Consider the following 40,680-nt stretch of genomic DNA (forward strand, 5'->3'; position numbering starts at 1 on the left):
AACGCCCGGTTACATTCCGAACCCGGAAGCTAAGCCTCACAGCGCCGATGGTACTGCAGGGGGGACCCTGTGGGAGAGTAGGACGCCGCCGAACTTCTTTTATAGCCGTGGTCCCTGGATTAAATTCCAGGGACCACGGCTTTTTTGTTTTGTGCCGGTTGCCCGACTACCCCTCTGCACGGACATGCGGCAACTGAGGGTAAGGTCAGGGGGCATCATTGACTCTTTCCCTCACAGGAGGCCCCCGGGTGGAGGTCCAGGAGACTCGCGTCCAGACGGACCGGGTCCTCACCATCCCGAACATCCTCAGCATGGCGCGCCTCGCCGGCGTGCCCCTCTTCCTGTGGTTGATCCTCAGGCCTGAGTTCGGGGGCCCCAACAGCGACGGCTGGGCGCTGCTGGTCCTGGCGTTCAGTGGGATCAGTGACTACCTCGACGGCAAGCTCGCGCGCCGTTGGAACCAGATCAGCAAGCTCGGCCGACTGCTCGACCCTGCGGCCGACCGGCTCTATATCCTCTCGACGCTGGTCGGTCTGACGTGGCGGGAGATTCTTCCGCTCTGGGTGACCGGGGCGCTGCTGCTGCGTGAACTGGTCCTGCTGGTGATGGTCGGGATCCTCAGGCGGCACGGCTATCCGCCGCCGCAGGTGAACTTTCTGGGCAAGGCCGCGACCTTCAACCTGATGTACGCCTTTCCACTACTGCTCCTCAGTGATGGAAGTGGCTGGATCGCCACACCCGCTGCTATTTTCGGATGGGCGTTCGCCGGATGGGGTACAACCCTGTACTGGTGGGCAGGGATCCTCTATGTGGTTCAGGTCCGCCGACTTGTCAAGGCGGACAGCACGGCCGATTGAGCTTGCCGATTAGGCGGCTGTAGAGGCTCGAAGGCCCGCGCGGGACATATGCGGGCCATCCTCGGTGAGCTGAGTCGGCCAGTTCGTCGTCTATTGAGGAGGACGTTTCCGACATGAAGGCCGTCGTGATGGCCGGCGGTGAGGGCACGCGCCTTCGCCCCATGACCTCGAGCATGCCCAAGCCGCTCCTTCCTGTGGCCAATCGGCCGATCATGGAGCATGTGCTGCGCCTGCTGAAGAGGCACGGGCTCACCGAGACCGTAGTGACAGTGCAGTTCTTGGCGTCGCTCGTCAAGAACTACTTCGGCGACGGCGAAGAGCTTGGGATGGAGCTCACCTATGCCAATGAGGAGAAACCGCTCGGCACCGCCGGCAGCGTGAAGAACGCCGAGGAAGCGCTGAAGGACGATGCCTTTCTCGTGATCTCCGGTGACGCCCTGACCGACTTCGACCTCAGTGATCTGATCGCTTTCCACAAGGAAAAGGGCGCGCTTGTCACCGTCTGTCTGACGCGCGTACCCAACCCGCTGGAATTCGGTATCACCATCGTCGACGAAGAGGGAAAGGTCGAGCGCTTCCTTGAGAAGCCGACCTGGGGGCAGGTCTTCTCCGACACCGTGAACACCGGCATCTACGTGATGGAGCCGGAGGTCTTCGACTACGTCGAGGCCGACGTGCCGGTCGACTGGTCCGGAGATGTCTTCCCGCAGCTCATGAAAGAGGGCAAGCCCGTCTACGGCTATGTCGCCGAGGGCTACTGGGAGGACGTCGGCACGCACGAGAGCTACGTCAAGGCGCAGGCCGACGTGCTGGAGGGCAAGGTCGACGTCGAGCTCGACGGCTTCGAGATCTCGCCCGGAGTGTGGGTCGCCGAAGGAGCCGAGGTGCACCCCGACGCCGTACTGCGCGGGCCGCTGTACGTCGGGGACTACGCCAAGATCGAGGCGAACGTCGAGATCCGTGAGCACACCGTCATCGGGTCGAACGTCGTGGTGAAGGACGGTGCCTTCCTGCACAAGGCCGTCGTGCACGACAACGTCTACATCGGGCAGCACAGCAATCTGCGCGGCTGTGTCGTCGGCAAGAACACCGACATCATGCGTGCCTCGCGCATCGAGGACGGCGCGGTCATCGGTGACGAGTGCCTGGTCGGCGAAGAATCGATCGTGCAGGGCAACGTACGGGTCTACCCGTTCAAGACGGTCGAGGCCGGCGCCTTCGTCAATACGTCGGTCATCTGGGAGTCCCGGGGGCAGGCGCACCTCTTCGGGGCGCGTGGGGTGTCCGGGATCCTGAATGTGGAGATCACGCCGGAGCTCGCCGTACGCCTGGCGGGTGCGTATGCGACGACCCTGAAGAAGGGGTCCACCGTGACCACCGCGCGTGACCACTCGCGGGGTGCGCGTGCGCTGAAGAGAGCGGTGATCTCGGCGTTGCAGGCCAGCGCCATGGACGTACGGGACCTGGAGAACGTGCCGCTGCCCGTGGCGCGGCAGCAGACCGCGCGCGGCAGTGCCGGCGGGATCATGATCCGGACGACGCCCGGAGTGCCGGACTCCGTCGACATCATGTTCTTCGACGGGCAGGGCGCGGACCTCTCGCAGGGCAGTCAGCGGAAGCTGGACCGGGTCTACGCGCGCCAGGAGTACCGGCGGGCCTTCCCCGGCGAGATCGGGGATCTGCACTTCCCGTCCAGTGTCTTCGACTCCTACACGGGCTCCCTGCTGCGGAACGTGGACACCACAGGCGTCGCCGAGGCGGGCCTCAAGGTCGTCGTCGACGCGTCCAACGGAAGCGCGGGACTCGTACTGCCGAGCCTTCTCGGGAAGCTCGGGGTGGACGCGCTGACCATCAACCCCGGGCTCGACGAGTCGCGGCCCACGGAGACCGCGGACGCCCGCCGGTCCGGGCTCGTGCGGCTCGGGGAGATCGTGGCGTCCGCGCGGGCCGCCTTCGGGGTGCGGTTCGACCCCGTAGGCGAACGGCTGTCGCTCGTGGACGAGAAGGGGCGGATCGTCGAGGACGACCGGGCCCTGTTGGTGATGCTCGATCTCGTCGCCGCCGAGCGGCGGAGCGGGCGGGTGGCGCTGCCGGTGACGACGACGCGCATCGCCGAGCAGGTCGCGGCGTACCACGGCACTCAGGTGGACTGGACGACCACGTCGCCGGACGATCTGACGAGGGTGGGCCGTGAGGACTCGACCATCTTCGGCGGTGACGGGCGGGGCGGTGTCATCATCCCCGAGTTCAGCGGCGTCTTCGACGGAACTGCCGCGTTCGTGCGGCTCATCGGTCTCGTCGCGCGTACCCAGCTCACCCTGAGCCAGATCGACGCGCGTATTCCGCGTGCGCACGTGTTGCGGCGTGATCTCGCGACTCCGTGGGCCGTCAAGGGCCTGGTGATGCGGCGCGTGGTGGAAGCGGCCGGGGAGCGGTCCGTGGACACGACCGACGGTGTGCGGGTGGTGGAGACCGACGGGCGCTGGGTCCTCGTGCTGCCCGACCCCGCCGAGGCTGTCACTCATCTGTGGGCCGAGGGGCCCGACGACGCGTCCGCCCAGGCGCTGCTCGACGAGTGGTCCACGGTGGTGGACAGCGCAGGTCGCTGACCTGTTCCGGCGTCGGGCAGCACCCGCAACAGGTGCTGCCCGGCGCGCCGGTGGGGCCATTCGGAGGTAGCGCCCGCGACGTGCGACGATGTGCGGCATGCCGCAGCAGCCCCCCGTTCGGAGCACCCCCTCGCGCCCTCGGCGCCCGGACGCGTCCATGTCGCTGCTCACCACCGTCATGGACCACAGCCTGGACGAGGGATACGTGGAGGCGGCGGCCCGGAAGAAGGCTCGGGGGGACGGTGGTGTCCCTCGTCCGCTGCGGGCCAAACTGGGGCTCGCGGCCGGGCTCGTGCTCGCCGCCCTCGTGGTCACCGTGGGTGCCGCGCAGGCGCGGATAGAGGCTCCGGTGGTGGCCAAGGAGCGCGAAGAGCTGATCGACCGCGTCGAGGACGCGACCGCGGGGGCCGACAAGCTCGAGGACGACGTGGACGAGATCCGCGACGACGTGGGCGACCGGCAGCAGGCCGCGTTGAAGAAGCACGGCGGCAGCCAGGGCGAGTTGATGGGTCTCCTCTCCGGGGCGACGGAAGTGCACGGACCCGGTGTGAAGCTCGTGGTCGACGACAAGAAGCAAGCCGAGCAGGGCGGCGGCGGGCCCCGCGAGAGCGCTGGTTTCTCCGACACCGGGCGGGTGCGCGACCGCGACATGCAGCGCGTCGTCAACGGCCTGTGGCAGTCGGGCGCCGAAGCGATCTCCATCAACGACCAGCGACTCACCGCACTGTCGGCGATCAGAGCCGCGGGTGACGCGATACTGGTCGACAACAGACCGCTGGTGCCGCCGTATACGGTGCTCGCGGTCGGGGACGCGAAGCGCTTGAGCACCCGGTTCCAGAACAGCCGCGACGGTCAGTACCTGCATGCTCTGCAGGAGAACTTCGGCATCCGGACCAGCATCTCCGTGTCGGACGAGCTCCGGCTGCCGGCAGCGCCGAGCGTGACCGTACGTACAGCAGAGCCGAAGGCAGGAAAGGGCACATCGTGATCGCCGTACTGGGCCTCGTCGTGGGAGTCGTGGCCGGATTGTTGGTTCGGCCCGAGGTTCCGGCGGTGGTCGAGCCGTACCTCCCGATTGCCGTCGTGGCGGCTCTCGACGCCGTGTTCGGCGGGCTGCGGGCCATGCTCGACGGCATCTTCGACGACAAGGTGTTCGTCGTGTCGTTCCTGTCCAACGTGGTGGTGGCCGCGCTGATCGTGTTCCTGGGGGACAAGCTGGGCGTCGGGGCGCAGCTGTCCACCGGCGTCGTCGTGGTCCTCGGTATCCGGATCTTCTCCAACGCCGCCGCGATCCGTCGGCATGTCTTCAGGGCGTGACGCCGATGAGTTCCGACGAAAGGCCCGAGTACGACCGGCACAGGGAGCTCCCCGCGGAGGTCCCCAGCGTGCCCGAGACGCCCGCGTCGGCGGAGCCCGGAAAGAAGCCGCAGCTCACCGGTCGTCAGCGGCTGGCGCAGGGTTTGTGGCCGCCGCGGGTGACCCGGCCCCAACTCATCGTCGCCCTGCTGCTGTTCGTGCTCGGCCTCGGCCTGGCCATTCAGGTGCGGTCCAACAACGACAGCAGCGCACTGCGCGGTGCGAGACAAGAAGATCTCGTACGCATCCTCGATGAACTGGATGACCGAACTCAGCGTCTGGAAGAAGAGAAGCGACGCCTCGAGGACCAGAGGACCGGGCTGGAGAACAGCTCGGACCAGGCCGAAGAGGCGCGCAAGCAGACGGTCGAGCGGGAGAGGCAACTCGGCATCCTGGCAGGCACGGTGGCGGCCCAGGGGCCCGGCATCACCCTGACCATCGAGGACAAGAAGGGGGCGATCGAGGCGGACATGCTGCTCGACGCCATTCAGGAGCTGCGCGCCGCCGGCGCCGAGGCGATCCAGATCAATGACGTACGCGTCGTGGCCAACACTTATCTGGCGGACGCCGGCGGCGGTGGCGTACGGGTGGACGGGCACAAGGTCGGTGAGCCGTACCTCTTCAAGGTGATCGGCAAGCCGCAGGATCTCGAACCTGCGCTGAACATTCCGGGAGGCGTGGTGCAGACTCTGGAGAAGGAGCAGGCCACGGTGACCGTGGAACGCTCGGAGAAGATCATTGTGAACGCCTTGCGACCTGCGAAGCGGCCTGACTACGCTCGGTCGTCCTCCGAGTGAGGGGCGGACGCATGGGGGCCGCGAGGCGAGGGCATGAGGTTGCGGGGGGTCGGCGCACCGTAAGCGTGGTGCGTGGTGGAAACTGTTTGGTGGTCACGGACGTTGTGAGGATGTCTGGCTCACCGATGAATGCCGGTGTGTGCAATCAGGGTTCGTCCTGCCCCACGGGCGGGTCTGTTTCGGTCAAGGGGAATCGCCCGTGAAGTTGTTTGCGAAGTTGTTCGGCAAGAGCGCACGAGAGGACAGCGGCAATCCGGCCACTGCCCGGCACCGTGCTCCGCGCCATGGAGACGCCGAGGAGCAGGGCGCGGAGCGCCCGATGTTCCGCGATCAGGTCGCTGGTCCAGGTGGTGACATTTCGGGCGGACAGGGCGCGTCATCTGTTGACCCTGCCGGTCCCGGCCGCATAGGTTTCGGGGAACCTTCAACCTCAGGTACGGGTGGAGGGTTCACCTCCGGCCCGTACGCATCGAATGCCCCCGCGGGGCAGCCACGGCAGGAGGACCCGTCCATGGCCCTGGTGTGTACGAGGTGCGGGAACCGCAACGCCGAGGCGAGCCGGTTCTGCTCCAACTGCGGTGCGCCGCTGCGGGCCGGAGCCGCGCCGGAGCGTCCGTCCGAGACCACCTCGACGATCTCCATCTCGGGCCTGGAGGCCTACGACGCCGAGACGACGGGGCAGACCCAGTCTCCCGCGCTCTCTCCGGAGGCGCAGGCGGCCGTGGACGCGCTGCCGCTCGGTTCCGCGCTGCTCGTCGTGCGCCGCGGTCCGAACTCGGGCAGTCGTTTCCTGCTCGACGGCGAGCTGACCACTGCGGGGCGGCACCCGCAGAGCGACATCTTCCTTGACGACGTGACGGTGTCGCGTCGCCACGTGGAGTTCCGTCGCGTCCAGGACGGTTCCTTCACTGTCGCGGACGTGGGCAGCCTCAACGGCACGTACGTCAACCGTGAGCGCATCGATTCGGTCGCGCTTTCGAACGGCGACGAGGTGCAGATCGGCAAGTACCGCCTGGTCTTCTACGCGAGCCAGCGGGCCGTCGGCCTCTGACCCTCCCCCCAGGCGCCGTCCGGGGGGACGACCCCCAGGGAAGGCCCATGCTTCAAACACCGAGGGGCGGTGCCGACATCGGCACCGCCGTCGCGGACCGTCGGCTGATGAGTATCGGCACCGTGCTGAACGAACTGCGGGATGAATTTCCCGAGGTCACGATCTCCAAGATCCGATTTCTGGAGTCCGAGGGGCTCATCGAGCCGCAGCGGACCCCGTCCGGGTACCGGAAGTTCAGCCCTGCGGACGTCGAGCGGCTCGGTCACGTCCTGCGGATGCAGCGGGACCACTATCTGCCGCTCAAGGTCATCCGGGAGCACCTCGACGCGCTTGAGCGCGGCGAGCGGCCTCCGATGCCGTCTCTGGGGCGTCAGCGGGACGGCGGCGACGCGCAGGGCCAGGACGAGGCCGAGGGGCCGACGGCGGCCCGTGTGGGCCGTGACGAGCTCCTGGCCGCCGCGGAGATCGACGAGGTGCAGCTCGGCGAGTGGGAAGCCTATGGGCTGGTCGCGCCGCTGCCGGATGGCGGATACGACGCGGAGGCCGTCACGGTCGCCACGCTCGTCGTCGAACTCGGCCGATTCGGTATCGAGCCACGGCATCTGCGGGTGATGAAGGCCGCCGCCGAGCGGGAGGCCGGGCTCGTCGACCAGGTGGTCGCGCCGCTGCGGCGGCACCGCAATCCGCAGACCAGGGCCCATGCCGAGGCCCGTACCAAAGAGCTCGCGGGCCTCACGGGCAGGCTCCATTCGGCGCTCGTGCAGACGGCGCTCGGGGTCAGACTTCCCTGACTCGGAGCACGCCCGGCCGCTACTCGGCGGGTGCCCGACTACCCAAACCTGCCAGCCACGTCCTAGGGTTGCTGTGTGAACGAGCTCGACGTCGTAGGTGTCCGGGTCGAAATGCCCTCCAACCAGCCGATCGTGCTCCTGCGTGAAGTGGGAGGCGACCGGTACCTCCCCATCTGGATCGGACCAGGTGAGGCGACCGCCATCGCCTTTGCACAGCAGGGCATGGCACCCGCACGGCCGCTGACCCACGACCTGTTCAAGGACGTGCTGGAAGCGGTGGGCCAGGAGCTCTCCGAAGTGCGCATCACCGATCTGCGGGAAGGGGTCTTCTACGCGGAGCTGGTCTTCGCCAGCGGTGTCGAGGTGAGCGCGCGGCCGTCCGACGCCATAGCGCTGGCGCTGCGCACCGGGACGCCGATCTTCGGCAGCGACGGTGTCCTCGACGACGCCGGCATCGCGATCCCGGACGAGCAGGAGGACGAGGTGGAGAAGTTCCGCGAGTTCCTCGACCAGATCTCGCCCGAGGACTTCGGTACCAACAGCCAGTGAGCCGCTTCCCGCGGCCCGCGTCGGACCATTCGGCTAGCCTTTCCCCGCACTGCGGTACGGGAAACCACTCTCAGGGTGATTATCACTCGGCGTGCCGAGTGTGGCGATCGTTGACGAGCCCCTGGCGACTGCCTACCGTCGAGAAGGCAGGTCAAGGAGGGAGGTCGGCGTGAGCAGCAGCGGCGACGGTACGGCGGTGGACGGTGGTTACCCGCTCCACGGCGGTGCCACCGATCACTCTCCGAATCGACCGATGGCGGTCCAGGGGAGCGGGGACGCGACGTCCGGGCACGAGCAGATCGGCTACCGCGGTCCCACCGCGTGCGCGGCCGCGGGCATCACCTACCGACAGCTCGACTACTGGGCCCGAACCGGCCTGGTCGAGCCCAGTGTGCGAGCCGCGGGCGGCTCCGGGACGCAGCGGTTGTACAGCTTCCGCGACGTGGTCGTCCTGAAGATCGTGAAGCGGTTCCTCGACACCGGTGTGTCGCTCCAGAACATCCGCACGACGGTCCAGCACCTGCGGGGGCGCGGGTTCCAGGACCTGGAGCGGATGACCCTGATGAGCGATGGCGCGACGGTCTACGAGTGCACGTCGCCCAGCGAGGTCCACGACCTGCTCCAGGGCGGTCAGGGGGTCTTCGGGATCGCCGTGGGCGTCGTCTGGCGCGATGTCGAGGCCGCGCTGTCCCAGCTGCACGGTGAGCGCGTCGACACCGGCGAGACGCTGATCGGGAACAACCCGGCCGATGAACTGGCCAGACGCCGCAACAAGGCCGTCTAGGCGCTTTCCGCACCGGGCCCTTCGCGCACAGGCTCCGGGGCCCTCCGAGGCCGCGTTGTCAGTGGCATAGGGGAGCATCAGAGATGTGAGAAGCGCGCCGACGATTCTGCATCTGGACATGGATGCCTTCTACGCGTCCGCAGAGCAGGCCGCGAAGCCGAGTCTGCGCGGGAAAGCCGTGGTGATCGGCGGCCTGGGGCCGCGGGGCGTGGTCGCCACCGCTTCCTACGAGGCGCGTCGTTTCGGCGTGCACTCGGCGATGCCCATGGGCCAGGCGCGGCGACTGGCGCCGAACGCCGCGTATCTCGTGCCGCGCTTCGGGCTGTATCGCGAGGTCAGCGAGCAGGTGATGGGGCTGCTGCGGCAGCTGTCGCCGCTCGTGGAGCCGCTCAGCCTTGACGAGGCGTTCGTGGATCTGGAGGCGGGAGGCGTCGCCGATGACGCGGAGACGGCCCGCGCGGTGGGGGAGCGGCTGCGGGCGGACATCAGGGCGGTGACCGGTCTCACCGGGTCGGTGGGGCTCGCCGTCTCCAAGATGCTGGCCAAGATCGCCTCCGAGGAGGCCAAGCCGGACGGGCTCAGGCTGATAGCGCCGGGGTCGGAGCGGGCGCTGCTCGGGCCCATGTCGGTGCGCATTCTGCCCGGGGTGGGTCCGGCCACGGGGGATCATCTGCGGCGGGCCGGGATCACCACGGTGGAGGAGATCGCGGAGGCGGGCGAGGACGAGCTCGTACGGCTGCTCGGGAAGGCGCACGGGGGCTCGCTGTACGGGATGGCGCTCGCGCACGACGAGCGGCCCGTGGTGGCCGAGCGGGACACGAAGTCGGTCAGTGTCGAGGACACGTATGACGTGGACATCCACGACCGGGTGCGGGTCCGGGGTGAGGTCGCGCGGCTCGCCGAGCGGTGTGTGCAGCGGCTGCGGGCGGCGGGGCACTCGGGGCGGACCATCGTGCTGAAGGTGCGGCGGTTCGACTTCTCGACGCTGACCCGGTCCGAGACGCTGCGCGGGCCCACGGACGACCCCGGGGTGGTGCGGGAGGCCGCGGCGCGGCTGCTTGAGTCCGTGGATACCACGGGCGGGGTGCGGCTCCTCGGCGTGGGCGTCTCCGGCCTCGCCGACTACACGCAGGAGGACCTCTTCGCCCAGGCCCAGGCCGCCGAGGTCGAGGCGGAGGCGGCGCTGACGGCCCTGGCGGCCGGTGACGGTGCGGAGGGGGAGCCGGTGCCGGGTGAGCAGGCGGTGGAGAGCGTCGAGGAGCCGGTGGCGCCGGCCGAGCGGCGGTGGGCGGCCGGTCTCGACGTGCGCCATGCCGAGTTCGGGCACGGGTGGGTGCAGGGGAGCGGCCTCGGGCGGGTGACGGTGCGCTTCGAGACGCCGTACTCGCCGCCGGGGCGGGTGCGGACGTTCCGGACGGAGGACCCGGATCTCGTACCGGCCGAGCCGTTGCCGCTGGTCGCCGCGGAGCCGCCGGAGGAGACGGGCGGAGCTGCCACTGAGGTGGGGCTCGAGGCGGTATCCAGTGCGGCTCGCGCGGAGGTGGGGGACCTGGGCTGAGAGGGGATGGCCGAAAGGGGGCGGTGGGCCGGGTCAGGGAGGCTCTGTGCCCGCGATGCGGCCGAAGCTCTGGTCGGGTGGTGGGGGCTGCGGTGGTGTCGTGTCGAGGCCGTAGTGGTGGTAGAGCTGGAGTTCCTGCTCGGGTGAGAGGTGGCGGCCGACTCCGAAGTCCGGGGCGTCCCTGATGAGGGCACGGTCGAAGGGAATGCGCAGGGTGCCGTCCCCGACCAGCTCGCTCGGCTCCAGCGGTACGAAGGCGTCGCGGCTGAAGAGGCCGGTGCGTATGGCCGCCCACTCAGGGGCGCCGGTGGCGTCGTCGAGGTACACCTCGTCGATCGTGCCGATCTTGGTCCCGTTTCGGTCGAACGCTTTGCGGCCGATCAGGTTGCGCGGATCGATGTCGGTCTGCACGGGCCCTCCAGCTGGTCGCGGCCTGACGAAATCGGGTGCAACTCATCCTTATTCGTTCGTAGTCACTACGAAAGAGCACTTCGGGGCAGGTGGCCACTCGAGGGATCGGCCATGGTCCTCGCTGGTAGGCTGGCTTCTGGCTGCTGACCCCGTGCGGGAGAGCTCTCCGGAAAACACTTTCCGGGGGCGCCGAAGGAGCAAATCCTCCCCGGAATCTCTCAGGCACCCGTACCGCACGGACGAGGTCACTCTGGAAAGCAGGGCGGGCGTCGGGCGGGCACGTTCCGAACCCTTCCTCACCGACGGTGAAAGCAGATCTGTCGAGAGACGGGACTGTGAAGCTCTCAGGTTGAGATGACAGAGGGGGAGGCCGTCCGGGTACCCGCGCCGGGGTACCCCTCGCAGGTCGTGCTGACCAGGAGGCCTCCGCAATGACTGCCACCAATCGCATCCCGCTCTCCGAGCTCGAACAGGGCATTCCCTTCGAGCAGCGGCACATAGGGCCCGATGCGGAAGCGCGGGCCAAAATGCTCGCCCAGGTCGGATACGGCTCGCTCGACGAGCTGACGGCCGCCGCGGTGCCGGATGTGATCAAGAACGCCGAGGCGCTGAACCTGCCCGGTGCCCGTTCCGAGGCCGAGGTGCTTGCCGAGCTCCGCTCCCTCGCCGACCGGAACCAGGTCCTCGACTCCATGATCGGGCTCGGGTACTACGGGACGTTCACCCCGCCGGTCATCCTGCGGAACGTGATGGAGAACCCCTCCTGGTACACCGCCTACACCCCGTACCAGCCCGAGATCTCGCAGGGCCGGCTCGAGGCACTGCTCAACTTCCAGACGATGGTCGCCGAGCTGACCGGCCTGCCCACCTCCGGGGCCTCGCTGCTCGACGAGGGCACCGCCGCCGCCGAGGCCATGGCGCTGTCGCGGCGCATGGGCAAGGTCAAGAACGGCGCCTTCGTGATCGACGCCGACACGCTGCCGCAGACCACCGCCGTCATTCAGACTCGTGCCGAGCCCACCGGCGTCGAGGTGATCGTCGCCGACCTGAGCGAGGGCATTCCCGCCGAGGTGGCCGAGCGCGGCGTCGTGGGCGTCCTGCTGCAGTACCCGGGCGCCTCCGGTGCAGTTCGCGACATCAAGCCGCTCATCGACCAGGCGCACGAGATCGGCGCCGTCGTCACCGTCGCCGCCGACCTGCTCGCCCTGACGCTGCTCACCTCGCCCGGCGAGCTCGGCGCCGACATCGCCGTCGGCACCACGCAGCGCTTCGGCGTGCCGATGGGCTTCGGCGGCCCGCACGCCGGATACATGGCGGTGCGCGAGAAGTTCGCCCGCAGCCTGCCGGGGCGGCTGGTCGGCGTCTCCGTCGACGCCGACGGCAACAAGGCCTACCGGCTCGCGCTGCAGACCCGTGAGCAGCACATCCGCCGCGAGAAGGCCACCAGCAACATCTGTACCGCTCAGGTGCTGCTCGCGGTCATGGCCGGAATGTACGCCGTCTACCACGGGCCCGATGGCCTGAAGTCCATCGCGCGGCGCACCCACCGGTACGCGACGCTGCTCGCCGCGGGCCTGGCGGCCGGTGGCGTCGAGGTCGTCCACGGCGCGTACTTCGACACCCTGACCGTGCGCGTCGAGGGCAAGGCCGAGGAGCTGGTCCGCGCCGCCCGCGAAGGCGGCGTCAACATCCACCTGGTCGACGCCGACCACGTCTCCCTCGCCTGCGACGAGACCACCACGCGGGCGCAACTGGCCGCCGTGTGGGGCGCGTTCGGGGTCGAGGCCGATGTCGAGTCGCTCGACGCCTCCGTCGCGGACACGCTGCCCGAGGCTCTGCTGCGCGGGGACGACTACCTCGCCCACCCGGTCTTCCACCAGCACCGCTCCGAGACGGCGATGCTGCGCTACCTGCGCAAGCTCGCCGACCGTGACTACGCGCTGGACCGCGGCATGATCCCGCTGGGCTCCTGCACCATGAAGCTCAACGCGACCACCGAGATGGAGCCGGTCACCTGGCCCGAGTTCGGCCAGTTGCACCCCTTCGCCCCCGCCCAGCAGGCGCAGGGCTACCTCACGCTCATCCGTGAGCTGGAGGAGCGGCTCGCCGAGGTCACCGGGTACGACAAGGTCTCGCTGCAGCCCAACGCGGGATCGCAGGGCGAGCTGGCCGGACTGCTCGCCGTACGCGGATACCACCGGGCCAACGGCGACGAGCAGCGCACCGTCTGCCTCATCCCCTCCTCCGCGCACGGCACGAACGCCGCGAGCGCCGTCATGGCGGGCATGAAGGTCGTGGTCGTCAAGACCGCCGACGACGGCGAGATCGACGTCGAGGACCTGCGCGCCAAGATCGAGAAGCACCGCGACGAACTGGCCGTGCTGATGATCACCTATCCCTCGACGCACGGCGTCTTCGAGGAGCACGTGGCGGACATCTGCGCGTCGGTGCACGAGGCCGGCGGCCAGGTGTACGTCGACGGGGCCAACCTCAACGCCCTGGTGGGTCTTGCCAAGCCGGGCCACTTCGGCGGCGACGTCTCGCACCTCAACCTGCACAAGACCTTCTGCATCCCGCACGGCGGCGGCGGCCCCGGCGTCGGTCCGGTCGGTGTGCGCGAGCACCTCGCGCCGTACCTGCCCAACCACCCGCTGCAGCCCGCGGCCGGTCCCGAGACCGGTGTCGGCCCGATCTCCGCGGCGCCCTGGGGCTCCGCCGGCATCCTGCCGATCTCCTGGTCGTACGTGCGCCTCATGGGCGGCGAGGGGCTCAAGCGGGCCACCCAGGTCGCGGTGCTCTCCGCCAACTACATCGCCAAGCGGCTCGAGCCGCACTTCCCGGTGCTCTACACCGGTCCCGGCGACCTCGTCGCGCACGAGTGCATCATCGATCTGCGGCCGCTCTCCAAGGAGACCGGTGTCAGCGTCGACGACATCGCCAAGCGGCTCATCGACTACGGCTTCCACGCGCCGACCATGTCCTTCCCGGTCGCCGGGACGCTGATGATCGAGCCGACGGAGAGCGAGGACCTGGGCGAGATCGACCGGTTCTGCGAGGCGATGATCGCGATCCGCCGGGAGATCGAGAAGGTCGGCTCCGGCGAGTGGGCCGCCGACGACAACCCGCTGCGGAACGCCCCGCACACCGCCGCCGCGCTGAGCGGTGAGTGGGAGCACGGGTACAGCCGCGAGGAGGCCGTCTTCCCGGCCGGTGTCGTCGCGTCGGACAAGTACTGGCCGCCGGTGCGCCGCATTGACCAGGCGTACGGCGACCGGAACCTGGTCTGCTCCTGCCCGCCGCTGGATGCGTACGAGGACTGATCACCGCGCTCGCACGGCGCGGGCATGCGGCGGGGCCGGTTCGGAGAGTTTTCTCCGGGCCGGCCCCTCGTCTTTTCTGTGGTGCGTCTTTGTGGTGCGTTTTTGTGCTGCGTCCGTGCGGCTGTGCCAGCGCTGCTTCAGGCGGCTGTCATGACGTGATCGGTGCCCAGCGGTCGATGTGGGGCGATGATCTGGCCGTCCGGCAGCAGCTCACCGGTGTCCTCGAAGAGCAGGACGCCGTTGCACAGCAGGCTCCAGCCCTGTTCCGGGTGGCTCGCCATGAGGAGCGCGGCTTCCCGGTCGGCGGAGTCGGCTGTCGGGCACGGTGGTTGGTGCTGGCACATGGAAGGGTTCTTTCGCTGCGATGAGATGGCTGTGACGTCGGTCCTGTGGCTCGATGCGGTGTTCATGACCGCCCCCCGTTGTAGTCGGTCCGATCCCAGTGTTGCCCTCCGCGCGTCAATCCGCAGGGAATTTGCCGCAGCGGCTCCTACTGCTTAATGACGTATCACCCGCGCGGACGGTTCAGCCCAACTTGGCTGTCTCTTCGGGTGGTTCGGGGTGGCCTGAGTGGGCTAGTCCACTCGGGTGGGCAGCACTGTGCCCCGCTGCCGGGGCGGCGGGGCACGATGAGGCAGGTGGGACGCGGTCAGGCGGGCGAGGTCAACAGGGGCGCCGGTGTCAGGCGGTGGTTGAGCATCGGAAGCAGTTCGGCGACGCGGTGCGGGAGGTGGGCCGCGATGCCGGGCGGGGCGGGTGCCAGTGGAACGAGCAGGTCGGTGGCGGCCAGCGGCCCCTCGGCGCCGTCGTCCGTGCAGTCGCGGTGCAGCCAGAGGGTGAGCATATAGAGCTCGGGTACGGAGAGCAGTCGCGGCTGGCACGGCATGGGCATCGCCTCGGCGTGCCGCAGGGCGCGCTCCGTGGAGGCGATGTACGGACCTTCGAAGAAGTGCGAGAACGCCCACCCGTCCGGAGTCAGCATCGTGTCGGCCGCGGCGACGGCACGCTCGCCGCAGCGGATGAGGAAACGCCAGCCGGCGAGGCGGATGGGCGAGGTGCCCTCTGGAGTGATGCGGTCCAACACGTGGACCGGCAGCGGGAGTTCCGGGCTCGCGGGGCCTTGTGCCGTACGAAGGGACGGGGTGCGGGCCTCACGTACGGCTGTGGGGGAACCGAGTGCCGCGAGGACGCTGCGCAGGGCGGGCGCGGGAGCCGGGGGGACATGCAGCGGCATGGTGGGTCGCCTCTCTCATTAGACAGGCACGGTGGAACGGGGGCAGGTGCGTGACGGCGCTGTCAGCTCTGGGTCAGAGGGGCGGGGGCTGGGAACCGCGAGCGCCAACTCTCTGCCTAGATTGCGGAGTTTATACGAGATGTGTTCGAGCAGTGTTTCAGCTAGACGCACCGGATATTAACGGCAAGGCCTTTATGCGCCGTCCTTGTGGGACGTTTATCCCGATTTTGCACGGGCCTTGACGCCGTGACCTCGGATTTCCCGCGGTACGCGGTCGGCCGATTCCTGTCGGTGCTTTTGACCAGGTGGTTCGGAACGGAATCTTCACTGTGCCGCATGCCTGGTGAATGTGCCGGACAGCAACTGCGTCGAGAGTAGCGGTCGGCGGTCCCGCGCGGGGCGTTATCGATCACATTGCCTGGGCATCATCCCCCGTACACAGCGGCCGGACTCTTGGCTGCCGGTTCGAGGAGGGACGCTTCGATGGGGGAGAAGGTCGTGGCAGGCACGTTCGACCTGGCCGATCGGCACCACTACCGAGGCAAGCTCCGAGAGTGTCTGGCGGGGCTGGAGCGATTGTTGGAGGAGGGGCGATTCGACCGGCCCAAGAATCTGATGGGCATGGAGATCGAGTTGAATCTCGCCGGTCCTGACGGACTGCCGAGGATGTTGAATGCGCAGGTTCTCGAGCGCATCGCGAGCCGGGATTTCCAGACGGAACTCGGAATGTTCAATCTCGAAGTGAACATTGCCCCCCACCGGCTCGGCGGACGCGTACTCGACCGGCTCGCCGAAGAGCTGCGCACCGGCCTCAACTACGCCCACAGGAAAGCGAACGAGATCGCCGCAGGCATTGTCATGATCGGAATTCTCCCGACGCTGAACCGCGCCGATCTGGTGTCCGCGAATCTCTCCGACGTCGACCGCTACGCCCTCCTCAACGACCAGATCGTGGCGGCGCGCGGCGAGGACTTCGCCCTGGACATCCAGGGCGTGGAGCGGCTGACCTGCACCTCGGCCTCGATAGCGCCGGAAGCGGCCTGCACCTCCGTGCAATTGCACCTGCAGGTCACCCCGGGCCGCTTCGCCGATGTGTGGAACGCGGCGCAGGCCGTCGCCGCGGCGCAGGTGGCCGTGGGCGCCAACGCGCCGTTCCTCTTCGGCCGTGAGCTGTGGCGCGAGTCGCGGCCGCCGCTGTTCCTGCAGTCCACCGACACGCGCCCGCCCGAGCTGCAGGCCCAGGGCGTGCGGCCGCGCACCTGGTTCGGCGAGCGGTGGATCACCGGGCCGCTGGAGCTCTTCGAGGAGAACCTCCGGTACTTCCCGGCGCTGCTGCCGCTGATGGAGGAGGAGGACCCGCTCGGCGTCCTCGACGCGGGCGGCGTGCCACGGCTCGGCGAACTCGTCCTGCACAACGGCACCGTGTACCGCTGGAACCGCCCGGTGTACGGCATCGCCGACGGTGTCCCGCACCTGCGGGTGGAGAACCGCGTGCTGCCCGCGGGGCCCACCGTCACCGACGTCATCGCCAATGCCGCCTTCTACTACGGCCTGGTGCGGGCGCTCGCCGAGGAGTCGCGGCCGGTGTGGTCCCGGCTGCCCTTCGAGGCCGCCGCCCGCAACTTCGACGTCGCGTGCCGCCACGGCATCGACGCCACGCTGCAGTGGCCGCGGCGCGGCAGGCTCGGTGGCATCGCCGAGGTGGCGGCCGTCCGGCTCGTACGCGAGGAGCTGCTGCCGCTCGCGGCCGCGGGTCTCGACGCGTGGGGTGTGGAGGCCGCCGACCGGGACCTGTACCTCGGGGTGATCGAGGAGCGGTGCCGACGGCGGGTCAACGGGGCGTCGTGGCAGGCGACGACGTACTACCGGGCCCGGGAGAGCGGCCTCGGCAGGGAAGAGGCGCTCGCCGCGACCACCCGCAGGTACTGCGAGCTGATGCATGCCGGCGAGCCCGTCCACACCTGGCCCGTGGGACTGCGGGAACCTGCGGTGCCGACCGGCTGAGGCGCCCGCCCGGCGCTTCGGGTCAGCCCTGGTTGCTGCCCGCCTGCATGATGGCCTTGAGGATGACCGCGTGGATCTGCGCCGGGTCGTCGACCTGGTGGCCCGAGCCGCCGGTCGCCTCGGCGATCTGCTGGACCTCGTCCTTGTCCGCGTCCGGACCGACGGCGATGGCGATGATCGGCACCGGCTGCTCGGGGTCCGAGAGCTTCTCCAGCTGGGCGATGAGGGAGCCGCGGGAGATGCTGCCCGGGTCCTGGTTGGCGCCGTCGGTCAGGATCACGAGGGCGTTGAACTTGCCGCGCGCGTACGTGGAGCGCGCTTCCTTGTAGGCGGCGAGCGTGGTGTCGTAGAGGCCGGTGGCACCGCCCGGTATGGGCTGCAGTCCGCTGAAGGCGTCCGAAAGCTCGTCGCGGTGGGTGACGTCGCCCTTGCGGTCGCCGAGGCGTTCGGTCGGCTCCAGTTCGCGGTAGTCGCGGGCGCCGTCCAGTTGGGTGGCGAACTCCCACAGGCCGATCTCGTCCTCGTCCGTGAAGCCCGCGAGTGCCTGTAGCAGCGAGGACTTGGTGACCTCCATACGGGACTGGTCGCGGCCGGGCACGTACTGCCGCATGGACTCGGAGGCGTCGACGACCGTGCTGAGCCGGGCGCTCTGCACGGTGATCGTCCACATGCCCAGGGTCTCCTGGAGCTGCTTGTCGGAGGGCGGCTCCGCGGCCTCGGCCGCGTAGGGCTGCGGGGTGCGGCCTCCCGCGGCGGTGATCAGCTTGTCGGAGGGCTGGTCGGGGTCGGTACGGAAGCCGTGCTCCGTCAGGATCCGCTGCCCCTCATCGTCGCTGAACATCGTCATGAAGCGCAGTGCCGCGCGGCTCATGTCGGTGGACATCTCGTCGTCCTCGACCAGGGTGTACGGGTAGTCGAGCCGGGGCGAGCCGTCCTTGGGATAGAACAGATCGAGGCTGCCCTCCTCGCCCGCCGACGCGTTGTGCGCGTACGCGGCCTGTTCGGAGAGGATCAGGGCCTGGTTGCGGCGGGGGTTGCCCTGCTCGGTGCCGGAGTCGTCACGGGCGAGGGTGTCAAGGAGCTGGCCGTCGCTGTCCGACGTGCGGGTGGAGAGGGCCTTCGCCAGGGCGGCGGCCCGGGTGTCGCCGTCCTTGCCGCCCTGCTTCTTCGCCGACGCGCCCAGCTTGGCGAGGGCGAGCAGGCCGGTCGCGCTGCGCGCGGGGTCGGCGGCGCCCAGGCGGAGCTTGTCGCCCTTCATGGCGGCCGTGGTCAGCGACGGCCAGTCGTACGTCTTCTTCGGCCAGCCCAGCGATTCGGCGGCGGACGGGACCATGCCGATGCCGACCGGCGACGAGGCGATGTTGCCCGCGGGTGAGATCTTGCTCTGCTTGGAGCCGAGCCCCACCTGCTGAACCCAGGTGTCGGAGTCCGGCACCCACACGTCGTACTCAAGATCGCCCTTGCCGGCGCGGAGTTCGGCGGCGACCTTGTACGAGTCGCGGGCGCTCACCCGTACGTCGATGCAGTGGCCGTCCGAGGTGATCTCCTCCTCGCGGGCGGCGGCGGCGGCCTCGCGCAGGGCGGGGGTCACCGCGGGCGCGGCCACGACGTCGAGGCGCACCGCGTCGTCGCCGCAGGAGCCGCCGAAGGAGAGCAGACCGCTGCGGACCGCCGCCGCGGTGGAGCCCGCGATCACGAGGACGAGCGCCGTGGCGATGGCGACCGCACGGCCGCGCGAGCGGGGCCGGGGGGCGGGCGCGGCCGTCCCGCGCTCATCGGGCAAGCTGTGACGTCCCATGGCGGTGGTGCCCCTCCCTTGAGTGATGGAGCAAGGAATGAGGGGGCCGCACGCCCGGAACCGGTGTCCGTCCCCCTCGGCCTGTCGCGCACGATCTTCGTAACTTCATTCGAGACCCTAGTGGGGTGAGGATGGGGATGAGGCGGGATTATTCAACTGGAGGCGGAAGTGCAAGCGGAGCCGGGGCCGATGGCCGGTTCTTTTCGGGAGAACGGGACTTCACGACGGATCCTCCGGGACGAGACGCTGCTCGTGCTGGCTCTCTCGCTCGGGGCGAGCGGTGTGTCCGCGCTGATCAGCTTTGTCGGGTCGGTCACCAAGCCCGGCGGTCTGAAGGACCAGGCGGCGACGATGAACACCTCGGCGGCGCCGGGGCGGCCGTGGCTTGATCTCGCGTGGCAATTGTTCGGCATCGCCACGGCGTTGGTGCCGGTCGCGCTGGTCGCGCACTTCCTGCTGCGGGAGCGCGCGGGGCTGCGGACGATCGGATTCGACCGGACGCGGCCGTGGCCGGACCTGGGGCGCGGCGCCGCGGTCGCAGCGGTGATCGGCAGCACCGGCATCGCCTTCTACCTGGCCGCCCGCGGGCTCGGCTTCAACCTCACCGTGGTGCCCGAGGCGTTGCCCGAGGTGTGGTGGAAGTATCCCGTCCTCGTGCTGTCCGCGGTGCAGAACGCGGTCCTCGAGGAAGTGATCGTCGTCGGCTATCTGCTGCGCAGACTCGGGCAGTTGGGGTGGACGCCAGTGGCCGCGCTGGCGGGCAGTTCGGTGCTGCGGGGCTCGTACCACCTGTATCAGGGCATCGGCGGGTTCCTCGGGAACGTCGCGATGGGTGTGGTCTTCGTGCTGCTCTACCGCAGGTGGGGCCGGGTCGGACCGCTGGTCGTGGCCCACTCCCTGCTGGATATCGGGGCGTTCGTCGGCTACGCCCTGCTCGCGGGAAAGGTGGGGTGGCTGCCGACGCCTGCGTGAGGCGGGTCCTGTCGGATACGACGCTGTGGGGACGTACGAGATTTCGTACGTCCCCACAGCGCTGTACGGGGTCGTGCGTCAGGTGCGCTACTGGCTCTACGTGTGCGGTGTCGGTGTTACGTGTGCGGTGTGCGGTGTGCGTATGCGGTGTGCCGTCAGGCGAAGAGCTCGCCCTCGATGACCGTGACCGCCCGGCCCCTCAGGACGGTGCGGTCGCCGTGCAGTCGGGTGCGGACCAGGCCGGTGCGGGCCGAGGCCTGCATTCCGGTCAGCTCGGTGCGGCCCAGGCGCTCGGACCAGAAGGGCGCGAGGACGGTGTGGGCGCTGCCCGTCACCGGGTCCTCGTCGATGCCGAGGCGCGGGAAGAAGCAGCGCGAGACGAAGTCGTAGCCATCGGCCGGGTCCTCGGCGCGGGCCGTGGCGATGATGCCGCGTTCGGAGTGCCGGACGAGGGCCTTGTGGTCCGGAGTGAGGGACCTGACCGTCTTCTCGTCGGCGAGCTCGACCAGCAGGTCGCCGACCTGGCGGCCCGTGTCGTACGCGCTGAGCGGCTCGGCGCCCAGGGCCTCGGCGATGCCGTCCGGGACGTCGGCCGCGGTGAGCGGGGCGGTCGGGAAGTCGAGGGCGAGGGAGCCGTCGTCGTGCGCGGTCGCGGTGAGGACGCCGCTGCGGGTGGCGAAGCGGACGGGGCCGGACGCGGCGCCGGTGCTGTGCAGGACGTGCGCCGTGGCCAAAGTGGCATGGCCGCAGAGGTCGACCTCGGCGGTGGGCGTGAACCAGCGCAGCGCCCAGTCGGCGTCGCCGCCCGCGGGGAGCCGGTGGGCGAAGGCGGTCTCCGCGTGGTTGACCTCCCTGGCCACGTGCTGCAGCCACGTGTCGTCCGGGAAGGCGTCGAGGAGCAGGACTCCGGCCGGGTTGCCCGCGAAGGGGCGGTTCGTGAAGGCGTCGACGATGCGGATGCGGTGGGAAGTCGGCATGGGATGACGGTAGAGGGCCGCGGAATGCCGGGGGTAAGGCCAATCTCGGGTCGCTGGACTGGATCGAGGATGGACTGGGGTTGTCAGGCGAACTGTTCCGATATATCGTTGACGCATCGCGACAGATTCGCGACTGATCAAAGATCGGGCTTACCGATCGACCACACCACGTCGATGACAGAAGATCGACGACCCCGAGGAGTGATCGTTATGCGTTCCCACGGTTCTGAACACGAGCATGGACGCGGCCATGGACACGGCCGCCGCGGCGGCCCCGAGGGCCGGGAAGGCTTCGGCCGCGAAGGATTCGGCGGCTTCGGCGGCTTCGAGGGGCGGCGCGGCGCGTTCGGTCCCTTCGGCCCCGGATTCGGGGGACCGGGCGGCCCCGGTGGACCGGGTGGTCCCTGGGGCGGTCGCGGCGGGCGCGGTGGACCGCGCGGCAGGGCGCGGCGCGGCGACGTGCGCGCGTCGATCCTGGCCCTCCTCAAGGACCGGCCCATGCACGGCTACGAAATGATCCAGGAGATCGCCGAGCGCAGCGGCGGGGCGTGGAAGCCCAGCCCCGGCTCGGTCTACCCCACCCTCCAGCTCCTGGAGGACGAGGGTCTGATCAGCAGCGCGAGCGAGGGCGGCAAGAAGCTCTTCTCGCTCACCGAGGCAGGCCGTACGTCGGCCGAGGAAGGCCCCGACGCGCCTTGGGAAGAGGCTGGGCGCGGGGTCGACTGGGACACGCTGAACGAGATCCGGCAGGCCGGTTTCGGTCTGATGGAGGCGTTCGGCCAGGTCTGGAAGACCGGCAGCAAGGAGCAGCGCGAGAAGGCGGTCACCGTCATCAACGACGCCCGCAAGAAGCTGTATCTGATCCTCGCCGATGAGGACTGAGCGGGTGGAGGCCGACGGCTCCCCGCCACGGACGAGGCGCCCCGCACGCATGGTGTGGGGCGCCTCGTTCTCTCTGTGGCGGCCGTTCTTCTACGGAGGCGGAGGGGATCGGGCCCCCTGCGGAGACCGGGCGGGTCAGGGTCCCTGCGGCGGGCGGGTGGGTCAGACCGTCACCAACCCGTCCAGTTTGCGCAGCGACTCGTTGAGAGCGGCGGTCGCCGAGTCCTTGAGCTTGCCCGCCATGAGGGACACGGCGGCGCCGGTGAACTCCCCCTCGATGCGGACCAGCGTGCCGGAGCCCTCGGGTGAGAGGGAGTAGCGCGTGCCGACGTTCACGCCCATGGGTCCCTTGCCCGCGATGGCCAGGACGCGGGCGGGCTCCAGCTCCTGGATCGTCCAGTTGACCTCGGCGGGAAAGCCCATCAGCTTCATGTTCTCCACGAAGGTGCCGCCCGCCTCCAGGGTGGTGGGGCCGCCCTGGGGGAAGCTCGTGTGCGTGGAGTTCCACTCGCCGTACGAGGAGAAGTCGGTGAGCTGGGCCCAGACCTTCTCGGCGGGCGCCTCGATGCGTGCTTCCGCGCTGACTTCGGCCATGCGGCCACCCCTTCCCGTCGGACGCTGCGACGGCCGCAGCTACGGTGTCGCGGAACGTAGCCGCAGGGCCTGGAACATTCAATACTGATGAACTGTCAGGTTCGGCGGCCGGGGTGCGGCTCAACCGACCCGCCGTATCACCGCCGCGTCGAAGAGATCCGACGCCCGCGGGAACGGCCCCTCGTCGTGACAGTGCCATGCCTCCCAGAACAGGTCGGCGGGCAGTGCGTCGTCGGGTGCGTACACCCGGTACACGTACTGTCTGCCGTCGAGCGCCGGCAGGGCGACCATCCAGCACCTGTCCTTCATGCATGTCTCAGACGTGTGCTGCCGCAGCGCGGTTGCGTGACCGCGCGCGGCCCGATGGCACACCCGGAGGAGGCGCTCCGATGGATCTCATCCGTAAGGAGGACAACCGACGCGCCCGTGCCCACCCTGTGTCGGACGCGAAGATGCTTCCCGCCGCCGATGCATATGCCCCCAGGGGTTGATGTGGTGGGAGATGTGCAAAGCCGTACCCCGCCCGGTGCCGAACCCGGCCCGAACCGAGCAGAACTCGACTCGCGAGCAGAACTCGACCCCAGGCTCAGCCCTGAGCTGGCGTCCGTGGTGGCCGGTGCGCGCCGCCGCGCCCAGCGGGACGGGGACCGGCAGATCGACACCGCGCACCTGCTGCACTCCCTCCTGGAGGCCGACCCGGAGGTGCGCGCCGTCTTCGAGAGCGGCGCGCAGGTGGTACGCGTCCTCGGCTATCTCGTCCAGCGCAGCATCGGCTACGGCCTGCAGTGGCAGGGCACCGTCGAGGACTCCGGCGCCGTGCCGGTGGTGACCGCCGCCCCCGAGGCGGGCTGGTCACCGGCCGCCACCACCGCGATGGACGCCGCACTCGAACGCGCCGAGCTGCGCGGGGAGCCGCGCGCCCTCGGCATGGACCTGCTCGCCGGACTCGTCACCGACCCGGACTGCCGCGCCGTCGAGGTCCTCGGGCGGGCCCGGGTCGAAGTCCCGGCGCTGCTGCGGCGCATAGAGGCGGGATGCAGGCAGTACGCGTCCGGTGCAGGCGGTCACGGGTACATCGGAGGGCCGGGCTCCGGCTGCTGATCGCGGCCGTTCGATCGCGGCTGTCTGATCGCGGCTGTTGATCGCGGCGGGACGTCCGCCGGTTGAGACAGCGGTCAACAGGGGTGAAGGTCCTGACGCCGCCTGCCATGATGTGCCGGTGCAAGCGTCAGAGGGGCTACAGGAGAGCCGGGCGAACCGGGCGAATCCGGCCGCCACGGGAGGACCGGGCGGCCAGGACGAGGGCGGCGGCAGGGGCGTCGGGCTCGGCCTCGCCCTGGTGTCGGCGGTCACCTTCGGCGGCTCCGGGGTCGCGGCGAAGCCACTGATCGAAGCGGGGCTCGACCCGCTGCACGTGGTGTGGCTGCGGGTGGCGGGCGCCGCCCTGGTGATGCTGCCCGTGGCCTGGCGCCACCGCGGACTGCTGCGCAGCAGGCCCGCGCTGCTCGCCGGGTTCGGTCTGCTCGCCGTCGCGGGCGTCCAGGCCTGCTACTTCGCGGCGCTCTCGCGCATCCCCGTCGGGGTCGCCCTGCTGATCGAGTACCTCGCGCCCGCGCTCGTCCTCGGCTGGGTGCGCTTCGTGCAGCGGCGGCCCGTCACGCGGGCGGCCGCGCTCGGGGTGGTGCTCGCCGTCGGCGGGCTCGCCTGCGTCGTCGAGGTGTGGGCCGGGCTGGGCTTCGACGCCGTGGGACTGCTGCTCGCGCTCGGTGCCGCCTGCTGCCAGGTCGGCTACTTCATCCTGTCCGACCAGGGCAGCGACGCGGGCGACGACGCCCCGGACCCGCTCGGCGTCATCGCGTACGGCCTGCTGGTCGGTACTGTCGTCCTGACCGTGGTCGCGCGGCCGTGGGGCATGGACTGGTCGGTGCTCGCGGGCGACGCGGACCTGGACGGTTCGGCCGTACCGGCCTGGGCCCTGCTGGCCTGGATCGTGCTCATCGCCACGGTCGTCGCCTACTGCACCGGCGTACTGTCCGTGCGCAGGCTCTCGCCTCAGGTGGCGGGCGTCGTGGCCTGCCTCGAAGCCGTCATAGCGACCGCCCTGGCCTGGGTCGTCCTGGGCGAACACCTCTCGGCGCCGCAGGTCGTCGGCGGCGCGGTGGTGCTCGTGGGCGCGTTCATCGCCCAGTCTTCGGCGCGGGCCGAGCCCGCGGGCCCCGCGGGTGGCGGCGGTGCCGACGGCGACGGTGGTGTCCCGGCATCCGAAACGGAGTTGTCGCGCATCGGCGGCGCGTCCTAACGTGCTGATCATGCACGCACGAGCGCTCGTTCTTCCGCCCCCCGCCGCCTAGCGGCGGGACGCCCACGGATCTCGCCCGGCCCGAGGGCCGGGCGGAACGGTGCTGCCCGCAGACGGAGCCAGATATCCCTCTCTGCTGCGGAGAACTCACGTGTCACGCCTGTCGAGCTCGACATCCGACATGTCCACCTCCTCTGTTCCGAATGGGGCTGCCGTGCGTGGCGCCGCCGCCCTCGGGCTTCCCGTCGGGCGGGGCCTCCTCTATCTGATCGTCGCCGGAACCGCGTGGGGCACCGCGGGGGCCGCGGCCGCGCTGGTCTTCGAAGCCGGTGACATGGGCCCGGTCAGTCTCTCCTTCTGGCGGTGCGCGGGCGGGTTCGTCCTGCTGCTCGCCGCCCGCGCGGCCATGCGGCCGGTGCGTGCGCGCCGAACCGCCCCGCGCGTCACTCCCCGCGCCGCGCATGCCGTGCCGCTGAGCCTCAGGGTGCGCCGGGTCGTCGCGACGGGCGTGGCCCTCGCGGTGTTCCAGACCGCCTACTTCGCGTCCGTCGAGGCGACCGGACTCGCGGTCGGCACCGTCGTCACCATGGGTTCGGGGCCCGTCCTTATCGCGCTCGGCGCGCGCCTGACGTTGGGGGAGCGGCTCGGGCGGGGCGGCGCCGTCGCCGTCATGGGCGCCCTCGCCGGGCTCGTCGTGCTCGTCTTCGGGAGCGGTGCGGGCGGTGCGGGCGGCGGTGGTGGCGGTGGTGGCGGTGGTGCGACCGTGCGGCCCGACGGTGTCGTCTGGGGGCTCGTCTCTGCGGCCGCGTACGCCGCGATGACGCTGCTCACGCGGCGGTGGGGGCGGAACGGCGGGGCCGACTCGTCCGACACCACGGTCTGGGCGTTCGCCGTCGTCTCGCTCTGCCTGCTGCCGTTCGCCCTGGTCGAGGGGCTGCTGCCGCACACTGCCGAACCCGTACGTGTGGGCCTCTACTTGCTGTACATCGCCGCCGTGCCGACAGCGGTCGCGTACGCGCTGTACTTCGCCGGGGCGGCCGTCGTGCGCTCCGCGACCGTCTCCGTGATCATGCTTCTGGAGCCGGTGGGCGCCGCGGTCATCGCGGTCGCGCTGCTCGGCGAGGCACTGACGGCGGCGACCGTCGCGGGCACGGCCCTGATGCTGGCCGCGGTGACGGGGCTCGCGGTCGCGGAGACGCGGGGTGCGGTGGCGGGGCGGCGGTGTCCCTGATCCGGCAGGGCAGGGGTGACGGTGATCCGGCAGGGGTGACCGTGATCTGGCAGGGGTGACGGTGATCCGGCAGGGTGACCGTGATCCGGCAGGGTGACCGTGATCTGGCAGGCGTGACCGTGATCTGTCGGAAGCGGCCGTGATCTGTCGGCGGTATGTCGGTGGCGGGTGCGAGCTTGAGTGGGTGGTTGGTGCTCATGAGTCGGTTCTGTGGACCAGCCCCCATGCGATGCGCCCGTCCCGCGAGCACGCCGCCCGGAGAACGACCCGAGTACGAGGAGCCCGTCGTCACCATGCCTTCCCAGCCTCACCCTTACCCTCACCCTCAGCCTGAACCCCGCCCGTGGGACGTCCACCGGCTGCCGTCCGCCGAAGGCAGGGCCTTCCTGGTCACCGGCGGCAACGCCGGGATCGGCTACTTCGTCGCGGAGCAGCTCGCCGCGACCGGTGCCGACGTCGTACTCGGCAGCCGGGACGCGGCGAAGGCCGACGCCGCCATGGCCTCGATCCGCTCGCGCGTCTCCGGCGCGCGCCTGCGGCACCTGCCACTGGACCTCGCCGACCTGTCGTCCCTCAAGGCCGCCGTGGACAGGCTTGACCTCGATCATCTCGACGCCGTGGTGCACAACGCGGGGGTCGCGCTCGACGACCCGCCGCGTCGGGAGACCGGGGACGGCCATGAGTTGATGTTCGGCACCAACCACCTCGGCCACTTCGCACTCACCCAGTGGCTGGCACCTCTGCTGTCCGCCGCTCCGGGCGGCCGCGTCGTGACGGTGGGCAGCTTCGCGGCGCGGTCCGAGCGGCTGGATCTGGACGACCTGCAGTCGGCCCGGGACTACCGGCCCAAGCGCACCTACGGCCGGTCGAAGCTGGCGCAGATGTACTTCGGCTTCGAACTCGATCGCCGCCTGCGTGCCCTCGGCAGCACGGTGCTCAGTGCGGTGGCCCACCCGGGCGGCGCGCTGGACTCCCTCACCCCCTCCCGCGCCCCCGTGCACGTGACCACCCCCGGCGAGCGGCTGCGCGCCCTGCCCGCCGGGCTGTTGGTGCAGGGAAAGGACGCCGGGGCGTGGCCCATCGTCCGTGCCGTCCTCGACCCGGAGGTCCGGGGCGGGCAGGTGTGGGGTCCGAGGGTCTTCGGCCTGCGGGGCGCGCCGCGGCTGGAGCCCGTCCCCGCGCACATGGCGGATCCGGCGGTCGCCGCGCAGCTGTGGGCCGCCAGCGGTGAGCTGACCGGCACCGATCCGGGACTCGGCTTCCAGTAGGCGCGGTTACTGGTTACTGGTTACGGGATCACAGCGAGGCCAGGTAGTCGGGCACCTCGATGCCCGGTGCGAGGTCCGCCGAGGGGATCAGGTCGCCGTGCGTCGCGCGCAGCGGGACCACCCCCGACCAGTAGGGCAGGGCCATGTCCTCGGCGTCGTCGTTCGGGCCGCCGGTGCGCGCCTTCGCCGACACCTCGTCGAGGTCGAGTCGGAGGACGGCGGTCGCGGCGAGCTCCTTGGCGTTGGCGGGGCGCGAGTCGGCGGCGCGGCCCGGCACGACGTGGTCGACCAGCGCGTCAAGTGCGGCCCGCTTCTCCTCCGGGTCCGTGACCGGGCGGGCGGTGCCGTGGACCACCACGGAGCGGTAGTTGATCGAGTGGTGGAAGGCCGAGCGGGCCAGGACCAGGCCGTCGACGTGGGTGACGGTCAGGCATACCTGCAGCCCCGGCTCCGGCTCCTGCTCCTGTCCCGGCTCCCGTCCCGGCTCCTGCTCCTGCGAGGAGGCGGCTTCCGCCATGCGCAGCGGCCTGGACCCCGTCGAGCCGTGCACGTACAGGCGGTCGCCCACCCGCCCGTAGAGCGTCGGCAGCACCACGGGGGCGCCGTCGCGCACGAAGCCGAGATGGCAGACGTAGGCCTCGTCGAGTATCGCGTGCACCGTTTCGCGGTCGTACGAAGCGCGCTCCCGCGAGCGGGTGGGGATCGTGCGGTCGGTCGGTGTATAGGCGGCGCTCTGCGGCGGCGTGGTGTCGGTGGTGCTCGGCGTCGTCTGCATGGCTCTCCTTGTACTGCTTGCTGTGCCGCTTCTCCGGCTTGCGGCAGCTATTGCACTAGTGCATAATCTGGTTTGTGCTAGGAGAGTATCCGATCGAAGGTCGGCGCGCAGCCGAGATTGCCGCCAGCGTGGAGCGAGCGGTGGGTGACGGCGGCCTGGAGCCGGGTCAACTGCTGCCGCCCATGCGGGAGTTGGCGACGCGTCTCGGGGTGAATCCCAATACTGTGGCGGCCGCCTACCGCACCCTGCGCGAACGCGGGGTCATCGAGACGGCCGGGCGACGCGGCAGCCGCGTACGTGCGAAGCCCGCCACCACCACGCGGGAACTCATCCGGGTGGACGCGCCGCCCGGGGTGTGCGACGTCTCCAAGGGCAATCCGGACCCGAAGCTGCTGCCCCCGCTCGGCGCGGCCTTCGCGGCGGCCGCGGCGCAGAGCGACCGGCAACCCGTCCTCTACGGAGAGGCCGCGGTGGACCCGGAGCTCGAACGGCAGGCCCGCATGGCCTTCGACGCCGACGGCGTCCCCGACGCCCCCCTCGCCGTCACCTCCGGATCACTCGATGCCATCGAGCGGGTGCTCGCCGCCCACCTCAAGCCCGGCGACGGGGTGGCCCTGGAGGATCCGGGCTGGGGGAGCCTGCTCGACCTCGTGTCCGCCCTGGGGCTGCGTGCGGTCCCGGTGGGCGTGGACGACGACGGGCCGCTGCCCGCCGACGTGGAGCGGGCGCTGGCGTCAGGCGCCCGGGCGGCCGTCGTGACGGACCGGGCGCAGAACCCCACGGGCGCCGCCGTCACCGCTGCACGCGCGCGTGCCCTGCGAAAGGTGTTCGCCGCCCACGAGGACGTGCTGCTCATCGAGGACGACCACGGCCACGGCATCGTCGACCTGCCGCTGCACCCGCTGGCCGGGGCGACCCGCACCTGGGCCCTCACCCGTTCGACCGCCAAGGCGTACGGCCCCGACCTGCGGCTCGCGGTGCTCACGGGCGACGCCGTCACCGTCGACCGGGTGCGCGGGCGCCAGCGGCTCGGGCCCGGCTGGGTGAGCCGGCTGCAGCAGCGCGCCGTCGCCCGGCTCTGGGCCGATGGCGCGGTCGACGCCCGTGTGGTGGCGGCGTCCTACGGGCGGCGGCGGGACGCGCTGATCTCGGCGCTCGCCGAGCGCGGTGTTCTCGCGTACGGGCGCAGCGGCCTGAACGTATGGGTGCCGGTGCCCGACGAGACCGGGGCGGTCGCCCGGCTGCTGCACGCGGGCTGGGCCGTGGCTCCTGGGGCGCGCTTCAGGCTGGCGACGCCGCCCGGGGTGCGGATCACCGTGGCGGCGCTCGACGACGAGGGCATCGCGGCGGTGGCGGACGCCGTCGCCGCCGCGACCGGCCCCGCGCCCGCGCGCCGCTACGACTGACGGGGCGGCCGGGCTGCCGCGCTCGTCGTGGGACGGCGTGGCCCGGACCCGGCGGCGATCCTCCCGCCGCGCGGCCTGGACTGGGTGAGGGCCGCACCCGCCAGAACGATGACCGCGCCGACCGGCGTCGACCAGCTCAGGGATTCGCCGAGCACCGCGACGCCCGCGGCGGTGGCGATGACGGGGACGAAGTACGTGACCATCTGGGCGGTGGTCGGGCCGACTTCGGAGACCAGTGCGTACTGCAGCAGGAAGGCGACCCCGGTGCCGAGGGCGCCGAGGGCCACGACCGCAAGCAGCGGCACGACCGGGAAGTGTGCGGGCATCGAAGTGAACAGCGGTGTCACCACGGCCAGTTCGACGGACGCGATCAGCAACTGGCCGCCGGAGAGGGAAAGGTTCGAGTGCCCGGCGCCGGCCAGCGTGCGGCGCACGTAGATCCAGCCGACCGGGTAGCTGAGCGAGGCGAGCAGCGCCATGGTCATGCCGCGGAGATCCACCCCGCTGAAGCCCTGCCACGCGCCGAGCACCGTGAGCACCCCGAAGAAGCCGAGGCCCAGGCCCGCGACGCGGCGGCGGGTCGGCCGGTCCTCGGAGAGCGCGACGAGAGAGAGCGCCATGCCCCACAGGGGCGACGTCGCGTTGCATATCCCGGCGAGCGTCGACGGGATCGTCAGCTCCGCGTACGCGAAGAGCGAGAACGGCAGGGCGTTGAGCAGGAAGGCCGCCACCGCCAGATGCAGCCAGGTCCGCACCCCGCGCGGCAGTCGCTCCCGCTTCACCACGAGCACGGCGGCGATCACAAGGGTGCCGAACACCAGCCTGCCCAGGGTGACCTGGAACGGTGCGTACCCATCGGTGCCCACCTTGATCAGCAGGAAGCTGAAGCCCCAGATCAGGGAGAGGACGCCGAAGCGGATGCGCCAGTCGAGGGCGGGGCGCCCGGAGGCGTCGCTCTCGGCTCGCGCGCGGGTGGAGTCGGCGGGTGCGGGTGCGGGTGCGGGGGCAGGCGCGGGCACGGGCGCGGGGGAGCCGGTGGCCGGTGGGGCGGCTGACCGGGGCGGCGGGGGTGCGGTGCTCATGCGTCTCACGATGGACCCTGACGATCTCGTAGCACAAGTGAGTTTTCGTATGGCGTATCGCGTAGCATCACTTACATGTTGAACCTGGAGCGCCTGCGCACCCTCGACGCCCTCGCCCGGCACGGCTCGGTCAGCGGCGCGGCCGCGGGTCTGCACGTCACGACGTCGGCGGTCTCGCAGCAGATGACGAAGCTGGAGCGGGAGGTGGGCCAGCAGCTCTTGGCCAAGAACGGCCGGGGCGTGCGCCTGACCGACGCCGGACGGCTGCTCGCGGAGCACGCCGCGCGGATCCTCTCGCAGGTCGAGCTCGCGCAGGCGGACCTGGAGGAGCAGCGCGGCAAGGCGGTCGGTGAGCTGCGGATCTCCGCGTTCCCCACGGCCGCGCGGGGCCTGATGCCCGCCACGCTGTCCGCACTGCGCACCGACCACCCCGGGCTGCGGGTGAGCTGTCAGGAGATGGAGCCGGTGCCTGCCGTCGCGGCCGTGGTGCGCGGCGACATCGACATGGCGATCGTCCTCGACTGGTACAACAAGCCGATGCCCATCCCGGACGGCCTGGTCAAGGCGCCTCTTCTCGACGACCCCGCGGATGTCGCGATGCCCGCGGCGCACCCCCTCGCCGACCGCGCCGAAGTGGACCTCGAGGAGTTCGCCGACGACGAGTGGATCACCTGGGCGGAGGGCGAGTTCTGCCATGAGTGGCTGATGTTCACGCTGCGTGGCAAGGGCATCGAGCCGCGTATCGCGCACCGCGCGGAGGAGCACCACACCCAGCTCGCGCTGGTCGCGGCGGGTCTGGGCGTGTGCGTGGCACCGCAGTTGGGCCGCGACCCGATGCCGACGGGCGTGCGCACGGTGCCGGTCCGGCACCGGGTGCGGCGGCATGTGTACGTGGTGTGGCGCGCGGACGCGGACCGCCGCCCCTCGATCAGGGCGGCGGCGGAGGCCCTCAGAGCCTGTCTTTGAACCCCCGTCTGCGCCCCGACGCCCGGCACGCACGCTCGGCGCACGGTGTCCCAGGACAGGTGGCTCCGCCACATGACCTGGAACTCCGCACACCGATCGCACGCACCGACCGCCGCTGCGCCCGCGCTTCGCGCGGACGACGGGGGTTCAAAGACAGGCTCTCAGGGCGGCGGGGGCGGGGTTGCGGTAGGGCCTCAGCCGATTTCCTAGGGGCGCATGTCGGCTTCCCGGGTGCCCATATCGACTTACCGCGGGCCGATATCCGCCAGTTTCCTGAAGTCCCACGACGCGACGGCGTCCGGTGTCAGCCGGGCCCACGCGTGGCGGCCGTCGTGCGGCATCTCGTCGAGGCCGAAGACCTTGCGGGCGAACAGCCGCTCCGGGGCGTCGAGTTCGGGGCACGGCTCGCCGGTGCGCGGCGCCTCGCCGACGAAGGTCACCGAGCCCGAAAGCTCCACGCCGCGCAGCTCCCCGTACTCCTCACCGGTGTCGATCACCACGGCGATCCGCGGGTCCTTGCGCAAGTCGGCCCAGCGCTTGCTGCGGGTGACCGAGTACAGCCACAGCGAGGTGCCGTCCCAGGCGAACCAGAGCGTGCTGACGTGCGGGGCGCCGTTCGGGGACACGGTCGCCACCCGGCACGTGCGCTCCGCGGTGAGGAAAGCGTCGAGCTCGTCCGGCGTCATCATGATCCTGCGGCCCCGGCGCTGCGTGACGGCCATGTGTGGTCCCTCCCGAATGGCGATCCGGCCGTACGGGTCCGCCGTGCGGTCGGCCTGGTGGTCCTGACTGTGTGTCAGTAACCGTGCGCCAGGAAAGGATGAGGGCTCTTCCCTCGTGGCGCAATGGCCGTTAGCCTCGCGCGCACTCCGGGCCCGGGAGGGCGCCGGCCCGCCGACCGGCGTCCCGGACGCCCGTGACAAGGGGGAGCCATGCCGTCGTACGAGCAGCTCAGGGAACTCCTCGACCCCGCCACCACCGCCCTGCTGACCGTCGAGTGCCAGCAGGGCGTCGTCGGCACGGAGAGCGCCCTGCCCGAACTCGCCGCGGCAGCACGGGCGTCGGGCGCGCTCGGCAATGTCGCCCGCCTTGTCGCCGCGGCGCACCGGAGCGGTGTGCAGGTCCTGCACGCGGTCGCCGAGCGGCGGCCCGACGGCCGCGGGGCCAACCACAACGCCCGGCTCTTCCGCGCTGCCGAGCGGCTGCCCGTACGGCAGCTCTCGGGCACCGCCGCCGTGCGGATCGCGCCGCCGATCGAGGTCTCCGACGAGGACTTCGTCGTACGCCGTCTGCACGGCCTCTCACCCGTGGCGGGCACCGACGTGGACCCCCTGCTGCGCAATATCGGCTGCCGCACCCTGCTGGTCACCGGCGTCTCGGCCAACGTCGCGATCCCGAACGCCGTGTTCGACGCCGTGAACCTCGGCTACACCGCCGTCGTGCCCGCCGACGCCATCGCGGGGGTCCCTGCCGACTACACGCCCGCGATGGTCCGCAACACCCTCGCGCTCGTCGCCACCGTCACCACCACGGACGAGGTCCTCGGCGCCTGGAAGCGGCCCGATCCAGACGACAGGTCCTAGGCCAGCTCGATGGAGCCGCCCGTCACGGTGATCTCGGCCGACGGCAGCGGTTTCGGCGCGGGGCCGCCCTTCACGCTGCCGTCGGTGATGTCGAACCTGCTCCCGTGACACGGGCAGTTGATGGTGCCGCCCTCGACGCTCGACACCGGGCACTGCTTGTGGGTGCAGCGGTTCGAGAAGGCCTTGAATTTGCCCGCGGTGGGCTGGGTGACCACCACGCCCGCGTCCTCGAAGATCTTGCCGCCGCCCACCGGGATGTCCGACGTGTGGGCGAGGGCGTCCCCTGCGGCGCCCGCGGGTTGGGAGGAGTTCTTGTCGTCGCTGCCGCTGCCGCCGCAGGCGGTGAGAGCGGCGGCGCACCCCGCGGCGCCGAGCGTGGCCATGACGATACGGCGGCTGGGCCCGGCGGCCGGCCCGGAGGCGGTCTCTTGGGAAGGTGTCATGGCCAGTGGTACGCGGCCGCGGGCCGCGGTGTTCAAACGGTCAAGGTTCAACGCCCCGATGCCGACGTCGCCAGGTGCCCGTTCAGGAAGTCCAGTTCGAGCCGCAGCAGGTTCGCCGCCTGGTCCTCCTGGCTCACCAGATGGCTCGCGCCGGACAGCGGCAGCACGGTGTGCGGGCGGCCCGCGGCAAGGAGCGCCGAGGAGAGCCGCAGCAGGTGGACGGGGAGCACATTGTCGTCGGACATCCCGTGCACCAGCATCAGCGGCCGCCTCAGCCGGTGGGCGTGTGCGACCAGCGAACATTTCTCGTACGCGGCTGCCTGCACGTCGGGATGGCCCAGGTAGCGCTCCTTCCAGTGCGTGTCGTAGAGGCGCAGGTCCGAGGGGGCCGCGCCCGCCACCGCCGCGTGGAAGACGTCGGGCCGGTGCAGCACGGCGCCCACCGTCAGATATCCGCCGAACGACCAGCCCCGGATGCCGACCCGCTCCAGGTCGAGGTCGGGGAACCGCTCCGCGGCCGCGTGGAGCGCGTCCACCTGGTCGTCGAGCACGGGCGTCAGCTGGTCCCCGCGTACCGCCAGGGACCAGTCGTCGCCGCGCCCTGGCGTGCCGCGCCCGTCCGTGATCAGCACCGCGTAGCCCTGCTCGGCGAACCACTGGGCCACGACCGTCCACCACGCGCGCGCGTGGACCACGAGTTGCATTCCCGGACCCGCATACGGGGAGAGCAGCACCGGCAGCTTCCCGCCGCCCGGCTCGTACCAGGACGGCAGATACAGCGTGCTGCGCAACTCCCGCTTGCCGAGCGTGAGATGGCGGGGGCGCGGGGGCACGACCGGCTCCTCCGCGTACACGGCGATCCGCCCGGTGGGCTCGCCGCCGCGCAGCACGGTCACGGTCTGCCCATCGGGAGTCCTGCTGTCGAGGACCACGGTGTCGCCTCCGACAGCCGCCGTGTGCACGCCGGGGCCTTCGCTGAGCTGCCGCGGGGCGCCGGAGCCGTCCGCGTGCTCGAACGACCAGACCCAGACGTGCACCTCCGTCGGCTCGATCGAGGCGGTGAACCACAGGCGCTCGCCCGCGGCGGCGAGGACCTCGCGCACCTGGAGGCCGCGCGGCGTGCTCGCGTCGCCCACGCGCAGGCCGCGCGTGCGGCCGGGTGCCCGGCCGTGCCGTACGAGTCGGCCGCTGTCCAGGCGCAGCGGGGTGCCCGGCATGAGCTCCAGCCAGGCGGGGTCGCTCCGGTGGTCGACCGTCCGTGTCCCGCCGGTCCGCGGGTCGACCTCCAGGACGTGGACCGAGCGCTGATCGCGGGTCTGCAGCGTGATCAGCGGGCCGTGGGCGTCCCAGCGCGCCGTGGGGACGTAGTCGAAGGCGTCGTCCGTCCACTCCCCGGCGACGTGGTGCTCCGACGCGCGCTCCGGAGTGACCACGGGGATCCGCGTGCCGTCGACGCGCAGGATGTGCAGGGACGTCTCGGCGTTCGCGGTCCCCGACGCCGGATAGCGGACGGCGCGCGGCGCCAGCTCCGGGCGGGCCGGGTCCGAGAGCCACCAGACCCGCACCGGGGAGGCGTCCACGCGCGCGACGAGCAGCGCGTCGCTCTCCGGAGACCACCAGTAGCCGCGCTGCCTGTCCATCGACTCGGCGGCCACATGATCGGCGAGGCCGTACGTGACCTCCGCGCTCTCGGGCTCCGCGAGCGCCCTGTCGCCCGTACCGTCGGCGCCGACCACGCGCAGGGAGCCGCCGCAGACGTACGCGATGAGGGAGCCGTCCGGCGAGGGGCGCGGGTCGACCGCCGGGCCCGCCGTGCGGATCCGGCGCGGCGGGCCGCCGTCCGTCGCCACCAGCCAGAGCGCGCCGCCCAGCGTGAAGGCGGCCACGCGCGCGTGGAGGTCGCTCGCGTAGGCCACCACTCCTTGTGAGGCTTCCCGCGCGCGCTCCCGGCGGACCCGCTCCGCCTCGGGCACCGGCCCCGACGTGCCCAGAGCGGCCGGGTCGGCCAGCATGCGTTCGGCCCCGTCCTCGTACAGCCACAGCCTGCCCACCGGGTCGTCGCCCGCGGTCGACCGCACGAACAGCACCCGTTCACCGTCCGGAGAGACCGCGAAGCCGCGCGGCACGCCCAGGGAGAACCGGCGCGTGCGGGCGAACTGCCGAGGAAGGCCGGTTGAGTCCATGCCGGGCACTGTAGGCAGCCGGGCACGTGATCGAACAGCTCGGAGCCCGCAGTAATCTGGGGCGATGCTCAGCGAAGTCACCGCGGTCCGCTACGTCACGCCCCTGCGGGAGGGCGGCTCGCTGCCCGGGGTCGTCGAGGCCGACGACCACGGCAGGTACGGGACGTACGTCATCAAGTTCACCGGCGCGGGACAGGGGCGCAAGACGCTCGTCGCCGAGGTGATCTGCGGTGAGCTGGCCCGCAGGCTCGGGCTGCGGGTGCCGCGGCTCGTGGGGATCCGGCTCGACCCGGTCCTGGGCCTCGGCGAGCCCGATGAGCGGGTGCAGCAGCTGCTCAAGGCCAGCGGCGGCCTCAACCTCGGCATGGACTTCCTTTCCGGCGCCCTCGGCTTCGACCCGCTCGCCTACGACGTCGGACCGGCCGAGGCCGGCCGGATCGTCTGGTTCGACGCCCTGGTCAACAACGTGGACCGGTCCTGGCGCAACCCCAACCTGCTCCGCCTGCACGGCGACCTCTGGCTGATCGACCACGGGGCGAGCATGATCTGGCACCACAACTGGCGCACCGCCGGGACCTCGGCCGCCAAGCCGTACGACGCGTCCGACCACGTTCTCGCCCCCTACGGCCCCGACATCGCGGCGGCCGCCGCCGAGCTCGCCCCCCTCGTCACCCAGGAGCTGCTCACCGAGGTCGTGGCCGAGGTGCCCGAGGAGTGGCTGGCCGACGAGCCGGGCTTCGACGGCGCGGACGAGGTGCGCCGCGCGTACGTGGCGGCACTGCTGCCGCGCGCGGCGACCATCCACGAACGGATCGCGCTGGGCGAGCCGCAGCCGAAGGGGGCCGTCAAGTGAGCGAGCGGGACGTCTTCGAGTACGCGCTGGTGCGCGTCGTGCCGCGGGTGGAGCGCGGCGAGCAGTTCAACGCGGGGGTGGTGGTCTACTGCCGCGCCAAGTCCTTCGTGGCCGCCCGCACGCATTTGGACGAGGCCAAGCTCCTCGCCCTGGATCAGGCGGCCGACGTGCCCGGCATCAGGGCCGCGCTCGGCGCCGTCGAGCGGATCTGCGAGGGCGGGGCCGCCGCGGGCCAGGCCGAGCGGGACGACGCGGGGCGGCGCTTCCGGTGGCTGATCGCGCCGCGCTCCACGGTGGTTCAGCCGGGGCCTGTGCACACCGGTCTGACGGCGGATCCCGAGGCCGAGGTGGACCGCCTCCTCGGCCTGCTGGTGCGGTGAAGAGCCACACCTCACCGGAGCGCCTCTGCGTCACACCTCTCTGTGGGCCGTTGACACCCGGTGCCAGGGCTTCTAGCGTCTCGTCCAGCTGAAGGTACTAAGCGGTCGCTCACCATCGGGGCGTACCGTGGGCCGCACCCCAAGAGTCGTATCCAAGGGCGAGGAGAACCAGCATGTCCACCACTGAGCAGCGCGTCGCTGTCGTGACAGGCGCAGCGCGAGGCATCGGCGCGGCGACCGCCGTACGGCTCGCCGCCGAGGGCCGCGCCGTGGCCGTCATCGACCTCGACGAGGCCGCCTGCAAGGACACCGTCGCGCAGATCACCGCGGCCGGTGGCAAGGCGATCGCCGTCGGCTGTGACGTGTCCGACGAGGCCCAGGTCGAGGCCGCCGTCGCCCGTATCGCCGAGGAGCTCGGCGCGCCGACGATCCTCGTCAACAACGCCGGTGTGCTCCGCGACAACCTCCTCTTCAAGATGAGCGCGACCGACTGGGACACGGTCATGAACGTGCACATGCGCGGCGCCTTCCTGATGTCGAAGGCCTGCCAGAAGCACATGGTGGACGCCAAGTTCGGCCGCATCGTGAACCTCTCCTCGTCGTCCGCGCTCGGCAACCGCGGCCAGGCCAACTACGCCGCCGCCAAGGCCGGCCTGCAGGGCTTCACCAAGACCCTCGCCAAGGAGCTCGGCAAGTTCGGCGTCACCGCCAACTCCGTCGCCCCCGGCTTCATCGTCACCGAGATGACGAAGGCCACCGCCGAGCGCGTCGGCATGGGCTTCGAGGACTTCCAGGCCGCGGCCGCCACGCAGATCCCGGTGCAGCGCGTCGGCCGCCCCGACGACATCGCGAACGCCATCGCCTTCTTCACGGGCGACGCGGCCGGGTTCGTCTCCGGGCAGGTCATGTACGTGGCCGGTGGCCCGCTCAACTGACCTGCAAGACCTGCAAGACCTGCAAGACCTGCAAGACCCGGCAGACCCGGTAGACCCGGAAGGCAGAGGACATGGCTGTGCAGGACAGTGGGAAGGCCGCGCTCGTCACGGGCGCGAGCCGCGGCATCGGATACGGCATCGCGGAGGCGCTGGTCGCCCGCGGTGACCGCGTCTGCATCACCGGACGCAACGAGGACGCCCTCAAGGAGGCCGTCGAGAGGCTCGGCTCCGACCGGGTCATCGGTGTCGCGGGCAAGGCCCACGACGAGGCGCACCAGGCGGTCGCCGTCGAGCGCGCGATGGCGGCGTTCGGCCGGGTCGACTTCCTGATCAACAACGCGGGCACCAACCCGGTCTTCGGCCCGATGGCCGAGCTCGACCTCAACGTGGCCCGCAAGGTGTACGAGACCAACGTCATCTCGGCGCTCGGCTTCGCCCAGCAGACCTGGAAGGCCTGGCAGAGCGAGAACGGCGGCGCGATCGTGAACATCGCCTCCGTCGCCGGCGTCTCCGCCTCGCCCTTCATCGGGGCGTACGGGATGAGCAAGGCCGCCATGGTCAACCTCACCCTGCAGCTGGCGCACGAGTTCGCGCCGAAGGTGCGCGTGAACTCGATCGCTCCCGCGGTCGTCAAGACCAAGTTCGCGCAGGCGCTGTACGAGGGCCGCGAGGAGGAGGCGGCCGCCGCCTACCCGCTCGGGCGGCTCGGTGTGCCGGAGGACATCGGGGGCGCCGCCGCGTTCCTCACGTCCGGCCAGTCCGACTGGATCACGGGCCAGACACTCGTGGTCGATGGCGGCATCTTCCTCAATGCGGGCGTCGGCTGACGAAGGCCGCGTACCCACCGAGTGCGCCGTGTACGCCGCTTTAAGTGACGTACACCCACATCAAGTGCCCTGTCGGCGTTACGGGTTGGTCCGGCAGGGCACTGCGATATTGTCTCCCGATTCCATGGCATGGCCGATCGAGGAGCGAGCGCGTGTTCAGTGAAGTTCCCCCAGCCAAGCGGACCACCAGGGGTCTGCGACCGGTGGCGGCGATCGCGTCCATATCCCTGCTCGCGGGCTGCGGGGTGCTTTCCTCCGAAGGGTCGGACGGCGAGGATCAGGTCACCGTCGGCACGATGAGCGCGCCGAGCACCCTGGACCCCGCCAAGGCCTGGGACAGTTCGTGGGAGCTGTACAGGAACGTCTTCCAGACGCTGCTCAGCTTCCCCTCGGGCGCCACCGAACCCGAGCCGGACGCGGCGAAGTCCTGCGGGTTCAGCGACCGCTCAAGCACCGTCTTCACCTGTGAGCTGCGGGAGGGCCTGAAGTTCTCCGACGGCGACGAGCTGGACGCGGCGGCCGTGAAGTACTCCTTCGACCGTATACGGACCATCGGGGCGAAGGGCGGGCCGACCGGTCTGCTCGGCTCGCTGGACAAGGTGGAGACGAAGGGGGAGCGCACCGTCGTCTTCCGGCTCAAGAAGGCGGACGCGACGTTCCCGTTCGTGCTCGCGACGCCCGCCATGTCGATCGTCGACCCCGTCGAGTACCCGGCGAACAAGCTCCGCGAGGGCGACGAGATCACCGGTTCCGGCCCGTACACCCTCGACGCGTACACCGCGAACGACAGGGCCGAGCTGGTCAGGAACGACAAGTACAAGGGCGCCGCCGACGTCAAGAACGATGCCGTCACCATCCGCTACTTCAAGAAGTCGTCGGCCATGATCGACGCCCTCAAGAACAAGCAGATCGACGTGACGTTCCGGGGACTGGCCTCCAAGGACATCGTCGAGATGCAGGGCAGGGGCAGGCGCGAACAGGACATCGAGCTCGTCGAGGGCTCGGGCACCGAGGTCCGCTACCTGGTGTTCAACACCAAGGACCCGTGGGCGCGGAAGCTGCCCGTACGGCAGGCCTTCGCGCAGGTCATCGACCGCGGGGCGATCGCCCACAAGATCTACAAGGACACCGTCGAGCCGCTGTACTCGATGGTCCCGCGAGGGCTCACGGGCCACGCCACCGGGTTCTTCGACGACTACGGAGACCCCAGCACGGCCAAGGCCAGGAAGATTCTCACCGACGCCGGGATCCACGCGCCGGTCCCGCTCACCCTCTGGTACACCACCGACCGCTACGGCTCGGCGACCGAGCCGGAGTTCGCCGAGATCAAGCGGCAGCTGGAGAGCTCGGGCCTGTTCAGGATCACGCTCAAGAGCCGCCCGTGGACCGAGTTCCAGGAGGGCTACAGCAACGGCGAGTACCCCGTGTTCGGCCGCGGCTGGTTCCCCGACTTCCCCGACGCGGACAACTTCATCGCGCCGTTCGTGGGCCCCAAGAACGTCCTCAACACGCCGTACCCGTCCAAGGAGATCACCGACGAGATCCTGCCGCGCGAGCGCAGGGAGGCGGACCGCGGCGCGGTCATCGACCAGTTCGAGCGGGCCCAGGAGATCCTCGTCGACGACGTCAGGCTGCTGCCGCTGTGGCAGGGCAAGCAGTACATCCTCTCCAGCGAGGAGATCGCGGGCGGCGAACGCGCCCTCGACCCCTCGGCGATCATGATGATGTGGGAACTGCAGCGCAAGACCAGCTGGTAGCGGGCCAGCTGATGGCGGGCCGGGCGGCCGGTCGATTGTCAGTGGGCGCCGGTAGACATCCCACGGTGCTAAGCCGTCAAGCGGCTTCCGGGAGGATCTCCGTTGGCGAGTGGCGGGGGAAGGCCTTCGCTTCGTCGTAGGCCTCTCC

38 protein-coding genes, 1 rRNA gene and 1 riboswitch are annotated in these 40,680 nt (G+C 70.6%); of the genes, 27 read left to right on the forward strand and 12 right to left on the reverse strand.

The window, feature by feature from the left end; all coding sequences use genetic code 11:
• The 11 genes from rrf to ABZ953_RS37150 form a co-directional block, all read left to right on the forward strand.
• Positions 1-94: ribosomal RNA gene (gene rrf / locus ABZ953_RS37100) — 5S ribosomal RNA — on the forward strand; the annotation flags it as partial.
• Between the two features lie 154 nt (positions 95-248).
• Entirely contained in the window at positions 249-857 is a 609-nt protein-coding gene (locus ABZ953_RS37105; RefSeq protein ID WP_361733531.1) for a CDP-alcohol phosphatidyltransferase family protein, read from the forward strand.
• Positions 858-970: 113 nt separating this feature from the next.
• Entirely contained in the window at positions 971-3,466 is a 2,496-nt protein-coding gene (locus tag ABZ953_RS37110) for a mannose-1-phosphate guanyltransferase (protein ID WP_361733533.1), read from the forward strand.
• Between the two features lie 88 nt (positions 3,467-3,554).
• Complete coding sequence (locus tag ABZ953_RS37115) at positions 3,555-4,454, forward strand: DUF881 domain-containing protein (protein WP_361733534.1); 900 nt, start codon at positions 3,555-3,557, stop codon at positions 4,452-4,454.
• Positions 4,451-4,783, forward strand: coding sequence for a small basic family protein (locus ABZ953_RS37120; protein WP_003988855.1), 333 nt, complete (start codon positions 4,451-4,453; stop codon positions 4,781-4,783). Before ABZ953_RS37115 ends, ABZ953_RS37120 begins: the two co-directional genes overlap by 4 nt.
• Positions 4,784-4,788: 5 nt before the next feature.
• Positions 4,789-5,619 carry a DUF881 domain-containing protein gene (locus tag ABZ953_RS37125; protein WP_361733536.1) on the forward strand — a complete coding sequence of 277 codons (831 nt, stop codon included), beginning with the start codon at positions 4,789-4,791 and terminating at the stop codon, positions 5,617-5,619.
• Between the two features lie 82 nt (positions 5,620-5,701).
• Positions 5,702-6,670, forward strand: coding sequence for an FHA domain-containing protein (locus ABZ953_RS37130; protein WP_361733597.1), 969 nt, complete (start codon positions 5,702-5,704; stop codon positions 6,668-6,670).
• Between the two features lie 47 nt (positions 6,671-6,717).
• Positions 6,718-7,461, forward strand: coding sequence for a MerR family transcriptional regulator (locus ABZ953_RS37135; protein ID WP_361733538.1), 744 nt, complete (start codon positions 6,718-6,720; stop codon positions 7,459-7,461).
• A 75-nt stretch (positions 7,462-7,536) separates the two neighbouring features.
• Positions 7,537-8,010: a bifunctional nuclease family protein gene (locus ABZ953_RS37140; protein WP_063795355.1), complete on the forward strand. Its 474-nt coding sequence runs from the start codon at positions 7,537-7,539 to the stop codon at positions 8,008-8,010.
• Positions 8,011-8,179: 169 nt separating this feature from the next.
• The gene (locus ABZ953_RS37145) at positions 8,180-8,794 is read left to right on the forward strand and encodes a MerR family transcriptional regulator (protein ID WP_361733541.1); all 615 of its coding nucleotides are present in this window, start codon (positions 8,180-8,182) and stop codon (positions 8,792-8,794) included.
• Positions 8,795-8,879: 85 nt separating this feature from the next.
• Positions 8,880-10,352 carry a DNA polymerase IV gene (locus ABZ953_RS37150; protein WP_361733543.1) on the forward strand — a complete coding sequence of 491 codons (1,473 nt, stop codon included), beginning with the start codon at positions 8,880-8,882 and terminating at the stop codon, positions 10,350-10,352.
• Between the two features lie 33 nt (positions 10,353-10,385).
• On the opposite strand, the gene ABZ953_RS37155 is transcribed toward ABZ953_RS37150, so the two are convergent.
• Positions 10,386-10,763: a PRC-barrel domain-containing protein gene (locus tag ABZ953_RS37155; RefSeq protein WP_361733545.1), complete on the reverse strand. Its 378-nt coding sequence runs from the start codon at positions 10,761-10,763 to the stop codon at positions 10,386-10,388.
• A 144-nt stretch (positions 10,764-10,907) separates the two neighbouring features.
• Positions 10,908-11,007, forward strand: a riboswitch (glycine riboswitch).
• Positions 11,008-11,194: 187 nt separating this feature from the next.
• Between ABZ953_RS37155 and gcvP the strand changes: the two genes are divergently transcribed.
• The gene (gene gcvP / locus ABZ953_RS37160; RefSeq protein WP_361733547.1) at positions 11,195-14,083 is read left to right on the forward strand and encodes an aminomethyl-transferring glycine dehydrogenase; all 2,889 of its coding nucleotides are present in this window, start codon (positions 11,195-11,197) and stop codon (positions 14,081-14,083) included.
• Between the two features lie 137 nt (positions 14,084-14,220).
• Here gcvP and ABZ953_RS37165 read toward each other — a convergent pair whose 3' ends face one another.
• Entirely contained in the window at positions 14,221-14,427 is a 207-nt protein-coding gene (locus tag ABZ953_RS37165) for a DUF5999 family protein (protein WP_361733549.1), read from the reverse strand.
• A 305-nt stretch (positions 14,428-14,732) separates the two neighbouring features.
• Positions 14,733-15,317, reverse strand: coding sequence for a hypothetical protein (locus tag ABZ953_RS37170; protein WP_361733551.1), 585 nt, complete (start codon positions 15,315-15,317; stop codon positions 14,733-14,735).
• A 483-nt stretch (positions 15,318-15,800) separates the two neighbouring features.
• Between ABZ953_RS37170 and ABZ953_RS37175 the strand changes: the two genes are divergently transcribed.
• Positions 15,801-17,321 carry a glutamate--cysteine ligase gene (locus ABZ953_RS37175; RefSeq protein ID WP_361733553.1) on the forward strand — a complete coding sequence of 507 codons (1,521 nt, stop codon included), beginning with the start codon at positions 15,801-15,803 and terminating at the stop codon, positions 17,319-17,321.
• A 22-nt stretch (positions 17,322-17,343) separates the two neighbouring features.
• Here ABZ953_RS37175 and ABZ953_RS37180 read toward each other — a convergent pair whose 3' ends face one another.
• The gene (locus ABZ953_RS37180) at positions 17,344-19,119 is read right to left on the reverse strand and encodes a substrate-binding and VWA domain-containing protein (RefSeq protein WP_361733555.1); all 1,776 of its coding nucleotides are present in this window, start codon (positions 19,117-19,119) and stop codon (positions 17,344-17,346) included.
• A gap of 189 nt (positions 19,120-19,308) precedes the next feature.
• Between ABZ953_RS37180 and ABZ953_RS37185 the strand changes: the two genes are divergently transcribed.
• On the forward strand, positions 19,309-20,091 hold the full coding sequence (locus ABZ953_RS37185) for a type II CAAX endopeptidase family protein (RefSeq protein WP_361733557.1): 783 nt from the start codon (positions 19,309-19,311) through the stop codon (positions 20,089-20,091).
• Positions 20,092-20,246: 155 nt separating this feature from the next.
• On the opposite strand, the gene ABZ953_RS37190 is transcribed toward ABZ953_RS37185, so the two are convergent.
• Positions 20,247-21,068: a PhzF family phenazine biosynthesis protein gene (locus tag ABZ953_RS37190; protein WP_361733559.1), complete on the reverse strand. Its 822-nt coding sequence runs from the start codon at positions 21,066-21,068 to the stop codon at positions 20,247-20,249.
• 210 nt (positions 21,069-21,278) lie between these two features.
• On the opposite strand from ABZ953_RS37190, the gene ABZ953_RS37195 reads away from it, so the two are divergent.
• The gene (locus tag ABZ953_RS37195; RefSeq protein WP_361733561.1) at positions 21,279-21,950 is read left to right on the forward strand and encodes a PadR family transcriptional regulator; all 672 of its coding nucleotides are present in this window, start codon (positions 21,279-21,281) and stop codon (positions 21,948-21,950) included.
• A gap of 162 nt (positions 21,951-22,112) precedes the next feature.
• Here ABZ953_RS37195 and ABZ953_RS37200 read toward each other — a convergent pair whose 3' ends face one another.
• Positions 22,113-22,544: an SRPBCC family protein gene (locus ABZ953_RS37200; protein WP_361733563.1), complete on the reverse strand. Its 432-nt coding sequence runs from the start codon at positions 22,542-22,544 to the stop codon at positions 22,113-22,115.
• 120 nt (positions 22,545-22,664) lie between these two features.
• Positions 22,665-22,853: a hypothetical protein gene (locus tag ABZ953_RS37205; RefSeq protein WP_361733565.1), complete on the reverse strand. Its 189-nt coding sequence runs from the start codon at positions 22,851-22,853 to the stop codon at positions 22,665-22,667.
• A 195-nt stretch (positions 22,854-23,048) separates the two neighbouring features.
• On the opposite strand from ABZ953_RS37205, the gene ABZ953_RS37210 reads away from it, so the two are divergent.
• The 4 genes from ABZ953_RS37210 to ABZ953_RS37225 all read left to right on the forward strand — a co-directional run bounded on the left by ABZ953_RS37210 (position 23,049) and on the right by ABZ953_RS37225 (position 27,342).
• Positions 23,049-23,645 carry a Clp protease N-terminal domain-containing protein gene (locus ABZ953_RS37210; RefSeq protein ID WP_361733599.1) on the forward strand — a complete coding sequence of 199 codons (597 nt, stop codon included), beginning with the start codon at positions 23,049-23,051 and terminating at the stop codon, positions 23,643-23,645.
• A gap of 112 nt (positions 23,646-23,757) precedes the next feature.
• On the forward strand, positions 23,758-24,843 hold the full coding sequence (locus tag ABZ953_RS37215; protein WP_361733566.1) for an EamA family transporter: 1,086 nt from the start codon (positions 23,758-23,760) through the stop codon (positions 24,841-24,843).
• A 214-nt stretch (positions 24,844-25,057) separates the two neighbouring features.
• On the forward strand, positions 25,058-26,074 hold the full coding sequence (locus ABZ953_RS37220) for a DMT family transporter (RefSeq protein WP_361733568.1): 1,017 nt from the start codon (positions 25,058-25,060) through the stop codon (positions 26,072-26,074).
• Positions 26,075-26,367: 293 nt separating this feature from the next.
• A complete protein-coding gene (locus ABZ953_RS37225; RefSeq protein ID WP_361733570.1) occupies positions 26,368-27,342 on the forward strand; it encodes an SDR family NAD(P)-dependent oxidoreductase in 975 nt (324 codons plus the stop codon).
• Positions 27,343-27,370: 28 nt separating this feature from the next.
• Here the strand turns inward: ABZ953_RS37225 and ABZ953_RS37230 are convergent, their stop codons facing one another.
• Entirely contained in the window at positions 27,371-28,117 is a 747-nt protein-coding gene (locus tag ABZ953_RS37230) for a pyridoxamine 5'-phosphate oxidase family protein (RefSeq protein WP_361733572.1), read from the reverse strand.
• Positions 28,118-28,191: 74 nt separating this feature from the next.
• Between ABZ953_RS37230 and ABZ953_RS37235 the strand changes: the two genes are divergently transcribed.
• The gene (locus ABZ953_RS37235) at positions 28,192-29,523 is read left to right on the forward strand and encodes an aminotransferase class I/II-fold pyridoxal phosphate-dependent enzyme (protein ID WP_361733573.1); all 1,332 of its coding nucleotides are present in this window, start codon (positions 28,192-28,194) and stop codon (positions 29,521-29,523) included.
• Here the strand turns inward: ABZ953_RS37235 and ABZ953_RS37240 are convergent.
• Complete coding sequence (locus ABZ953_RS37240; RefSeq protein ID WP_361733575.1) at positions 29,514-30,605, reverse strand: DMT family transporter; 1,092 nt, start codon at positions 30,603-30,605, stop codon at positions 29,514-29,516. The genes ABZ953_RS37235 and ABZ953_RS37240 overlap by 10 nt on opposite strands.
• Positions 30,606-30,680: 75 nt before the next feature.
• Between ABZ953_RS37240 and ABZ953_RS37245 the strand changes: the two genes are divergently transcribed.
• Positions 30,681-31,571, forward strand: coding sequence for a LysR family transcriptional regulator (locus tag ABZ953_RS37245; RefSeq protein ID WP_361733577.1), 891 nt, complete (start codon positions 30,681-30,683; stop codon positions 31,569-31,571).
• Positions 31,572-31,816: 245 nt separating this feature from the next.
• Here the strand turns inward: ABZ953_RS37245 and ABZ953_RS37250 are convergent, their stop codons facing one another.
• On the reverse strand, positions 31,817-32,293 hold the full coding sequence (locus ABZ953_RS37250; protein WP_361733579.1) for a pyridoxamine 5'-phosphate oxidase family protein: 477 nt from the start codon (positions 32,291-32,293) through the stop codon (positions 31,817-31,819).
• Between the two features lie 210 nt (positions 32,294-32,503).
• Here ABZ953_RS37250 and ABZ953_RS37255 point away from each other — a divergent pair, with 210 nt between their 5' ends.
• Entirely contained in the window at positions 32,504-33,154 is a 651-nt protein-coding gene (locus tag ABZ953_RS37255; protein WP_361733581.1) for a cysteine hydrolase, read from the forward strand.
• Here ABZ953_RS37255 and ABZ953_RS37260 read toward each other — a convergent pair.
• Both ABZ953_RS37260 and ABZ953_RS37265 read right to left on the reverse strand, forming a co-directional pair.
• Complete coding sequence (locus ABZ953_RS37260; RefSeq protein ID WP_361733583.1) at positions 33,151-33,597, reverse strand: Rieske (2Fe-2S) protein; 447 nt, start codon at positions 33,595-33,597, stop codon at positions 33,151-33,153. The genes ABZ953_RS37255 and ABZ953_RS37260 overlap by 4 nt on opposite strands.
• A gap of 47 nt (positions 33,598-33,644) precedes the next feature.
• Entirely contained in the window at positions 33,645-35,780 is a 2,136-nt protein-coding gene (locus ABZ953_RS37265; protein ID WP_361733585.1) for a prolyl oligopeptidase family serine peptidase, read from the reverse strand.
• A gap of 64 nt (positions 35,781-35,844) precedes the next feature.
• On the opposite strand from ABZ953_RS37265, the gene ABZ953_RS37270 reads away from it, so the two are divergent.
• The 5 genes from ABZ953_RS37270 (at position 35,845) to ABZ953_RS37290 (ending at position 40,532) form a co-directional block, all read left to right on the forward strand.
• Positions 35,845-36,633 (forward strand): HipA family kinase, encoded by a 789-nt coding sequence (locus tag ABZ953_RS37270; protein ID WP_361733587.1) that lies wholly within the window; start codon positions 35,845-35,847, stop codon positions 36,631-36,633.
• Entirely contained in the window at positions 36,630-37,013 is a 384-nt protein-coding gene (locus ABZ953_RS37275; RefSeq protein ID WP_361733589.1) for a DUF3037 domain-containing protein, read from the forward strand. The genes ABZ953_RS37270 and ABZ953_RS37275 overlap by 4 nt, the downstream gene beginning before the upstream one ends.
• A 173-nt stretch (positions 37,014-37,186) precedes the next feature.
• Complete coding sequence (fabG, locus tag ABZ953_RS37280; RefSeq protein WP_361733591.1) at positions 37,187-37,948, forward strand: 3-oxoacyl-ACP reductase FabG; 762 nt, start codon at positions 37,187-37,189, stop codon at positions 37,946-37,948.
• A gap of 71 nt (positions 37,949-38,019) precedes the next feature.
• Entirely contained in the window at positions 38,020-38,775 is a 756-nt protein-coding gene (locus ABZ953_RS37285; RefSeq protein ID WP_361733593.1) for an SDR family oxidoreductase, read from the forward strand.
• 152 nt (positions 38,776-38,927) lie between these two features.
• The gene (locus ABZ953_RS37290; protein ID WP_361733595.1) at positions 38,928-40,532 is read left to right on the forward strand and encodes an ABC transporter substrate-binding protein; all 1,605 of its coding nucleotides are present in this window, start codon (positions 38,928-38,930) and stop codon (positions 40,530-40,532) included.
• Positions 40,533-40,680 lie beyond the last annotated feature (148 nt).

Source organism: Streptomyces sp. NPDC046465 (genome assembly GCF_040646035.1).
In the GTDB taxonomy this organism is placed as follows: Bacteria; Actinomycetota; Actinomycetes; order Streptomycetales; family Streptomycetaceae; genus Streptomyces.

Bases quoted from the DNA above. Each gene is read 5' to 3' on its own strand.
- ABZ953_RS37110 (WP_361733533.1), top strand. From the start codon at position 971: ATGAAGGCCGTCGTGATGGCCGGCGGTGAGGGCACGCGCCTTCGCCCC.
- ABZ953_RS37115 (WP_361733534.1), top strand. From the start codon at position 3,555: ATGTGCGGCATGCCGCAGCAGCCCCCCGTTCGGAGCACCCCCTCGCGC.
- ABZ953_RS37125 (WP_361733536.1), top strand. From the start codon at position 4,789: ATGAGTTCCGACGAAAGGCCCGAGTACGACCGGCACAGGGAGCTCCCC.
- ABZ953_RS37135 (WP_361733538.1), top strand. From the start codon at position 6,718: ATGCTTCAAACACCGAGGGGCGGTGCCGACATCGGCACCGCCGTCGCG.
- gcvP (WP_361733547.1), top strand. From the start codon at position 11,195: ATGACTGCCACCAATCGCATCCCGCTCTCCGAGCTCGAACAGGGCATT.
- ABZ953_RS37165 (WP_361733549.1), bottom strand. From the start codon at position 14,427: ATGTGCCAGCACCAACCACCGTGCCCGACAGCCGACTCCGCCGACCGG.
- ABZ953_RS37170 (WP_361733551.1), bottom strand. From the start codon at position 15,317: ATGCCGCTGCATGTCCCCCCGGCTCCCGCGCCCGCCCTGCGCAGCGTC.
- ABZ953_RS37175 (WP_361733553.1), top strand. From the start codon at position 15,801: ATGGGGGAGAAGGTCGTGGCAGGCACGTTCGACCTGGCCGATCGGCAC.
- ABZ953_RS37180 (WP_361733555.1), bottom strand. From the start codon at position 19,119: ATGGGACGTCACAGCTTGCCCGATGAGCGCGGGACGGCCGCGCCCGCC.
- ABZ953_RS37185 (WP_361733557.1), top strand. From the start codon at position 19,309: ATGGCCGGTTCTTTTCGGGAGAACGGGACTTCACGACGGATCCTCCGG.
- ABZ953_RS37190 (WP_361733559.1), bottom strand. From the start codon at position 21,068: ATGCCGACTTCCCACCGCATCCGCATCGTCGACGCCTTCACGAACCGC.
- ABZ953_RS37195 (WP_361733561.1), top strand. From the start codon at position 21,279: ATGCGTTCCCACGGTTCTGAACACGAGCATGGACGCGGCCATGGACAC.
- ABZ953_RS37200 (WP_361733563.1), bottom strand. From the start codon at position 22,544: ATGGCCGAAGTCAGCGCGGAAGCACGCATCGAGGCGCCCGCCGAGAAG.
- ABZ953_RS37205 (WP_361733565.1), bottom strand. From the start codon at position 22,853: ATGAAGGACAGGTGCTGGATGGTCGCCCTGCCGGCGCTCGACGGCAGA.
- ABZ953_RS37225 (WP_361733570.1), top strand. From the start codon at position 26,368: ATGCCTTCCCAGCCTCACCCTTACCCTCACCCTCAGCCTGAACCCCGC.
- ABZ953_RS37230 (WP_361733572.1), bottom strand. From the start codon at position 28,117: ATGCAGACGACGCCGAGCACCACCGACACCACGCCGCCGCAGAGCGCC.
- ABZ953_RS37240 (WP_361733575.1), bottom strand. From the start codon at position 30,605: ATGAGCACCGCACCCCCGCCGCCCCGGTCAGCCGCCCCACCGGCCACC.
- ABZ953_RS37245 (WP_361733577.1), top strand. From the start codon at position 30,681: ATGTTGAACCTGGAGCGCCTGCGCACCCTCGACGCCCTCGCCCGGCAC.
- ABZ953_RS37250 (WP_361733579.1), bottom strand. From the start codon at position 32,293: ATGGCCGTCACGCAGCGCCGGGGCCGCAGGATCATGATGACGCCGGAC.
- ABZ953_RS37255 (WP_361733581.1), top strand. From the start codon at position 32,504: ATGCCGTCGTACGAGCAGCTCAGGGAACTCCTCGACCCCGCCACCACC.
- ABZ953_RS37260 (WP_361733583.1), bottom strand. From the start codon at position 33,597: ATGACACCTTCCCAAGAGACCGCCTCCGGGCCGGCCGCCGGGCCCAGC.
- ABZ953_RS37265 (WP_361733585.1), bottom strand. From the start codon at position 35,780: ATGGACTCAACCGGCCTTCCTCGGCAGTTCGCCCGCACGCGCCGGTTC.
- ABZ953_RS37270 (WP_361733587.1), top strand. From the start codon at position 35,845: ATGCTCAGCGAAGTCACCGCGGTCCGCTACGTCACGCCCCTGCGGGAG.
- fabG (WP_361733591.1), top strand. From the start codon at position 37,187: ATGTCCACCACTGAGCAGCGCGTCGCTGTCGTGACAGGCGCAGCGCGA.
- ABZ953_RS37285 (WP_361733593.1), top strand. From the start codon at position 38,020: ATGGCTGTGCAGGACAGTGGGAAGGCCGCGCTCGTCACGGGCGCGAGC.